The sequence below is a fragment of the Peribacillus sp. Hz7 genome, from assembly GCF_042136355.1.
Taxonomy (GTDB): Bacteria; Bacillota; Bacilli; order Bacillales; family DSM-1321; genus Peribacillus; species Peribacillus asahii_A.
Genome location: NZ_JBHHJV010000009.1, coordinates 57,672 through 115,342, shown reverse-complemented (window position 1 = coordinate 115,342; position 57,671 = coordinate 57,672). Strand labels below are relative to the sequence as shown.

At 35.1% G+C, this 57,671-nt stretch carries 45 protein-coding genes and 5 pseudogenes (1 of these 50 only partly in view); 6 read left to right on the top strand and 44 right to left on the bottom strand.

Annotation, left to right across the window (positions count from 1 at the left end; genetic code table 11):
• The 5 genes and pseudogenes from ACE199_RS13980 to ACE199_RS13960 all read right to left on the bottom strand — a co-directional run.
• Positions 1 to 1,749, bottom strand: the 5' portion of a protein-coding gene (locus ACE199_RS13980) for an ATP-dependent Clp protease ATP-binding subunit (RefSeq protein ID WP_375350307.1). Its footprint begins 387 nt before the window's first position; the window shows 1,749 of its 2,136 coding nt (coding positions 1–1,749); it begins with the start codon at positions 1,747 to 1,749; its stop codon lies off the left edge, out of view.
• A 309-nt stretch (positions 1,750 to 2,058) separates the two neighbouring features.
• Positions 2,059 to 2,739: pseudogene (locus ACE199_RS13975) on the bottom strand (RNA-guided endonuclease TnpB family protein); the annotation flags it as partial.
• Entirely contained in the window at positions 2,720 to 2,917 is a 198-nt protein-coding gene (locus tag ACE199_RS13970) for a hypothetical protein (RefSeq protein ID WP_375350306.1), read from the bottom strand. The pseudogene ACE199_RS13975 and the gene ACE199_RS13970, both read right to left, overlap by 20 nt.
• 253 nt (positions 2,918 to 3,170) lie before the next feature.
• Complete coding sequence (locus tag ACE199_RS13965) at positions 3,171 to 3,743, bottom strand: site-specific integrase (RefSeq protein ID WP_375350305.1); 573 nt, start codon at positions 3,741 to 3,743, stop codon at positions 3,171 to 3,173.
• Positions 3,744 to 4,121: 378 nt separating this feature from the next.
• Positions 4,122 to 5,276, bottom strand: coding sequence for a cation:proton antiporter (locus tag ACE199_RS13960; RefSeq protein WP_375350304.1), 1,155 nt, complete (start codon positions 5,274 to 5,276; stop codon positions 4,122 to 4,124).
• Between the two features lie 764 nt (positions 5,277 to 6,040).
• Between ACE199_RS13960 and ACE199_RS13955 the strand changes: the two genes are divergently transcribed.
• The 3 genes and pseudogenes from ACE199_RS13955 to tnpC all read left to right on the top strand — a co-directional run.
• Positions 6,041 to 6,235: a hypothetical protein gene (locus ACE199_RS13955; protein ID WP_375350303.1), complete on the top strand. Its 195-nt coding sequence runs from the start codon at positions 6,041 to 6,043 to the stop codon at positions 6,233 to 6,235.
• Positions 6,232 to 6,582 carry an IS66 family insertion sequence element accessory protein TnpB gene (tnpB, locus tag ACE199_RS13950; protein ID WP_375350302.1) on the top strand — a complete coding sequence of 117 codons (351 nt, stop codon included), beginning with the start codon at positions 6,232 to 6,234 and terminating at the stop codon, positions 6,580 to 6,582. The genes ACE199_RS13955 and tnpB overlap by 4 nt, the downstream gene beginning before the upstream one ends.
• A gap of 91 nt (positions 6,583 to 6,673) precedes the next feature.
• Positions 6,674 to 8,008 (top strand): annotated as a pseudogene (gene tnpC, locus ACE199_RS23510) (IS66 family transposase); the annotation flags it as partial.
• A 224-nt stretch (positions 8,009 to 8,232) separates the two neighbouring features.
• Here tnpC and ACE199_RS13930 read toward each other — a convergent pair.
• From ACE199_RS13930 to ACE199_RS13805, 26 genes are all read right to left on the bottom strand, one after another.
• Entirely contained in the window at positions 8,233 to 9,564 is a 1,332-nt protein-coding gene (locus ACE199_RS13930) for a UDP-glucose dehydrogenase family protein (RefSeq protein ID WP_375350298.1), read from the bottom strand.
• A 359-nt stretch (positions 9,565 to 9,923) separates the two neighbouring features.
• Entirely contained in the window at positions 9,924 to 11,801 is a 1,878-nt protein-coding gene (asnB, locus tag ACE199_RS13925) for an asparagine synthase (glutamine-hydrolyzing) (RefSeq protein WP_375350297.1), read from the bottom strand.
• Positions 11,802 to 12,167: 366 nt separating this feature from the next.
• Entirely contained in the window at positions 12,168 to 13,343 is a 1,176-nt protein-coding gene (locus tag ACE199_RS13920) for a thioesterase domain-containing protein (protein WP_375350296.1), read from the bottom strand.
• Between the two features lie 57 nt (positions 13,344 to 13,400).
• Positions 13,401 to 14,240, bottom strand: coding sequence for a serine O-acetyltransferase (locus tag ACE199_RS13915; RefSeq protein ID WP_375350295.1), 840 nt, complete (start codon positions 14,238 to 14,240; stop codon positions 13,401 to 13,403).
• Between the two features lie 502 nt (positions 14,241 to 14,742).
• Positions 14,743 to 15,873: a glycoside hydrolase family 5 protein gene (locus ACE199_RS13910; RefSeq protein WP_375350294.1), complete on the bottom strand. Its 1,131-nt coding sequence runs from the start codon at positions 15,871 to 15,873 to the stop codon at positions 14,743 to 14,745.
• A 125-nt stretch (positions 15,874 to 15,998) separates the two neighbouring features.
• Positions 15,999 to 17,081, bottom strand: coding sequence for a GDP-mannose 4,6-dehydratase (locus ACE199_RS13905; protein WP_375350292.1), 1,083 nt, complete (start codon positions 17,079 to 17,081; stop codon positions 15,999 to 16,001).
• Between the two features lie 17 nt (positions 17,082 to 17,098).
• A complete protein-coding gene (locus ACE199_RS13900; protein ID WP_375350291.1) occupies positions 17,099 to 18,007 on the bottom strand; it encodes an ATP-grasp fold amidoligase family protein in 909 nt (302 codons plus the stop codon).
• On the bottom strand, positions 17,997 to 19,493 hold the full coding sequence (locus ACE199_RS13895; RefSeq protein ID WP_375350290.1) for a lipopolysaccharide biosynthesis protein: 1,497 nt from the start codon (positions 19,491 to 19,493) through the stop codon (positions 17,997 to 17,999). The genes ACE199_RS13900 and ACE199_RS13895 overlap by 11 nt, the downstream gene beginning before the upstream one ends.
• A 187-nt stretch (positions 19,494 to 19,680) precedes the next feature.
• On the bottom strand, positions 19,681 to 20,847 hold the full coding sequence (locus ACE199_RS13890) for a glycosyltransferase (protein ID WP_375350289.1): 1,167 nt from the start codon (positions 20,845 to 20,847) through the stop codon (positions 19,681 to 19,683).
• A gap of 29 nt (positions 20,848 to 20,876) precedes the next feature.
• Positions 20,877 to 22,238, bottom strand: coding sequence for a hypothetical protein (locus tag ACE199_RS13885; protein WP_375350288.1), 1,362 nt, complete (start codon positions 22,236 to 22,238; stop codon positions 20,877 to 20,879).
• 17 nt (positions 22,239 to 22,255) lie between these two features.
• Entirely contained in the window at positions 22,256 to 23,374 is a 1,119-nt protein-coding gene (locus tag ACE199_RS13880) for a glycosyltransferase (protein WP_375350287.1), read from the bottom strand.
• Positions 23,375 to 23,493: 119 nt separating this feature from the next.
• On the bottom strand, positions 23,494 to 24,699 hold the full coding sequence (locus ACE199_RS13875) for a glycosyltransferase (RefSeq protein WP_375350285.1): 1,206 nt from the start codon (positions 24,697 to 24,699) through the stop codon (positions 23,494 to 23,496).
• Between the two features lie 96 nt (positions 24,700 to 24,795).
• The gene (locus tag ACE199_RS13870; RefSeq protein ID WP_375350284.1) at positions 24,796 to 25,893 is read right to left on the bottom strand and encodes a glycosyltransferase family 4 protein; all 1,098 of its coding nucleotides are present in this window, start codon (positions 25,891 to 25,893) and stop codon (positions 24,796 to 24,798) included.
• A gap of 1 nt (position 25,894) precedes the next feature.
• Complete coding sequence (locus ACE199_RS13865; protein ID WP_375350283.1) at positions 25,895 to 26,698, bottom strand: WecB/TagA/CpsF family glycosyltransferase; 804 nt, start codon at positions 26,696 to 26,698, stop codon at positions 25,895 to 25,897.
• An 89-nt stretch (positions 26,699 to 26,787) separates the two neighbouring features.
• Positions 26,788 to 27,873 (bottom strand): GDP-mannose 4,6-dehydratase, encoded by a 1,086-nt coding sequence (gmd, locus tag ACE199_RS13860; RefSeq protein ID WP_375350282.1) that lies wholly within the window; start codon positions 27,871 to 27,873, stop codon positions 26,788 to 26,790.
• A gap of 17 nt (positions 27,874 to 27,890) precedes the next feature.
• Complete coding sequence (fcl, locus tag ACE199_RS13855) at positions 27,891 to 28,832, bottom strand: GDP-L-fucose synthase (protein ID WP_375350281.1); 942 nt, start codon at positions 28,830 to 28,832, stop codon at positions 27,891 to 27,893.
• A 16-nt stretch (positions 28,833 to 28,848) separates the two neighbouring features.
• Positions 28,849 to 29,496: a sugar transferase gene (locus tag ACE199_RS13850; protein WP_375350373.1), complete on the bottom strand. Its 648-nt coding sequence runs from the start codon at positions 29,494 to 29,496 to the stop codon at positions 28,849 to 28,851.
• Between the two features lie 48 nt (positions 29,497 to 29,544).
• The gene (gene galU, locus ACE199_RS13845) at positions 29,545 to 30,426 is read right to left on the bottom strand and encodes a UTP--glucose-1-phosphate uridylyltransferase GalU (RefSeq protein WP_375350280.1); all 882 of its coding nucleotides are present in this window, start codon (positions 30,424 to 30,426) and stop codon (positions 29,545 to 29,547) included.
• Positions 30,427 to 30,808: 382 nt separating this feature from the next.
• The gene (locus ACE199_RS13840) at positions 30,809 to 31,468 is read right to left on the bottom strand and encodes a CpsD/CapB family tyrosine-protein kinase (protein ID WP_375350279.1); all 660 of its coding nucleotides are present in this window, start codon (positions 31,466 to 31,468) and stop codon (positions 30,809 to 30,811) included.
• Positions 31,461 to 32,189 (bottom strand): YveK family protein, encoded by a 729-nt coding sequence (locus ACE199_RS13835; protein ID WP_375350278.1) that lies wholly within the window; start codon positions 32,187 to 32,189, stop codon positions 31,461 to 31,463. Before ACE199_RS13835 ends, ACE199_RS13840 begins: the two co-directional genes overlap by 8 nt.
• Before the next feature lie 748 nt (positions 32,190 to 32,937).
• Positions 32,938 to 34,311, bottom strand: a complete 1,374-nt coding sequence (locus ACE199_RS13830) for a sugar phosphate nucleotidyltransferase (protein WP_375350371.1) — start codon at positions 34,309 to 34,311, stop codon at positions 32,938 to 32,940.
• 506 nt (positions 34,312 to 34,817) lie between these two features.
• The gene (galE, locus tag ACE199_RS13825) at positions 34,818 to 35,786 is read right to left on the bottom strand and encodes a UDP-glucose 4-epimerase GalE (RefSeq protein WP_375350277.1); all 969 of its coding nucleotides are present in this window, start codon (positions 35,784 to 35,786) and stop codon (positions 34,818 to 34,820) included.
• A gap of 644 nt (positions 35,787 to 36,430) precedes the next feature.
• The gene (locus ACE199_RS13820; protein WP_375350276.1) at positions 36,431 to 36,634 is read right to left on the bottom strand and encodes a hypothetical protein; all 204 of its coding nucleotides are present in this window, start codon (positions 36,632 to 36,634) and stop codon (positions 36,431 to 36,433) included.
• 952 nt (positions 36,635 to 37,586) lie between these two features.
• Positions 37,587 to 39,914 (bottom strand): hypothetical protein, encoded by a 2,328-nt coding sequence (locus ACE199_RS13815; protein ID WP_375350275.1) that lies wholly within the window; start codon positions 39,912 to 39,914, stop codon positions 37,587 to 37,589.
• A gap of 396 nt (positions 39,915 to 40,310) precedes the next feature.
• A complete protein-coding gene (locus tag ACE199_RS13810; RefSeq protein WP_375350274.1) occupies positions 40,311 to 41,903 on the bottom strand; it encodes a long-chain-fatty-acid--CoA ligase in 1,593 nt (530 codons plus the stop codon).
• Positions 41,904 to 42,297: 394 nt separating this feature from the next.
• Positions 42,298 to 43,569, bottom strand: a complete 1,272-nt coding sequence (locus tag ACE199_RS13805) for a trypsin-like peptidase domain-containing protein (RefSeq protein WP_375350273.1) — start codon at positions 43,567 to 43,569, stop codon at positions 42,298 to 42,300.
• 333 nt (positions 43,570 to 43,902) lie between these two features.
• Here ACE199_RS13805 and ACE199_RS13800 point away from each other — a divergent pair, with 333 nt between their 5' ends.
• The 3 genes and pseudogenes from ACE199_RS13800 to ACE199_RS13790 all read left to right on the top strand — a co-directional run bounded on the left by ACE199_RS13800 (position 43,903) and on the right by ACE199_RS13790 (position 45,095).
• On the top strand, positions 43,903 to 44,520 hold the full coding sequence (locus ACE199_RS13800) for a nitroreductase family protein (protein ID WP_375350271.1): 618 nt from the start codon (positions 43,903 to 43,905) through the stop codon (positions 44,518 to 44,520).
• A gap of 68 nt (positions 44,521 to 44,588) precedes the next feature.
• Positions 44,589 to 44,759 (top strand): annotated as a pseudogene (locus tag ACE199_RS13795) (IS3 family transposase); the annotation flags it as partial.
• A 210-nt stretch (positions 44,760 to 44,969) separates the two neighbouring features.
• Entirely contained in the window at positions 44,970 to 45,095 is a 126-nt protein-coding gene (locus tag ACE199_RS13790; RefSeq protein ID WP_375350270.1) for a hypothetical protein, read from the top strand.
• 259 nt (positions 45,096 to 45,354) lie between these two features.
• Here ACE199_RS13790 and ACE199_RS13785 read toward each other — a convergent pair.
• From ACE199_RS13785 to ACE199_RS13725, 13 genes and pseudogenes are all read right to left on the bottom strand, one after another.
• Positions 45,355 to 45,480 (bottom strand): annotated as a pseudogene (locus ACE199_RS13785) (HU family DNA-binding protein); the annotation flags it as partial.
• A 215-nt stretch (positions 45,481 to 45,695) separates the two neighbouring features.
• On the bottom strand, positions 45,696 to 46,118 hold the full coding sequence (locus tag ACE199_RS13780) for a hypothetical protein (protein ID WP_375350269.1): 423 nt from the start codon (positions 46,116 to 46,118) through the stop codon (positions 45,696 to 45,698).
• A gap of 516 nt (positions 46,119 to 46,634) precedes the next feature.
• On the bottom strand, positions 46,635 to 47,030 hold the full coding sequence (locus tag ACE199_RS13775; protein WP_252289226.1) for a cytosolic protein: 396 nt from the start codon (positions 47,028 to 47,030) through the stop codon (positions 46,635 to 46,637).
• Between the two features lie 54 nt (positions 47,031 to 47,084).
• Positions 47,085 to 47,840, bottom strand: a complete 756-nt coding sequence (locus ACE199_RS13770; protein WP_375350266.1) for an exodeoxyribonuclease III — start codon at positions 47,838 to 47,840, stop codon at positions 47,085 to 47,087.
• 106 nt (positions 47,841 to 47,946) lie between these two features.
• Positions 47,947 to 49,395 carry a glycogen synthase GlgA gene (gene glgA, locus ACE199_RS13765; protein WP_375350265.1) on the bottom strand — a complete coding sequence of 483 codons (1,449 nt, stop codon included), beginning with the start codon at positions 49,393 to 49,395 and terminating at the stop codon, positions 47,947 to 47,949.
• Between the two features lie 15 nt (positions 49,396 to 49,410).
• A complete protein-coding gene (glgD, locus tag ACE199_RS13760; RefSeq protein WP_375350264.1) occupies positions 49,411 to 50,517 on the bottom strand; it encodes a glucose-1-phosphate adenylyltransferase subunit GlgD in 1,107 nt (368 codons plus the stop codon).
• A gap of 15 nt (positions 50,518 to 50,532) precedes the next feature.
• Positions 50,533 to 51,699, bottom strand: coding sequence for a glucose-1-phosphate adenylyltransferase (locus tag ACE199_RS13755; protein WP_375350263.1), 1,167 nt, complete (start codon positions 51,697 to 51,699; stop codon positions 50,533 to 50,535).
• Positions 51,699 to 53,633: a 1,4-alpha-glucan branching protein GlgB gene (gene glgB / locus ACE199_RS13750; RefSeq protein WP_375350262.1), complete on the bottom strand. Its 1,935-nt coding sequence runs from the start codon at positions 53,631 to 53,633 to the stop codon at positions 51,699 to 51,701. The genes ACE199_RS13755 and glgB overlap by 1 nt, the downstream gene beginning before the upstream one ends.
• 265 nt (positions 53,634 to 53,898) lie before the next feature.
• Positions 53,899 to 54,912 (bottom strand): glycoside hydrolase family 15 protein, encoded by a 1,014-nt coding sequence (locus ACE199_RS13745; protein WP_375350261.1) that lies wholly within the window; start codon positions 54,910 to 54,912, stop codon positions 53,899 to 53,901.
• Positions 54,913 to 55,226: 314 nt separating this feature from the next.
• Positions 55,227 to 55,553: an AzlD domain-containing protein gene (locus ACE199_RS13740; protein WP_252286013.1), complete on the bottom strand. Its 327-nt coding sequence runs from the start codon at positions 55,551 to 55,553 to the stop codon at positions 55,227 to 55,229.
• Positions 55,544 to 56,260 (bottom strand): AzlC family ABC transporter permease, encoded by a 717-nt coding sequence (locus tag ACE199_RS13735; RefSeq protein WP_252289246.1) that lies wholly within the window; start codon positions 56,258 to 56,260, stop codon positions 55,544 to 55,546. The genes ACE199_RS13740 and ACE199_RS13735 overlap by 10 nt, the downstream gene beginning before the upstream one ends.
• A gap of 74 nt (positions 56,261 to 56,334) precedes the next feature.
• On the bottom strand, positions 56,335 to 56,850 hold the full coding sequence (gene mug / locus ACE199_RS13730; RefSeq protein ID WP_252289248.1) for a G/U mismatch-specific DNA glycosylase: 516 nt from the start codon (positions 56,848 to 56,850) through the stop codon (positions 56,335 to 56,337).
• A 368-nt stretch (positions 56,851 to 57,218) separates the two neighbouring features.
• Positions 57,219 to 57,341 (bottom strand): annotated as a pseudogene (locus tag ACE199_RS13725) (uS14 family ribosomal protein); the annotation flags it as partial.
• Positions 57,342 to 57,671 lie beyond the last annotated feature (330 nt).

The window sequence follows — 57,671 nt, the reverse complement described above, 5'->3', positions numbered from 1 at the left end:
TCCCATTTCCTTGCGTTTTTCTGTTGCCCCAGCATTACTTGTCATAATAATGACTGTATCTTTGAAATTCACTGTACGACCTTGACTATCTGTTAATCGTCCATCGTCTAAAATTTGCAAAAATACATTCATCACTTCAGGATGCGCCTTTTCAATTTCATCTAATAAAATAATGCTGTACGGTTTACGACGCACTTTTTCTGTTAATTGTCCCGCTTCTTCATGACCTACATAACCTGGAGGGGAACCAATTAATTTAGAAACGCTATGTTTTTCCATGTATTCACTCATATCTAAACGAATCATTGAATCTTTAGAGCCAAATAATTCTTCGGCTAACGCTTTCGATAATTCTGTTTTACCGACACCTGTAGGTCCGACAAAAAGGAAGGAACCAATTGGGCGATGCTTCGATTTCAATCCAGCTCGACTTCTTCGTACAGCTTTCGCTACTTTTTGAACGGCTTCACTTTGACCAATCACTTTTTTCGCTAATGCCTCTTGTAAATGAAGCATTTTTTCTTGCTCATTTTCTTGAAGCTTACCAACTGGAATACCTGTTTTTTGTTCAATGATTGCTTGAATATCTTCAACCGTTACCATTGGTTTTTCTACGTCTACGCCTGATTGAAGTATTTTTTCTAATTTTTCTTCTTCATCACGTAAAGTAGCGGCTTTTTCATAGGCTTCTTCTTTCAATGCTTGTTCTTTTTCTTTATAAATTTGAGCTAAACGAGCTTTCGCCTGTTCCTCTTCAATTCCTTCAATTGTTAAATTAAGTTTAGAACCGGCTTCATCGATTAAGTCAATCGCTTTGTCTGGAAGAAAGCGGTCTTGAATATAACGATGTGAAAGTTCAACAGCTGCTTTAAGTGCTTCTTCACTATAAGTGACACTATGATATGCTTCATAGCGTTCTTGTAACCCTTTTAAAATAGTAAGGGCTTCTTCTGGTGTTGGTTCTGACACTTGAACAGGTTGGAATCGTCGTTCTAACGCTCCATCTTTTTCAATTTGGCGATATTCAGAAAGTGTCGTCGCACCAACTAATTGTAATTCACCTCTTGCTAAAGCTGGTTTTAAAATATTTCCGGCATCCATAGACCCTTCTGCTGAACCAGCGCCTACTAATTGATGAATTTCATCAATAAAAAGAATCACATTGTTTCTTTCTTGTAATTCAGCAATAAGCTGTTTCATTCGCTCTTCAAATTGACCGCGAATTCCAGTATTTGAAACAAGAGAAGCAACATCAAGCATATAGACTGCTTTAGCCTGCAGTTTTGCAGGTACTTTTCCTTCTGCAATTTTTAAAGCTAATCCTTCTGCGATTGCTGTTTTACCGACTCCAGGTTCACCAATTAACACAGGATTATTCTTGTTTCGTCTATTTAATATTTCAATCACACGTTTCACTTCTTCATCACGACCGATGACAGGATCAATTAATCCAGCTTTTGCTGCGTCTGTTAAATTACGACCGAACTCGTCAAGTAATCCTCCTCTATTGCCACCTTCTGTTTGTGATGGAATAGGATTATTTATATGAAATGGCTGTTGCATGAAGGATGAAAATAAATCATCATTTGTCGGGAATTTCTCTTTGTTCATTCCACCCATAGCAGCTCCTAATTTATTACGTTCTTCTTTATAACAAACGGAGCACAATGTTAAATTATGTTGTTGACCATTTAGATTTATGCGAAATTGAACATTTGCTTGATTCACTTTGCATTTTTCACATTTCATTTAGTACTCCTCCTTATAATTTAGATCATATTTGACTTTGACTAACTTTGACCTTTAAGAGCATTATACCTTGACCTTTTTTGACTTTCAAGACATTTGTTCAAAAAAATTTAAAAACCAACTCACAAGTGAGTCGGCACTTCCCTTATATTGAACTACCCCCACCTACTTCACTACGTTTCGTTGAGGAGGGGGATTCCTACGTACAAGATTCAATCGAACCTTAATTGATTAGGCGATCCCTGCCGCACCGACAGTTAGCAGTACAAACGACTAACAAAGCAAGCCTCCTGCAAAAAAAGAATAAAGTTAGACAGCTAACGCTAATACTTTTATATTTTTAGAGGCGTTCACATCAGCGTTATCTGTGTGACCGCATTGTTGACACACAAATTTGGCTTGCGTTGGAAGATTGGCTTTTTCTGTATGTCCGCAAGCATGACAACGCTGTGATGTACGTGTAGGATTGACAGCGATGACGTTTTTCCCATACCAATCCGCTTTATACTCCAGCATGGTGCAGAATTGTGACCAGGATGCTTCACTAATCGCTTTTGCCAGATTGTAATTCTTCCTCATATTTGATACCTTTAAATCTTCTATTCCGATCACATCGTGGTTTTTGATGATTTCGGTAGACATTTTTTGAAGGTAGTCTGTTCGTGCATTTACGATTTTTTCGTGAATACGAGCCACTTTTCTTCGTTGTTTTTGATAATTTTTCGCTTCAGATAGGGATTTCTTTTGTTGAATCGCTCTTTCTTGCCTTCTAGATAAAATCCGTTGAGCTTTAACCAATTTTTCTTCAAGAGAGCGAAAAAACTTTGGATTAGAATAGATGGTTCCATCTGACAGAATCGCAAAATCTTTTAGGCCGACATCGATGCCAACAGCCGAATTGGTTTTTGATAATTTGGTTACTTCGACTTTGGTAGCTAGAGAAACAAAATATTTCCCCGATGGATTCCGTCTAATCGTAGCACTCATTATAAATCGTCAAATCCTTATACTTTGTTAACGAATCCATGACGGTATTCGGAATCGCTCCAAATCCGATTTGTATACTATCTCCATCTTGGATAAGCTCCGCGATATATTGACCAATGATTCGATCTTTTTCCGTAATAGCTGGCGCTTGTGCCTCGATTAACGGCTGATGATTTCCCACTAAACAATCGACTTCAGAAATATGAATCTGTTTTCCAAGTCTTGGGGAAGTAACAAAAGATAAAGAACTAAAGCAAATTTCCTTAAATTTAATTAAAAAGAAGAGGATACAAACTTATCAAAAGAAGTATGCAATTGTATGGAAAAATGCGTGAGGAATAATGAAAATGTATCTCATTTTCTACTCTTAGAAATTTGATATAAATGAAAAACATCACCAACATATGTCAATGATATTTTTCGTTGTAACTTGATTAATAATAAAAATCCATTAACGTTTCATCCATCAAGTCTTGAGTAAGGCCGATATAAATCATAGTATCTTTTTGATTGGAGTGATTGAGAATCTGTTGTAATAAAGCAAGATCTTTAAACCTTTGATAATGTAGATAACCAAATGTTTTTCGAAGCGTATGTGTTCCTACATCTGGAACATCGGCCATCTCCGCTGCTTTGTTAAGCACACGATATGCTTGCACCCTCGTAATCGGCCCCGCTCCTTTTCGACTCGGAAATAAATAGCCATCACTTTTCAATTTCATTTTTCGTACATATTTCCTCACTTCTTTTCGCAATTGTGGATTAATGAGGAAGCGTTTAACCTTATCTGTTTTTTGTTCGACAATGACAATATGTGTACCATCCAATAAATCTTTGACACGCAATTGCAACAAGTCCCCAATTCGAAGTCCGATATTAATGCCAATCGTAAACATCATATAATCTCGATAGCTACAATATTTGAGCAATGCTTTTTTCATTCTTTCTATTTGATCTAGCCGGCGAATCGGCTGGACATTTTTTATCTTTTTTGAAGTTGTGTGCATCCTATAACTACGCCCCCTTCTCCCTTCTTTTATTGTAATGTATGTATGAAAAAAACGCTAAGTTTTTTAAAAAATGAAATCGCTGAAACCATTGATTTAATAGGATTTTGAATGTATCAATACAGGTCCTTTGTTACATTCAGAATATTATGAAAATAAATCTCGTAAAATAGCAAGAAATCGAAAATCTCTTTAAACCCCATTTAAATGGTCAAATTCGCATTTTAAGATATTCGGGATAAATGACTAGCAAATCAAAAAACAACAGCCTTAAAACGGAATTATGGAGGTCACTTTTCTTCAGGATTTTATATAACCGCTTTTCAGTTTACCAAAAAAAACCTGAAAGAAGATTAGAATCTTCTTTCAGGTTTTTCATTAAGCTGCTTTTTTATTATCTTCTTGTTTACTGATAAAATATTTTAACAATGGTGGTGTTACAAGGGTCGTCACAATCACGACGATAATAATAGTCGTGAAATATTCAGGAGCTAGTAAATTTTCACTTAATCCGAGCGTTGCCAAAATAAGAGCAACTTCTCCTCGTGAAATCATTCCCGCTCCAATGGTAATAGAAGAACGAGTATCGAACCCTGTAATCCTAGCACCCATTCCAGCACCAATTAATTTTGTGAAAATTGCCACTAATGATAATCCAATAATGATGAAAAGGTTATCTAGAAAACCATCGAACGTAACAGTTAATCCAATACTAACAAAGAAAATTGGTACGAACAGTGTATAAGCAATAGGTTCAACTTTTCTTTCCACTTCTTCTTTAAATTCAGTTTGAGCAATTGCAATCCCCGCTGCAAAGGCACCGATAATCCCAGCTACTCCAAAGTATTCTGAAATATAAGCAAATAAGAAGCAAATTCCAAGCGCAATACTCATAGCTGGCTGAGTAATTTTAATTCGCCCAAGCTTGCGCATCATAAACGGAACAACCTTCCATGCCAGTAAAGCGATAATAACAAAGAACACTACTTTCCCACCAATAACAGCACCGATGTTTACATCGTCACCGACTAAGAAACTCATCATAAAGGCTAAAGCAACTACAACAATAATATCATCCGCAATCGCAGCCCCTAACACAGTCGTTCCTTCTCGACTTTGAAGCTGACCAAGCTCTTTAAACGTTTGAACTGAAATACTAACAGAAGTTGCACAAAGCAATAGGCCAAGGAAAATCGCATGATGTTGATCCATCCCAACCGCAAGTCCTGAGAAGTATCCCCCAATTAACGGTAGAATAACTCCACCAACTGCGACCGTTAATGACGACGTTTTATTATTATTCAATTCTTTTAGATCCGTTTCTAAACCGGCAATAAACATTAATAATAAAACTCCAATATGACTTAATGCCTCAATAACCTCCGTATTTTGTACCCAGTCTAATACAGCTGGTCCAATAATGACCCCGATAATTAGTTTCCCCAATACCGAAGGCTGCCCAAAGCGAACCGAAATGACTCCCGCAAGCTTCGTCGCAATAATAATAATGAATAGCTGAAGATATAGTTCCAAATTCCTTCCCCTCCCCTAAAAAAACGCAAAAAGAGCCCATTAGTGACAGGCTCCTCCAATTTGTTGCTTTTTATTCATCATTATTAACTCAATAATAACATAATAAGAGAATAAATAATAGATATTTCTGAAAATAAGGGGGGGTTTTGAAGGGGTTTTACCATAAATTTAGAGAACTTCATGACGAGAGGGAGTTGTTTGAAAAAATTAGGGGGATATACAGCAATCATTAATGAGGACATTCGGAAAATATTGTTCATTCTCTACTTTTAAAAAAGAGAGGATGTTTGCTACTAATTTGGCATGATCCTCTCTTCACAACACTCTAATTAATGCTCAATATCTAATAAAGATTTGTCTGATTAACTTAACTTCATCATTGCTTTTGGTAATTCTCGACTAAAAAATTATAATCTACTTGCTGAGACAAAATGTATTCAATTGCTTCCCTAACTGCTCCATTTTCCCCATTATAATTACTCACAAAATCTACTGATCTTTTTACAATTTCTACGGCATCTTTAGGTGCAGCAATTGCCGAACAATATTATAAAGAAGGATATCGAGTAGTGGTCGACTGTGACTTGAAAAGCTATTTCGATACGATCCATCACCAAAGGGTGAGAGCGTATCTGGAGGAATTTATCTCGGATAAAATTGTGCTTAAACTGATTTGGAGTAAGCCCGTATTCAAACAACGTAGATAAAAAGAGCAGCACCTCCTGGTATGATCAACTTATCAATTTAAGGGAGATGCTTTTCATATGCCACAACAAAAACTTACTATTGTCCCCGTTACATTACATACCGAAAACGAAAATACTCCTGCAACAAATCCAGCGATCCTTTCCTCAAATCCTACTTGCACGACCAAAACCGGCAACGCTGAAATTTCTTTCTACAACGGCGTAGATGAGCACATCATCCAAACGGTTATGAGGGAGTTGAGAAACCGATGAAACATGATTACACTAGCGTCAAAAATATCTACATCATTTGTGGTAAGACAGATATGAGAAAAGGAATTGATGGTTTGGCAACGCTCATTCAAGATTCTTTCAATCTAGATCCCTACGGGGATTCCATTTTCTTATTTTACGGATGGAGTAAAGACCGCTATAAATGTTTGTATTTTGATGGTGATGGGTTCGCCATGCTTTATAAGCGTTTAGATAGCGGAAAACTTCAATGTCCCAAAGACGAAAATGAAGTACGTAATCTTACGCAACAAGAGATTCGTTGGCTAGAAGGTTTATCACTTCAGCAACCAAAGGCGATTCAACCATCGTCAAAAGGTGTATTCTAAGGCAGAGCTTGATACAAAAAATCCTTCCACTTTCAGTTGTTCAACATGTTATAATAGACAGAATGAATATGAACGGAAAGTGGTGAATGATTTGGTGAACGCTTCTTCTGATAATGAGAAAGTAATTCAACTTCTTGAAGAACAATTGGCTTATACGAAGCAACAAAACAAAGACTTATCGAAACAGATTGAAGCGTTAACCGATCAAGTGGCCAATTAACTAAGCTTTTATATGGATCCAAAACTGAAAAAACGAAATATAACGCACCAGACGGGCAAGTGTCATTATTTGAGGATGCCCCCTCTTTTAGCGAATCTGAGCACACAGAAGAACAAAGCCAACAGACAATTTTTTATACTGTTGTACGAAAAATTCAAAAGAAAAAACGAAATGATTCATTGCGTGATGGTATTGAAGTAGAAGCTGTTCACCATCATCCAGAAAATACGATCTGTGACTGTTGCCAAGGAAAAATGATTGAAATTGGCAGTACAATCGTGCGCGAAGAAGCAGAATTTATCCCTTCAAGTATGAAGAAGGTTCAACACATTGAACATGCTTATGAATGCAAAAATTGTAAAGGTGATGCATTTCAACAGGTGCACATTAAACGCAGTAAAGCTTCACAAGCTCCTATACAACGTAGTATAGCAAGTCCTAGCGTACTTGCTAAAGTGATACCTCCCCCTTTAACGTCAGGTAAAGGCATGGGAACGTTACGGCTTGAACACTAATGATAAGAACCTCTCCAATTGGGGCATTCGTGCATCGCATGACTGGCTATTGCCTGTTTATGATCAAATGAAGAATTTGATGATAGCTAAATCGATTTTACACGTAGACGAGATATATGGACAAATTATCTATCGATTCGATGGAAAATCTGGTCAGTCTAACGCCTACAATTGGGTCTATCGAAGTGTGACGAGTCAAGGTCCAACGATTGTTCTGTTTCAAAGTTCATTATCACGTGCTCGGTATGTTCTAGAGGGCTTCATTGAAGATTATTCCGGAACGATTGTCTGTGATGGGTATTCGGCCTATGGCAAAATAGAAGGCGTCACCTTCGCAAATCGTTGGGCGCATGTTCGTCGCTACTGGTTAAAAGTGGACAGTAAAAATGGACAAATCGGTGTAAAATATTGTGACGATTTGTATCGACTTGAAAGGAAATTTAAGCATTTATCTCCTAGTAAGCGAAGAAAAAAACGCCAAAATTACTCGAAGCCGATTGTTGATGAATTCCTTGACTGGGTTGAAAAATCACCATTCTACGGTAAAAATGCGCTAGCGAAAGCAGCCGAATATACTCTCAATAGAGCGAATGGACTAAAAGCATTTTTGATGGATGGTCGTATCGAAATTGATAATAATCCAGCCAAAAACGCCATACGTCCGAGTGTGATTGGTCGAAAAAACGTTATACAAAAGCCTTTTCTTCATCTCTTGCCTGCCAAACATACAAAACAACAGTTGAACAGATCTCCCATGAATATCAGGTTCCTTATTCAACCATGAAGCGAATATTTTAGGCGGGAACTTCATGAAAAAAGCCAACGTATCCAACGACAAGTGTATCAAGCGGCAGTTAAACGGGATGATTTAATGCTAGAGATCGATGACTTTGCTATCCCTAATTTGATGATATATTAATTAATCGAAGGTATTTCGCTGATCCGTAAATTATTAACCGGCCTACGACCAATCGAGTCATAAATTAGTTCGAAATCCTTCACTTCAGCTAATCCATAACAATTTCTTCCATCAATAATAATCGGTGTTTTCATCAGCTTAGCATACTGCTCAACATCAAATGCCTTTACTGCCGGCCATTCGGTAAAAATAAAACAGAGGGCAGCGTCCGTAATCGCTTCTTCAATACTTCCACAATACGTCACATCATCGAGGAAATTTTTGCGGAAATTATCCTCTCCGACAGGGTCCCAAACCCGTACCTTCGCTCCATCCTCGAGCAAAATCGGCACATTAACAAGTGATGGAGCTTCGCGCAAATCATCCGTACCCGGCTTAAACGTAAGCCCGAGCACTGCGACCTGCAGCCCTTGGAAGCTGTCATAATACTTACGCGCTTTCTTAATCAGTTTAATCTTTTGATTCTCATTCACTTCAATCGTGGCTTTAATTGTCTTGATTTCATAATCATTGAAATTTGCGAGCCAATGTAGTGCTTTTGTATCCTTCGGAAAACAAGAACCTCCATAACCGACGCCGGCATTTAAGAAGCGGTTGCCAATCCGCGGATCCATGCCCATCCCTTGCGTTACATCTTCAATATTCGCTCCTACAATTTCACAAAGGTTGGCGATTTCATTAATGTACGAAATCTTTAACGCCAAAAAATCATTCGAAGCATATTTAATCATTTCCGCACTGTGGCGATCTGTCACGACATACGGAATCTCAAATGAATTATACACCTCTCGCATAACCGCCTCCGCACGTTCAGACTCCACTCCAAGCACAATCCGCTGTGCATGAAGCGTATCCCGAACCGCCGTCCCCTGCGCAAGGAATTCCGGATTCGATACAACTTCAATGCGCACAGGATGAACTAAATGCTCCAGAATAAGCTGTTCAATTTTATCATTTGTTCCAACGGGCACCGTCGATTTCACAACCACTACGCAATCCTTATCTACCGTTTGCGCAATCTGGATTGCTACTTCATTCACAAATTTCAAGCTCGCGGAACCATCTTTTTTCTCCGGCGTTCCGACTCCAATGATGATTACACCCGCATCGCGGTACGCTACCTCATAATCCGTCGTATATGCAAGCTTCTCTTTATTTTTCAACATCAATTTTTCTAAATCTTGCTCATAAATGGGAGAAATCCCCTGCCTCATTAAATCAATTTTCTTTTCATCAATATCCACACACGTTACATGGTGTCCCTTCTCAGCAAGACAAACAGCCGTCACCAATCCCACATAACCTGTCCCAGCCACAACAATTTTCATATAATATCACACCCTTCATGTTTAAGTAAAAAGTTCTAGTACATTCTCTTTGTAGTTATATGCTTTAAGCAGTATTTTTTCAAAGTGTAGCTAAACAATTGGAACCCATTTATACTCAAAGGATTGAAAAAAATAGATAGCATGGCTCTATTATATTAATACGGAGAATAACAATTAGGATAAATAGATTCTAGTATTCTAATAGAAATTTTAGATAGCAGGAAATATGTATAGTAGATTGAAAGCTGAATCTTAGTACTGAGCGTAAGGCTAAAGAGCCACTAGAATAACCTAGGGGCCTCTTTGAAATTAATATTAAACATCCCTAAAGTTCCTTATTTTGTTATAATGTCTTTCAATTAGAAAATAGACTCTATATACTCTCTATACCATGATTGAAATACATAAAAGCTCCAGATAACTCTATTTTCTAAATCAGTACTTTTATTTACATAAAGTTTACTTATAAGCTCTGAAAGTACTTCATATTCAAAAATCCCCTGTTTCATAATAGCAGTTCTATCAGAAAACTTTTTAAGGTCATAACCTAGTGAAGTTCTGAGCCATGTTTCAATTGGTACTCCAAAACCTCTTTTTGGACGATCTAATAATCTACTAGGAATGTAATCATATACTAAATCTTTTAGAATACGCTTCTTAGAACCCTTATAATATTTAAAATCATGTGGAAGTTGAAACGAGTACTCAATAATCCGGTAATCTAGTATTGGACATCTCGCTTCAAGCGAATATTTCATTGATGCTCTATCCACCTTCGTTAATATATCTTCTGGTAAATAATTCTGCATATCAAGAAGCATTCGACGCATCTGCCAATTATCCAGTGGAAATTTATCTTCATCGTAGAATAGCACTTCGCTACTTTTACCTCTGACTAATTTATTAGGAAGATCATCAAGCTTATGATATAATAATTGAGTTTTCGTTCTTTCCTCACGGTTAAGTACAACCGCTCTAACTGAGGATGGAAATTTATCATTTAAATTCAATTTTTTCATTTTGGTCTCTTCTAAAAAATAGTGCAAAACCTCCCCATATCTATCTAATTTCTGCACTACAGGTAATTTGCCATACATATTATAACCACAAAACAGTTCATCACCACCGTCACCTGAGAGCACAACTGTTACATCTCTCTTAGCAAGTTGAGAAACTAACATGGTAGGAATCTGTGAAGCATCTGCAAACGGCTCGTCATAGTAATAAGGGATGCTTTCAACAAGATTAACCATATCATCTGTATTTATTTCCATTACGGTATGTTGTGTTCCTAAATAATCCGCAATCTCATTTGCAAAGGTTGATTCATCATATTTAGGGTCTTCAAATCCTATTGAATAGGTCTTAATTGGTTTATCACTTACGCTTTGCGCTATAGCAGTAACTAAGCTAGAATCAATACCTCCGCTTAAGAAAGATCCTAAAGGAACATCTGATATCATCCTTTTACTAACACTATCTATCAATAAATTATTCAACTCAAATTTTGCTTGTTTGTAGTCGGTTATTAATTTATTACTTAAATCCCTGTATTTGTCTATTATGTCCCAGTATTTTTGTATATTTATAGTGTTATTTTTCCAAACCAAAAAAGTACCAGGCTCTAACTTAAAAGTATCTTTAAAAATGGTATTTGGTGCCGAAATGTATTGATGATAAAGGTAACCTGATATGACGTCTTTTCTAATTTCCTTTACAAACGCTGGATATTTCATAATTGCCTTAAGTTCCGAGGCATATACAAAATGTCCCCCTTTATGATAATAATAGAGTGGCTTCTTACCCATTCTATCTCTTGCTAAAATAAGTTCATTTTTGCTGTGATCATAAATAGCAATGGCAAACATTCCATTCAACCTATTAAAGCAATCTGTTCCCCACTCTTGGTATGCATATATGATAACTTCTGTATCCGTGTTTGAACGAAAGCGATACCCAATCGCACTAAGTTCCTTGCGTAATTCAAGATAATTATAAATTTCCCCATTGAATACAATTGAGATATTTGAATCATCTGAATGCATTGGCTGATGTCCCATCTCAGATAAGTCCAAAATGGATAATCTTCTATGTGCCAATCCAAAATAAAATTCATCTTTTTTGAAGATTACCGTACCATTATCATCCGGTCCTCTATGTATCAGTGTATTATTCATCTTTTCTAGAATGTTTAAATTATAAGGTTCCTTGGTAATAAACCCGCAAATTCCACACATACTTGTTCCTCCTTTTCTCATTCCCTTAATATTTATTTTTGGGCTTAGGCAATATCCCTATAAAAATTATATTTCATAGCTTTTCGTAGGATATAAATTTAACAATCTCCATGATTCCAATAATTTTTTACTACATCAAAGTATTCTTAAACATTTAAAAAATAGTTGAAAATAAATTATTTATTATCGACAATTTTCTTAAATGATTTGTATTAAAAGATATCGATTCTAGAATAATGCCAATTTATATGGGTCAGACTTAATTTTTCGATATGGACCGAAACGGTCGGTCAACTTGCTTTCCCTGCGCTGTTCATTACTAGCGTAATAAAAGACTTGGTCAAGCAAATAAAACGAAATTCTATGTTATATGATTAAGTTGGACGAATTTAAATGCTTTTTTAAGTACTTCCCTACAATTTCAACGTTGGGCTTCTTCAAAAAACTATCATGATCGACTCGTATATTGTAAACTTGAATGCTGCCATTACCAACCGTTTCCCAAGCAAGTTTTTCTTCATAGTCTTTATATCTATCTCCAGAAATGAGTAAGATCTTTCCTGGATAAGGATTGGGATTATAAGCTCTAGTTGCTCCCCTAAGGGTTGTTCTTGTCAGTGTCATTCTGTTAAGCTCTTTGTCTTCTGCTGTATTTGAAGCAGATAATTTACCTAAGGCTTTATAAAACGTCTGTTTGACGAATAAAGCACGCTGTTTTACTGGCATTTTATATAATTTCATTAGCTTATTTATAATCCTTTTGTTTAATGGCGTTTCCTTTGGAATGATTAAAGGAATTTGTTTTGGATTGGCAAAATTGAGAATAGTTAACAACGATACTTCCTCGCCTGCTTGGATCAGCTTTTGAGTCATTTCATAGGCAATAGCTCCACCAATACAAAAACCCAAGAGTGAATATGGTCCATTTGGTTGTATTTTTCTTATTTCTTTTATATATTTATCAGCTAGTGATTCAATGGTTATTTTATCGGTATTTTCACTAGTTGGGTATCTTAGTCCAAATAAAGGTTGGTCATTACCTAATTCCATCGCTAAATATCTATAGATTAATACTTCACCGCCTCCACCATGAATACAAAAAAGAGGTTGCTTTGAGCCAAAAGATTGTATTGCAACTATGGATGATGACATATTGATAGGATGATTATTCGATGACAATAGCTTTGCCAGATTTTCTATTGTTCCTTCCTGGAGAATAATTGACACAGGCAATCTCTTATTAAAGGTTTTTTCTATATTCGAAAACATTTGCAGAGCTAAATAAGAGTTACCACCTAAATCAAAGAAATTATCCCTAATTCCTATAGGACTAACCCCTAATATAGATTCCCATATTTCTACAAGCTTTTTTTCAATCTCATTCCGTGGAGCTCCTTTGGCTGATACGGTTGATGATGGTTTCACGTTTTCCTGCAGTGAAAGTGATTTAATGTCCTTAGACATTTCACTTGAAATCATAAGATTATAGATTTTATCTGAAGTGGAATTGCCATTTTTATTCTCTCTCAAAACTCGATCCATCTTTCACCGCCTCCAATCTTATACTAAAATGAAAAAACAGCACTTTTTTAAGCCATATCATTCTGTTCTCGGGTAATAAATTTTATTTTCAAACTTCGAAATGACTTTACTATTTGGTAAAACACTTTCTGTAAGCCAAACATTGCCACTAATAATAGAGTTTTTTCCTACTATTGTCTCTCCTCCAAGAATTGTGGCACCTGCATAAATGGTTACATTATCTTGGATTGTTGGGTGTCTCCTCAATCCTTTAATTATGTTTCCATTTTCATCACGATGAAAAGAATATGCACCCAGCGTTACACCTTGGTAAATAGTTACATTGTTACCAATAATCGTAGTCTCTCCAATAACAATCCCAGTACCGTGATCCATGAAAAAACTTTCACCAATTGTTGCTCCTGGATGGATATCTATACCCGTTCTTATGTGGGAATATTCAGACAACATCCGAGAAAAAAGTAAATATCCCAATTTATATAATTCATGAGAAACTCTATGAATCATAATCGCAAATAAACCAGGATACGTTTTAACTACTTCTTCATAGCTTTTTGCTGCAGGATCCTTTATAAAGGCTGCCTCAATATCCTTTAAAACCATCGTTCTGATAGTTGGGATTTTTCCAAGAATAATCATTGAATCCTCTTCAGATAAAAAATTACCATGTTCTGTAAATTTTAGGATTTTGTGTATTATTTTCCCGAAATGATTTAATTCTTGAAGTGTGAGTTCCTTATTATAGAAATACTCCGGTAACAACACCTTTCTATAATCATTTAAAAACATTACTATATCTTTTTCTAATATTCCTTTTTGCAACATATTAGAAGCACTGTTTGTTGCATAACTTTTCTTAAGTTGGTTATAAATTTCTATTAAACATCGTTCTTCCATGTTTATCTCCTCTCTTCCCTTTGTTTGGTAAAATAATAGCTAAAATGAAAGTACCTACAAAAAAGATATAAGCACCTCTTGAATAGGTATTTAATAATACTGCTTCATAAGCTACAGTCGATATCATCAGAAACCCATTTACCCAATCAAAAGATTTTTTAAGAATCATAATGGTGAAAATATAAAACGAATATGCCGCAATGATTGCCGCAAAAGTGTTTGGATATCGAACAGGTCCACATACCCGTTTTGGCTCGCATCCAACCATAAATTCATTAAAATAAAAAATATTTAACTTATTGGCAAATGAAAAACAAGCAATGCGACTTTATAAAAATTTAGGAGGTACTATTATGAATCATGACGGTAATTGTCTAATGGGGTTAGTCTGAGGTGTATCATTAAGTATCAATCTTTGGATCTTAATGATTGATTGGGGTGAATTAATACTTTAGTGCTAATTATTAAAAAGCAATATCGTAATCTTCTGTCTCTAGTTTAACTACCTCTTTTTTTCATTTCTATTGACATCTAAACCAAGCGCTTGTGAGGTTTCTTTGTCTATCGAACGCTCACCCGTCACACTTGAACGAGAAGAGAATAAACCAAATTGATTATCATCATAACTCCAAAATGCCCATCCGATATTATATTTTTCTACCGTGGTACGAACATCATGGATCCAAGCATTTCTATCTTCTGGTTTTGCATATTGTTTATAAGCACCGAATTCATTCATGATAACTTTTGTTTGATGTTGATCACGCCATTTTACAACCTGCATAATTTGTTGTTCAATTTTTTGCTGATTCCATTTTTCACTTCCATACCATTTTAACATTGACTGTGCTTCTGGTGATAGTTCTTGAAGGAGTGGTGCTACCATTTCAGGTGAGGTTGGATATGGAATATTTCTCAATTCTTTAACAGGAGACTCCTCCCACCATTGCCAACCTTGATGAGTAAATACAAATGGGTTATAAAAATGAAAAACATAAACTAAATTATTATCACTGAAAGGCTCACTTGAAACAAGTGTTTCCAAATGAGAAAATGTGTTTGAATTAATTAAAAGCGTACGTTTAGAATCATTTTCTCGAACAGCTTTAATGGATTTATCCATAAAATCACGCCAAGCGTTATAGTTTGTAAAGTTCGGTTCATTAAATAATTCAAAAGATAATTGGTCAGAAGGATAATTTTTTAATTCCTTTGATAATGCACTCCAAAGCGAGTACATTTCTCGTTTTGTACTAGGATCGTTTTGTTTATCAGTAATTGTTTCTGTTGGATGTAAATCTAAAGTTACTGCAAGTCCTTGGCTATTATTAATATCAATTGCTCGTTTAATTTCCGACATGTGCATTAATTGATCGTTTTCATAATCCCAAATATAATCTGGGTCAACTGGAATACGAACATAAGTAAATCCTAGATTTTTTAATTGTTTAGCATCATTTTCATTGTAAAAAGTAAGTGAGTTATTACCAAATTGCCATACAAACCAACCATTAAGATTCATTCCTTTTGAAAAGTCCATTTGCTTTACAGTAGAGACAGTGGTTTGAAAAATAAACAGCAGAAATAAAAGAGGAAAAATTAACCATAACCATTTTTTATTCGTTTTTATCATAAATCATGATCACCTTCATAAAAAACGATATTTTCTTTTTTTAGATAGGGCCACAGGCTTAAAAAATAAGTTATTTACCCTTAATTTATTAATAAATAAGTAATATTATAAATTTCCAAAAAAATCTAAATTATATTACTATACCTAGAATTGAGCAAATAATATTCCTTATACCACTTAGCAAATCGACTAAGACCTTCTTCAAGACTCGTACTAGGTTTGAAACCAAAGTCTTTCACAAGTTCATCTACATCTGCATAAGTTTGGTAAACATCACCAGGCTGCATAGGAAGAAGCTCTTTTTCAGCAGGTTTATCTATAATCCCTTCTCTCATCAAGCACTTCTCAAGTGTCTCGACAAAGTACAAGAGACTTTCTGGCTGATTATTCCCGATGTTGTATACCTTATACTTCACACCATCTTCATTTGTATCTGGTGTTTTACTCATAACATTTATGACGCCGGTCACAATATCATCGATATAAGTGAAATCCCGCATCATATTACCATAATTAAAAATTTGAATTTTTTCTCCTTTAACCAGTTTATTGCTAAACCCAAAGTATGCCATATCTGGTCTTCCCATTGGACCGTAAACGGTAAAGAAACGTAAACCCGTCGAAGAAATACCGTACAACTTAGAATACGAATGAGCCAACAGTTCATTAGATTTCTTTGTGGCGGCATATAAGGATACAGGATGATCTACCTTGTCATCTGTAGAATATGGAACCTTTTTATTAGATCCATAAACAGAGGAAGATGATGCATACACAAGATGTTCAACCCCTTTCGCTCCATGATCATAGGAATGGCGGCAAGCTTCAAGAATATTACAGAAACCAACTAAGTTAGATTCAATATATGCTTCCGGATTTGTAATACTATAACGAACACCAGCTTGGGCAGCAAGGTTGACAACAATATTCGGTTTGTACTGATCAAACAGAGAATCAATGAGGAATTTGTCTGACAGGGAACCTTTAATAAAAGTGAAGTTCCCTTTAGATTCATCAGATGCTATTTCATTCAAAGTTGACAATCTCGTTTCCTTTAAAGAAACGTCGTAATAATCATTCATATTATCAAGACCTATGATTGAAACGGTGTTATCATTGGTTTCTAAAATCTGTTTAGCTAAGTAAAAGCCAATAAAACCAGCTGCACCTGTAATTAAAATGGATTTATTACTAAAATTGATATTCATAATCATAACACCCTTTACTATTTGTTTGGTAGTACAAGCAACCTTCCAACTTGCTCATCATATTCGTGTGGAATAATTGGTATAAATCCGCTCGTAGGCGAAAATGTTAATTCAGAGAAATATACGTTTTCATTAATTTCATATAAATCAACACGTAAGAAAAGATGCCCCTCTGCTAGCTTTTCTGCTAATGATTTCATTAGTTCAAAATTTAACGGCTTAGGAGGAAGTTTGTGTATCCGTAAAAAATCGCTCCTTTCAAATGGTAAACGTCCCCATTCTAAAGTTAAAAAAGCCATAGATGCCGTACTGTGTTTCTCCATACCTTGAGATAACTGTACGAACTCTGGCTTTCCATTAAAACAATAGAATTTGTAATCTTTTAATACGATTGATGAAGGATCTTCCATATATTTTTCGGCTATTACTCTTGGTTTTACATTTTTATATGGCCACTCACGACCATTATAAAAATAGTTTCTTTTCAAGCACCTATTGATTTTGTTTCTAGCTATCTCTATATCAAATGTGCTTTTATCTCTGCATATGATTAACCCGCCACAATCATGTGTACATTTTAGAACAAATTGGTTTGGCAGCGTTGCAAAATTAATTTCATCAAAAGAATTCCAGATCCCGTAAGTAGGAATAATATAGTCTGGGCCGATTTTTTCCGTAATGTATTTTTTCACTTCATACTTATCTACCATTTGTATATATTTAGGATGCCGGTCATAAATTTTGAGCCATTGAAGTTTCTCGTTAAATGTTTTTGGATTTTTCAAATTCAGTTTTTTTTTCATTCTCGATTTATACATAATATTAAGGTAGATTTTATCTGGGAGCCAATTTAAATATCCTTTCCAATTGGCCCATAAAACAGCCTTTTCCGGTTTTTTAATTATTCCGTTAATTTTATTTAACAATAGTTTCACCTTCACTTTTACTTAGTAAATGTGCATTCTTGTTTTTACTTATTTTTTTAATGATCATATTACTTAAGTACACAAAACTATCAAGTTGAAACATATAAGAAGCGCCAATATAGATGATTCCACCACATACTATTTGTAATGCTAATGTTGCAATAACTGGTAAATGAATCCACGAAATCGTATAGATTATCCCTCCCATTGCTATCGATAATAATAACGGCGGTGCCAAATCACGAAATTGCTCTGTCATTGAATAATTGATCAACTTTTTATTCGGGATCATGTTAATGATCATTGAAATACCCGCAAAAACAGCATTAGATAGTGCAATTGCATATACACTTATATTCATACTTAACAAAAGAATCGATACACCAATTACTTTTTTTAAGATTTCTAGATTCATTAACAAGTCACTTCGTCCCAATGCCTTAATAGCTTGCCAGTTGGCCGTTTGAACTGGTTGAAATAACCAATAAACACAACAAATCTGTAAAAATGGAACAACTAACAACCATTTTTCAGTTAGTAAAACCAGGACTAGAGAATGTGCCACACTCATTAAGCCGATCATAAGAGGGAAAACTAAATAGGCAGTAATTTTCATAGCTCTTCTCGTTACGGCTTTTAGACGACTGATATCATCATTTACCTCTGCCATCGCCGGAAATACAACATTTGAGATGGCTGTATTAATATTGGAAATAATAAGACCAGGAAACTGATTCCCTCTATTAAAATAGGCTAGATCAGCCATTGTATAAATTTTACCGATTATAAGACCTCTCGACTCGTTATACACGATATTAATAAAATTAGCCGCCATTAGTTTCCATCCAAATCCCATCAGGTCCTTAGCAGAATTTATAGAAAACAATAGTCTAGGCTTCCACTGTACTGTAAAAAACAAGACAATTGTACCAACTATCGTATTAATTAGGTATTGAGCGACTAGTGCCCACATACCAAATCCGTAATATGCCATTAATATACCAATTAATCCAGACACCAATGTTCCAGCAAAGTTCGAAAAGAAGAACTTTTTAAATATCATTTTTTTAGAAACATATGCTTCCTGGATTGTTCTAATCGACGAAACAGGTATAACCAATGCAAGTATTCGTAATACCTGTACTAATTCAGAATTATCATAGAAATTCGCTATATGTGGAGCGGATAAAAATAATAGCACATATAGAAAAATGGATATTCCCAAACTACAATAAAAAATCGTCGAAAAGTCTGTTTCATTTGCATTCTTTTTTTGTATTAATGACTCGCCGATTCCATGTGATACGAAAACATTTGCTAAATTTATAAAAATAAGAATCAAAGCTACTGCACCAAACTCATTAGGCATAAGCAGCCGCGCTAAAATAATCGATAGAGTAAATGAAACACCTTGCGTCATCATTCTCTCACCAAATGTCCAAAACAACCCAGATACAACTTTATTCTTAAGATTTTTTTCTTCCATGTTGACCTCTCTATCGATTAATATATACTTCGGTTAACAGTCTAAGTAAAAAGCCTATAAAACTAATGGAAATACATCTCAAATAATTTTCACATACACATTCGTTAATAGCAGCATTTTTCTCTTAATTCTTAATAAGGAACACACAAATCCATCAACGCTTTCTTTTTAGAGTCCAGGCTTGAATTTAATCTAAACTTTCTAGCGCATAATGGATTTTCCCTACCCAATTTCTATAATCAAATTTGTTTTCAGCACATTTTCTTGCATTAAATGATAGTTCTAATAGTTCTTCTTGCGTCAAAGACAAGGCTTTACGGATTATCTCTAAACATAAATCGATGCTGCATCCATCAAGGATCAGGCTATTTACATTATCATCCAAATAATATTTAGTATAATCACCTACACGCGATGCAATTGGTATAACACCATAGCACATTACCTCCGGAACTTTACTTGGAAAATTAGCTAAAGTCATTTGTTTTTCTTCTCTAACCAAAATCAAAAAATGCATGGACTGATACAATTCGATCAGCTCTTCATAATGCATCCATTTATGTACTACAAGTATATCTTTTAGACTTTCATATTCATGGGGAGACAATAGATTTTTAACTTTCTCCTCCTTAATTCCACATAAATGTAATTCCACTCGTTCTTTTTCTTGAAAAGTCAATTGACTAAAACTTTTAATGACTACCTCTATTGCATCTTTCATTAATCCATTGCCTGGAAAAATAAACTTAATTTTATTAAACGCTTTTTCTCCTACTGGGTATTCAAGTGTATCTGCCATAATTGGTAAGAGCATGCTTTTACACCTATTTCTAATTAAATATTTTTCTATATATGAAGAAATGGGGAAAATTAAATCATGTTGTGGTAAAAAATGTTCTAAATAAATGTTGTATCTCTTTTCTCGCTGCTTTGAATCAAAATAGCTGCTATCAGACCATTCGACAACAATGTTTACTGTTTTGAAACCTATCTTTCTTTTATATTTTAAAATTTCGCGATTAACATCCAAATCCCCGGAATACACCAAAACAATATCTTCTCTTGTAATATGATACTTCTTTAATATATTAACTAAGATATGCCCTAGAAAATATTGAAATTGTAAGCGTCGTAGAATTCTTATGTTAGTTATATTAAATGGAATGATCTTTATACCTTTATACACAAGATGGCCATCTTTCATTTGTAGTCTGAATTCTTCGTTTATGTTTGAAATAACATACACTTCATATTCCGCCTCTTTCAATGCCTGACTCAAATATTGGATATAATTAGCTTTTGCTGACCCCCTGGGGAAATCGGAATATCCAAATAGAAAAATTCTTTTCTTCATAAACTGCCTCCATATGATTGACTAACTAATCAATTATTTACTGTTGTTCTCATCAAATTTCTATTTATTGTCGTTGAAGTTTCTGTTTGAATGTTATTGTTCTTTAAGGGGACTTTTCTTGATTCTTTCACCATTTTATGTGCTCTTCCAATAAAGATAAACACTAATAGTGTATTCAAATTCCACCCTAATTTATAATAGACCGATAATCCCCCTAAAGCTGCCAAAAAGAAGATACTCATTAATCGGCAACCGAAAAGAAATGTTTTTTCATCTTTATTTAAACTCATTCTTTTCATTCTTCTAAATAACGGGCTTACCACACCTATCATGCAAAGAATTGGAACCATTCCGTAATGAAACATGATATAAATATATTGATTATCAAAATACTTATAGTTGGGATTTCCTAGATAACTATAACCAGCATTAAGGCCGTTTCCCCATAGTAAACTAAGTGGACTTACTTGGGAAAAGAATATTTCGTACTGTCCAGATCTAGTATCTTCACCAATGCGGTTAAAAAGAGCTCCCGTAACATTAGGCAATAACACGATCATTAAGATAAAAACAAGCAACACGATACTAACAGATAGTATTTTCCTCAAGAGACTATTTTTACCTACACCAACGACCATTATAGAATAGAGTATGAAAACACTCTGAATAACCCAACTTCTTGAACGAATTAGAAAAGCACAAATTAATAAACATATGCCTAGAATATATTTGAAAGACTTATGGGTACTTCTATTATCAGACATTCCTAATGCATAACACCAATAAGCACTGATTAAAACCGAAAACATTTCTTTACTTGGTGATGATCTCGTCTCAACCGAAATCCCATACTGTAAAATAAAGGAAATACTCCCCCATAAAATAAGTACGACCATTGTAACGATTATATATGGAATAACTTTTTTAGCACTCTCAAATACAGTCTTATCATAGCCAAGTAAATAAAATAACGGAACTAAACCTAAATTTATGGAAATATCACTTAGAAAAATCTCATGTATATTTGCTTCAAAAACGGAAATCATACACCAAATAAAAAAAATAAGAATGCTTAAAGCAATAATCAAATTAATTTTGCCTCTTTTTTGATGACTACTTATACAAAAAGCTAATAAAATATACAGTAAAAGGATAGCTATACTTGAGCATGCTGATGTGAAATTAGAGTAATTGAATACATAAGTGTATGCCACCGCCCCATCCGTTTTACTCCAAGCCCCCATAATTCCCGGCAAAATTAAATTAATTAGCATTAGCAGTATTATGCTATAAAATAGTAATCCTTTTACATTAATTTTCATCTCATTCAGATGCATAGTTTTGCCCCTTGCAGCTATCCAATGGTCAGCTAATCTACCCTGATTTTCCATTGGCTGCCAATTAATAGTTAAATTTGAAAACTTCCTTTCTGAACATGTTTCTCTATTATTTGATTTATTTCTCTTATAAATTTTTCTATAACGATATCGACTTGAAATTCTTCTTTTACTTTTTGCTTTGCCGCACTTCCTGCTTCCTGGCAAAATAAAGGATTCTCTACACAGTAATGAATGGCAGATACTAATTCACTGACATCATTACTTTTAACCAAAATACCATTTTTTTGGTTTTGTATCAGATCTTTAGGACCAGTAGGACAATCCGTCGATATACAAGGTAATCCAACACCCATAGCTTCCATAAGAGCATTCGGCATCCCTTCATAATTGGACGATAAAACAAAGAGATCTGTAGACATAAGCGCATCTGCAACATTAGACACTCTTCCTTTAAAAGTCACAGCATCCTCTATTCCCAATTCTTTTACTAGAACCTTCAAAGTGTTTTTTTCTTCCCCTGATCCATAGAGACTCAATTTTATGGACTTATTTGTTTTATAAACCATTGCAAAGGCCTTGATTAAGAGGCTCTGATTTTTCTGAGCACTTAACCTCCCAAAAGTAGCTATTTCCGCGATGGATTCCCTTTTCTGATAATTGCACTCTATTAAGACATTGCTTACCGGATTAGGCACCACAATCATTTTTTTTCTTGCAAATTCCGGAAAAAATTCAGCTTGTTCCTCAGTTTGCAGAAAGATACCGGTTGATAATAATGCAACCATTTTTCCAACAAACCTCATCTTTTTAGATTCAGGATAAAGAAACGGATTATTTCTGACAGTAGATATGAATGGAATTTTCATAAATCTTGATGCTAAAAAGAAATGGTTTACTTGATCAGGTAAAAACGGGATAATTATATCAGGGCTGATTTTATAAATCATTTTCCTCATTGTTAAAAATTTTTGTGTATAATATTTAATTTTACTTTCACCATTTCTTTTAGGTAATAGGTGGAGTCTCACTTTATCAGAAATAGGATATTCACTTTTCACTCTCTCATATAGTATTAAATGAACATCATACCCTTTTTCAGCCATACCACTTGCTAATATTGATACAACTCTCTCTGCTCCACCGGACGAGAGAGAATTCGTTACAAAAAGATACTTTTTAATAGGCATATCTAAAAATCCCCTTAGAAGAAATCCAAAATTAGGAATATATCCATTTTCACAAAAATAGAAGCAAAATATTTTTAAATACCCTTTATTAAATTTCAAAGAAGTGCTAGTTATTATTTTTAGTTGATTTGATTGTAGTACATTTCAATTAAGTCCTCGTTGCCATATTCGTGTTTTTGTAAATAGTCACTCAATTGTAGTCGTTTATTTGGATTGTTCAATAAATCTATAATAGCCCCGGCGATTTGATGAGGTTCAAGAGGTACAACTATTCCTTCTGAGTCTTCTATAATTTGATCCTTAACGGTATCATAATTGGAAACAACAATCGGTTTACTTAAGATCTTAGCTTCATCCAACACGACAGATTTCCCTTCATATCTGGATGGTTGAACGACTATGTCACAATAATAGAAATAGGGATATGGATTCTCTCTGATCCCTAATAAAATGACTTTGTCTTCTACCTGTGCATCATTTATTTGCTTCTGTAACTTTTCTTTTAACTCACCCTGTCCGATAATATACCATATAAAATTAATGCTTTGATCCTGCATAACTTTTGCCGTTTGAATTGCCACATCAAATCCTTTTTGGCCGTTTAACCTGCCAATTGACAGTAATATTGGCTTCTCAGGTTCCGCTGCTCTAACTTCCTCATATTCATTCGGAAGAAAATCAAGTGCCAATTTCTTAATTAAAGAAGATACTGTGAGATTCGGTATACATATTGTCTTGTCAACAAAATCAGGAAAAATGTCATTAAATATTTTTACACATTCATCAGATATTGACACGATTCTATCGAATTTCGCAAAATAGGGTCTATCTAACTCTCTATCAAAACCATCGGCATTATAATCATTGTGTACCCATGTAACCTTCTTCTTTGCACGTACCTTATCAGCAACATAGTACATCCCTTCACCGTGCATATAAGAAATAGCTACGTCATATTCTCCTGGTAAATCCTTGATAGCCTTTCTATAGAATGTGTTCCAGCGGATTTGTTTCCCCCTATTAGCATTGCTGTGATATCTCAATCTTGTATAAGATGTACCAAGATATCTCCTAAAACCTGCATTTAATGAGGAAATTTTTCTGAATCCATCAGAATCCAAAGATTTGAATGCATATTTCAATGTGTTAGGTATGCTTAATATATTTACTTCTTTTGGTACTTGTTTCATAAAGGCACCCTCATGTTTAAATAACAACAAATCTACTTTGTACTTTGAATAATCAAAAAGATTCAATAGATTGACTAAGCTTTTTTCCGCTCCGCCAGTGTTTAATGCCGATATAACAAAAAGTACTTTTTTCATTTAAATTACTCCTACATGAAGTTATAGCTGATATTCGTTACTAATAAATACATGTCTATTTCCGACTTATAAAACGAACATAACGTGCTGAATCTACTATTCAACTAACTCAGAAATAGCTTTCAATATAGAGGTTTTAACCCTATCCTCAGTATAATTTTCTCTTATCCGATCATATACAAATTTTGAATAGATTCCCCAGGACATATCCTGGATTATCTTATCAACAACATCAGCATATCGCCTTGCATCAATATCATTAACAACAAGTTCTGGTTTAGCAACTATACTACTATTAAATCCCGCTGAACTGACAATTGGAACCACACCAAATGTCATAGCTTCTGTGAGCGAATTTGAATGTCCTTCCTTTTTCTCCTGCGACGGAAAAATAAAAAAATGTGCTTTTTGTAACTCTGCACTTATAATCTCAAAAGGCTGATGTCCTAAAAATCTGATTGTGTCTTTAGGGATATACAAATTAGAAATAAACTGATCCAGGTCTCTTTTATATTCTTCTGTGTAAGCTCCAATAATAATCGTCTCAACTTTATAGCCTCTTTTTAGAAGTTCACTACACACCTCAACTATTACTCCAATATTTTTTGCCTCAGTAACTCGACCAAAGTAGATCAACCTAATAACATCTAGCGGGCGATCCGCACTATATTCTTTTAAAAACTTGTTCATCACATAATTAGGAGAATATACAGACCTTTTTTTATACCTTTGCTCTATAAACCTTACATATTCAAGTCCTTGACAAAACACTGTATCTACTTTCATAAGAATTGAATCCATAAACAACTTATAAAGTTTTCCGTATTCATAATATGCCTTGACCAGTCTGCCATTTCTTGCTTCGTAGATTGTCCTGCGAGAAAGTAATTTTCCAGTCATTATAATTAACCATTCTAAGTAGACATTTCTTTCATAGAAACCTACTGTATATAAGATAGCTCTATTATTAGAAACTAAAGCTTTCCAAAGTCTCGTATATCCTTTCAGTGCCATTTTAAAATAATTCATTAATCCTTTTTTTTCCATAATCGGCTTATCAATAGTAATAACTTCAAATCCATGCTTCTTTAAAATTTCTCTTGTTCTCCGGCATCCAATTTCACCTCCTCCTATTTGATATTGCGTCAAATTTGTACCTACAGGTGCATAAAAAACGATAATATTTTTTTCCATATCACTTACCTCTAGCAATTAACCATAAAAATTTTGTATTAGTATGGAGATATCTCTTAAAAAGTCTTTTTGGATCCTGCAGCAATCTATAAAGCCATTCAAGATTACTCTTCTGCATCCACTCAGGAGCCCTAGAAATGTTTTCTGCAAAATAATCAAATCCAGCTCCGATGCCAATCATCAAGCCCGTTACCCTCCCCTGATGAGCAGCCATCCATCTTTCTTGCTTCGGTGCGCCAAGCCCAATCCAGACAAAGTCAGGTTTTGTGTCATTGATGGCTTTAACAGCGGCTTCATCCTCCTCATCTGTCATCGGACGAAAAGGAGGACTGTACATTCCGGCAATTTCTAAACCAGGATAGTTTTCTTTTAGCTTTTGAAAGAGTTTTTCTAAAATTTCTTCTGTTGATCCGTAAAAGTAATGGCGGTAACCTTTCTCGACAGAAATCTTGAAAATTTCTCCCATAAGACTAGGTCCAGTGGTTCTAGCCATGTTTTGATGTCCCCGTTTTCGTCCAAGAGTGGCTAAAGGACCCCCATCCGGAATTGCCATAATACCACCGTTCTGAACAGCACGATAATCCGGTTCTTCATAGCTAGTTACAGTGGTATGCACATTAGACACACAGATGTAATCTCCGGTTAAGTTTTTGATATTTTTATTTAAGTAATCTACCAGCCACTCCATATTAATTGCGGCAATATTTACCCCTAAGATATTGCATGTAGGGATTTTCGATTTATCAACTGTTGGGACAAAACCCTCAACAGATTCATCTGGAGTCTTTCTCAACACATTTGACATCTGTGCTTCCCCCGATTGGATTAAAAGTAATTTAATAATATTCCGACAAATCATCAAAAACTTCATATATAAAAAAGTGATGATTTCACTTAAACATAATCAAAAATCTTTTTAGCTACATCTTCATTCGCCACTTTCTTCATATCTGCCTCGACCATTATACGAACTAACTCTTGGAAAGAAGTTTTTGTCGGATTCCAACCTAATAATGTTCTTGCTTTTGTTGGATCTCCCAATAATTGATCTACTTCTGCAGGACGGAAAAATTTAGGATCAACTTCAACAATTACATCACCTGTTGCTTTGTTAACACCTTTCTCTTCTATTCCTTGTCCCGTCCATTCAATCTCAACACCAACATGTTTGAATGATAACTCTACGAATTCTCGTACAGTATGCATTTCACCAGTTGCGATTACAAAATCCTCAGGATTATGGTGCTGAAGGATTAACCACATACATTCAACATAATCTTTCGCATAACCCCAATCGCGTAAAGAGTCTAAATTTCCTAATAATAATTTCTTTTGTTTCCTCTGAGCAATTCGTGCTGCTGCAAGTGTGATTTTTCGGGTTACGAACGTTTCACCGCGACGTTCAGATTCATGGTTAAATAAAATTCCATTTACTGCAAACATATTATAGGATTCACGATAATTCTTTGTAATCCAGAATCCATATATCTTTGCTGCTCCATATGGAGAACGCGGATAAAATGGAGTCGTTTCTTTTTGTGGAACCTCCTGAACTTTTCCGTAAAGCTCAGAAGTGGACGCTTGGTAAACATGTGTTTTATCTGTTAATCCTAAAATCCGAACTGCTTCCAAAATATTCAATGTACCTTTTGCATCTACATCTAATGTATATCCTGGCATGTCAAAAGAAACACGAACATGGGATTGCGCTGCGAGATTGTAGATTTCATCTGGTTGAATTTCACCAATTATACGAGTAACATTTAAAGCATCTGTAACATCTCCGTAGTGAAGGTGGAAGTTTTGATTATTGATTAATGCATCTGCTTCTTCAGCGGTAAGAATATCTTCTAATCGTTCTTGATTATAAGAAGAACTACGACGAATGATACCGTGGACTTCATATCCTTTTTCCAATAAAAACTCTGCTAAATATGAACCATCTTGTCCTGTTACACCGGTAATTAATGCTTTTTTCATACTAGTCCTCCAATTTATCAATTTACTTTTGAACATTCATTTTCCAAAAACCATTGATATGCTTTTTGTAATCCTACTTCTAAAGGAATACTCGCTTTCCAACCTAACGAATTAATTTTAGATACATCTACTAATTTACGAGGTGTTCCATCAGGTTTTGTCGTATCAAATATGATTTCACCATCAAATCCAACGACCTTTTTAATCGTTTCAGCAAGATCTTTAATTGAAATATCCTCTCCAACACCAACATTTACTATTTCATTTCCTTCATAATCATTCATTAAGAACACACATGCATCAGCCAAATCATCTGAATATAGGAATTCTCGTTTTGGTGTTCCTGTTCCCCAAACCTCGACTTCAGACATGTTGTTGACTTTTGCTTCATGGAATTTTCGTATTAATGCCGGCAAAACATGTGATGTATGTAAATCGAAATTATCATTTGGACCATATAAGTTCGTTGGCATAACGGAGATATATTTTGCCCCATATTGTCTATGGTATGATTGACACATTTTGATCCCTGCAATTTTTGCAATCGCATACGGCTCGTTTGTCGGTTCTAATTCACCTGTTAATAAACATTCTTCTCTTAACGGCTGTGGAGCAAATTTTGGATAAATGCAAGTACTTCCTAAGAAAAGAAGTTTCTTCACGCCGGTTTTATATGCCGCATCGATCACATGGGTTTGTATGAAAAGATTATCGCGAATAAAATCGGCTGGATATTCATTGTTTGCCACAATTCCCCCAACTTTTGCAGCAGCTAAAAACACATACTCAATTTCTTCTTCCTCGAAAAAGTCTAAAACTTCCCCAAAATTTCGCAAATCTAATTCATTGCTAGTTTTATAGATTAGATTTGTAAATCCCTCTTTCTGCAATTTTCTTAAAATAGCAGAGCCAACTAATCCTCGATGCCCAGCAACATATATTTTTGAATGTTTTTCCATTCAAACACTCCCTTAGTTAAAAAGCATTCTTTGACCCAAATAAAACGAGAAAGGTTTTCAATATAACTTTGATATCCATCCAAATATTTCTTTCAGAAATATATTTAAGATCTAATTCAACCATTTCCTTAAAACCAAGACTATTTCTCCCGCTAACTTGCCATAAACCTGTACAACCCGGTGTGACCGTTAACCGCTGCTTATCATAATCATCATATTCTTCAACTTCTCTGGGTAATGGAGGCCTAGGTCCAACAAGGCTCATCTCACCTTTCATTACATTCCAAAGCTGAGGAAATTCATCAATACTTGTTTTTCTTATAAACTTGCCTATCTTAGTAATACGGGGATCATCTTTCATCTTAAACATCGCACCACTTATTTCATTTTTTTCTAGTAAATCCTTTAATAATTCCTCCGCATTCGTAACCATTGAACGAAATTTATACATATAAAACGTTTGTCCATTTTTGCCAATTCGTTGCTGCTTAAAAAAAATCGGGCCTCTTGGGTCTTGCATTTTGATAAGAATGGCAACAATTAAAACAAAAGGTGATAATAAGATAAGTCCAGCTAAAGCTCCCACAATATCTATGACACGTTTCGTAAGTAGATATCCCGATTTTTGATTAACGATTTTTTTTTGATTAAAATCACTAATCATGTTCTCTTTTTCTTTCATTTTAGTAAGATCCAACAAACTCTCCCCCTACTAGTTGGATGCTTTTTCAACTTCGAGATATTTTTCTAATGCTTGAAAAATATCTTCTCTCAATTCTTCATTTTTCATAGCAAAATCAATGGTTGTAAGGATAAAACCTAACTTCTCACCAACATCATATCTAGTTCCTTCAAAATCATAGGCATGGACTTCTTGCACTTGATTTAATTGTTGAATGGCATCCGTTAGTTGAACTTCTCCCCCAGCACCAATTGTTTGGTTGTCTAGGAATGTAAATATCTCAGGAGTTAATACATATCTCCCCATGATGGCTAAATTTGACGGTGGAGTTTCTTTTGGTTTTTCAACAAAATTGTATACTTTATAACGTCTTCCTTCTTGTACAAGGGGATCAATAATTCCATAGCGGCTCGTTTGATTGTGAGGAACAGTTTGTACGCCAATAATAGATGATCCTGTTTGTTCATATTCTTCAATCAATTGCTTTAATGCAGGCTTTTGAGAAACAACAATGTCGTCTCCAAGGAGAACAGCAAATGGCTCATCACCGATGAACTTTCGTGCGCACCAAACAGCATGCCCTAATCCTTTCGGTTCTTTTTGGCGAATATAGTGGATATCAACAAGCTTTGAGGAATGCTGCACTTTTTCTAACAAATCGTACTTTTCTTTTTCCTTCAAGATTTGCTCTAGTTCAAAGACATGATCAAAATGATCTTCAATCGCTCTTTTTCCTTTTCCAGTCACGATGATGATATCTTCAATGCCAGATTCAATTGCTTCCTCTACGATATACTGAATAGTAGGCTTATCAACGATTGGGAGCATTTCCTTTGGCATTGCTTTTGTTGCAGGTAGAAATCTCGTCCCTAGTCCTGCTGCAGGTATAATTGCTTTTCTCACTTTTTTCAAATAAATCCCTCCTTGTTTATTTAGAAATAAGAAAATAACGTAAAAGCTCGAAATTTATACTAATAGGGCGTCAACCTCCCCCTCACATTACACTCTCGACGACTATCGTCTAAGGTAGGTTTATCTCAACCCATAGCATAACCGAGTGCCTCCATTGATAGTGATAAGGAGGCATCATCACATAAACAACCATTTGTTTTTTATAAAGAACTATCCGATAAAAAAATTCAATTAAAAATAACTCATGTAACTTAATAGATTGTCTTTCATTACATCTTTGTCATTCGATTAGTTTCGTTCCTTATAAAGAACAAATATAGCGTTTTAATTTAAATATCATAGAAAGATAGGTAGTTATGACCTGCCGTATTAATAATACTGATCACTTTTTATTATTTAACACGACTCCTAAAAGCTTTGCTTTTGCAGATTTTAGTGATTCTAGGGCTTTTATACCCGTTTCCTTTTTCGTTTTTCCACTGTTTACAACTAATACAACACCATCACCTAAATTAGACAGTATTTGCGCTTCGGCAACTGAATTAACTGGCGGGGAATCAAATAAAATCACATCATACTCTTCTAAGGCCTGCTCCATGAGCTCTTTCATTGCATCTGAACTTAAAAGTTCCGCTGGATTTGAAGAAATAGGTCCACTAGGCAAAATATCTAATTTTTCAATCTCCGTTTTTCGTATAGCTTCTTGTAATGAAGTTTGTTGTATAAGAACATTAGTTAATCCAGTCATATTTTCAGTTTTAAAAATATAATGTATTATTGGATTGCGGAGATCTGCATCGACAATAAGAATCTTTTTTCCTTGTTGAGCCATCACGACTCCTAAGTTTGCCGTTATAGTTGTCTTTCCTTCTCCTAATCCTGGGGACGTAATAATTAATGTTCGATAGACCTTTTCAATGGTTGAAAATTGAATATTCGTTTGAATCGTACGATATTGTTCTGAAATTATTGATTTCGGATTGATATAAGAAATCAAGCTTATTTCTTTTTTAACATTAACTTTTTCACTTCGTTTAAACATCAATTGCCTCACCTCGAACTTCTAGATTAACTTGTTTTATCTGTTTCATGTGTTTGCCTTTTATCTCGAATACTTCCCCTAATACTGGAAGACCCAATAACTGTTCCACATCACTTTCCGTTTTAATCGAATCATCCATCTTCTCTAGTAAAAAGCAAATTCCTAAACTTGCTATTAATCCAAATATAAAACCAACGGCTATAATTAATTTCGGACTCGGATTGGTTGGTGATGGATTTACTTTTGCCATTGATAAAATTTTTATGTTATTAACATTCATTAATGTTAGAATTTCTTCATTAAATGTCTCAGCAATCGTGTTTGAAATTTTTGCTGCAGTTTCTGGATCTGAATCTTGCACTGTTATAGTAAGTACTTGTGACTTTTCTCCACTGCTTATATTTATCTGTTTAACTAACGTTTTTTCAGGGCGATTTAATTCCAATTTTCTACTAACTATATCGAGTATCATTGGACTCTTAATAATATCACTATAGGTCTCTAGGTTGGATTGAACCTGGTTATAATCAATTCCTTGTCCATTTTCTCTTGATTGGTTTACAAGAATCTGTGTAGAAGATTGATATTTTGGAGTTATAAAATAAAAACTATAAATACCACTTGTCATTGTTGCAAGTAATGTAATTAACACGATCATCCTTAAACGTCTCTTCATAGCGTTAAATAAATCTTTCACTGTAATAAAATCCAATTCTTCCATAATTCCTCCATAAAGTTATATTTTTTTGACCAATCCTACAATAAATCTTTTTATACATGTTCTTAATAATAAACAAATTAGGTATACAATATCCTTTTTCATATGAAATATATTAAAGTGGCCAAATATAACAATTCACTTTATAAACTTATTTTATATTCTTTATATAGAGCGTCTCTACCTAAAAATGCTCTTTTTCAATTCTATTTTACGTATGTATTAAAATTATAAATTCCGTGATTATTCACTTTTTAATTTAACAAGTGTATCAATCAATTTTCTTAATTTGTCTAATGCAATTAATATCGATTACTTCCTCTAATTCCTTACTCAGGTTAGACTTTCACCAACTAGCAATTAACGGCTTGCTGAGCACGCGAAATTAAAAGAGGACATTTACAGTCCTCTAATACTTCTTGTTGATTAAGCACCCTTGTTATTATGTTACTGTCGGTTTTCAAAAAAATTACTGACTAATATTATTTTGTCAGAATCGGTGCTAAACTCTTCGATAGCAATGGTAATAAGAAAAACCAAACAACTACTGAACCTCTCGTTCTAAGATTCCAGCAAAAACAAAAGTTTTTACAGTCGTAGGGAATCAAGTCCTCATTCCGATTATATAGTTCAGACTTCATTTTTCGATATGAACCGAAACGGTGAATCGACCTGCTTTCCCTGCACTCGAAAACAGAACTTCAAACGATTTTACTCAAATACGGTTATGTCAATACAGCTCGTGTAGGTTTTATCTACTCAAGGAAAAACAATGTTCTTCAACTTCATCCCATTTCATAAACATACGAACAATATCTTCCTCAATTAATTCTGAACCTGATTGGACTTCTATCATCTCTAAATCAGAAATCGCCTTTAGACCATGCTTTTCTCCAACATTAATTTTTAGTACATCACCTGGTCGGACAACCTGTAATTTATCATTATGAGCAAATATTCCTTCTCCCTTAATGATGGTCCATACTTCACTTCTTTTAAAATGGTATTGATAACTTACGTTGTAACCCGCTTTAATTCCAATTCGTTTTGTCAACACTTCACGTCCATCTTTAATTTTGGTATGATCCAATACACGATACCAGCCCCAACGACGTTCTTCATACATAGGTCTGCTGTCAAATTCACCTACTATTTCTTTTACACGCGGGCTTTTTTCTTTATCAGCCACTAAAATCCCATCTGGACTTACAGCAACAACAACATTAGAAACACCTACTATCGTAACTGGAATATCTAATTCATTTATGAGATGAGTATTTTCACATTCCATATTTATGATGCCCTTGCCTATTTTGGTTGTGTCCATTTCTTCTGTTAAAGTGTTCCATGTACCCAAATCTTTCCAATAATCTTTATAAGGAAGTACAACAATATTATCTTCTTTTTCAACCGCTTCATAATCAAAACTAATTTTAGGAAGTTTATCATATTTTTTTAATAGCTCTTCATATTGAATAGGAAGCCCTTTTTTCTCTAGTATATTAATCACATAACTTAATTTAAACGCAAATACGCCACAGTTCCAAAGTGCCCCCTGTTCAATCAGTTCGTATGCTTGTTCTTCTGTAGGTTTTTCCGTAAACCTATTTACTTGAAAATATTGATTTTGTTTTTCATCTTTTGGGATAATATATCCGTATTTCGCTGAAGGATATGTTGGTTTTACTCCAATTAGAGCTAACTCTGCTTTACTGTGATGAATCACATTCTCTAAAGCTTTAATACTTTCAAAAAAGGATTCTTGAACATAGGGATCTACAGGAAGAATAGTAACTACTTCATTTAGATCTGCTTCCTTTACCGTATATAAATATGTGGCAGCAAGTGCAATCGCTGGAAACGTATCTCGACGACTAGGTTCAATAATTAAGCTGGTTTGGTTTCCAAGCTGGCTTTGTATTATATCTACCTGTGACTTACTTGTAGCAATAACGGTCGACTCAGCCAACCCTACTCGGCTTAATTGTCCCCATACACGCTGAACCATCGATTGCAACTGATTATTTTCTCCCTTTAACACCTTCAGAAACTGCTTTGATCTTGCATCATTTGACAACGGCCATAAACGTTTTCCTGATCCACCTGATAATAAAACTAATTGCATCATCCATTCTCCTTTAATGATATTTTTTGAATTTCTATTCAAATCCTCCATAAAGAAGATGATAGATAGCTCCTCATCATTTTTAATAAACAGGGCATTTAACCCATCCTCACATCACACTCTTGACGACTGGCGTCTAAGGCTTTTCAACCCACAGCATGACCGAGTGCCTCCGTTGATAGTGGTAAGGAGACATTACCGAATCTTTATATTTTATTTTAAAACGAATAATTCGTACTCTATAGAGAACCAATAAACAAAAAAATCTTTAAAACATACATTAAGTTCCTAATAAAGAACGAAAAGGTAGATTTAAAGAGTATATACTTTAATATATATATTTACTTCTAAGTAGATTAATGTTATATATGTATGTCTATCCTACTATCATTTTAGTTCTTTATAAAGAACTAGTCAATACGATTATACACATTTTAGTGAATTTCGTAAAATAAATCATGCCTTTTGATTAATCACTAATAACCAAAAATAATGCAAATTTTTAATCAGTTGTTCCTTTTATGCCAGTTCCAGGCGCTTTCAATAATCGCTGGTAGCTTAATTTTTGCTTTCCACCCCAACTCTTGATAAATCTTTTCGGATGAGGCTATTAGTTGAGCAGGGTCTCCCGCTCGGCGTTCCACATATTCAATGGTTGCTTGACGTCCAGTTACAATTTCACATGTTTCAATAACCTCTTTTATAGTATAGCCTGTTCCATTACCTAAATTATAAGTAGCCATCTGCTTTTTACCCATTAATAAAGCATTGAGTGATAATATATGAGCATGAGCAAGATCGGTTACATGAATATAATCACGAATACAAGTTCCGTCTGGGGTATCATAATCTTTCCCAAAAACGGAGATCTTTTCACGTTTGCCTAATAAATGCTGAAGAATAATCGGAATTAAATGAGTCTCGGGATCATGACTTTCACCAATGGACGTAGATTCATGGGCTCCGGCCGCATTAAAATACCGCAAGACAATATAACGCAGACCATAGGCTTGTGAAAAATCCTCCAAAATTTGTTCAACCATTAACTTAGAGTAGCCATAAGGATTAATGGGTTTCGTTAGCGATTGTTCTGTCAGGAAAGTATCTTCTGGGATTCCATATATAGCTGCCGTGGATGAAAAGATGAAATTCTTTACATCATGCTTCATCATTACCTTCAATAGCGTTAATGTTGCCACTACATTATTTTCATAATATTTCCACGGATCAACAACTGATTCTCCAACTAAGCTATTTGCTGCAAAATGTATCACTGCATCGATTGAGTAAGTAGAAAAAACCTTTTCTAAATCCTCTTCTTTGCCTAGGTCTCCTTTAACAAAAATCGCATTTTCATCAATAGCCCAGCAATGGCCCGTCGATAAATTATCCAAAACAACAACTTCTGTACTATCTACCAATTCTTTAACTGTGTGGCTGCCGATATAACCTGCTCCACCTACAACTAAAATCATTGGGTTAATTACCTCCATTCGTTATTACAACTTCTTACTTATTCAACTTGTAATCTATCAAATAATTCTTTACGATTACCACTCTCTATAAAGAACAATAATATAAAAAATATACTATTCCCATGTCCATTATGATTCATCTAGATCAATGATCGAATTCTAAGATGGACTTTCGGAATAGTATCATTAAAAGAATTTAGCGGAGATTTAAGTTTAATCCTAATTATTTTCTCATCTATGCCTATTAAAGAAGTATGTTATATATTTTATCTTAGTTCTATATAAAGAATGTGTCAATTAATATTTACAATAAAGTACAAATTATCCTATTACTCATAACCAAGTATCAAATCCTGTTATTCTTTTAAAGTGGGATATGTTATGAATTGGAAACAATCAAAATAAGGGTTCTGTTACATATATTTTCACACTTTGTTTTTGTTGTTCAGGTGATTGGATTCCTGGTACTTCCCATTCTGATAGCTGTTCTGAGTAAGGCATATTATCAGCCCCCTTTCATAATAGAGTAGGGTAACCTCTTTCAAGGCTACCCCCTCATCAAACCGCACGTGTCCTATTAAGACATACGGCTTACCAACGTGTTTTATTTATCAATTCCAGCTATTCTATGAGCATAGTTCATTTTACGAACAAGGGTAGGAGTGGTAATATTCTTTCCCTTGTTCTTTTGCTCTTTGGACTTTCTCCTTGTGTTTCTTCTTTTGCTTTTCTTTCATATACTCAAGATAATCCTCTATTGTGTGGCCGTATTGCTTTCCATAATAATATTGAAAGGCAGGGACTAAGCCAATTTTTGCGAAATATTCATTATTCCATTTGGTACTCATTGCCCACCCTTTTCTTTGGCTAGAGTGTTTATGAATCATGGCGACTCGCAATCTTCTTCGAATATACGAATCAATCGCTAGTAATTTATCTCGAAAACATTAAAATAACATCGACTTTTCATACCATACTCTTCGTTTGCTTTGACGGCTTTCCAAATGCTGAGAAAGAAGTTCACTTTTACAAGTGTAAATCCACGAGGTCGTTCTCCTTCCGTTCATGCACGGTTTAGTCCATACACCACAGAACGTCTGACTTCTCCGTCCATATGGACCACTTCGGATTACCCTTATAGGTTCATGTCCTTTCGGTATAGACGGAGATCTCACGGGGGCATCGCACTTTCCTTCTAAACATACCCAGCACCATCATTTGATAAGCTATCTCTATTCGGCTGATTCTTTGAATAGAAATCACTACATAGTAGGGACTTCCCATTATTTACGCATAGTCGCCAACTTATCCCGCCGCCATGCTTCACACTTATTGCATTTGAGTCTATTTATCCGACTACGGGTCTCTCGATTATCCGCATCTCCATCAGACACCACCTCACGATGATGCCATAAATTAGTCTTCACTAGTTGTATCAGCACCCTAGTGGAAGGCTTTCACCTTCGAGAAAATGAATCTTCTAGGGATTCGGGAGCCGTGTTTACTACAAGGTAACGTAATTCAACCCTTTAACAACTCATTCAGTGCACTACACTACACAAGGTACGACTGCCCGTCGCACATAAAAAGCCGCTCAATTTGGGCAACTTTAGAATTCTCTATTCAATTATTTCACAACAAATTTTTGTACCTTTCACTATTGCACAGTATGATCTGAATACGAGTTAAAATAGTTATCGCGCAAAACCCTCAGTCCTCAAGATTGCGCGATAGTTTTTACAACTGAATCGATTTCGGTTAATCATTAGTTCAACAAAGTATGAATCCTTATTCGGTAAATTACTGCAATTCATAAAATCCTTGGAAATATATTTTTAAAACCTGCCCTGCGGTTGCCGTACCCAAGTAACCAAAATTTATATCTTGGTTGAAATCATCCCGTAAATTAACCTGTCTGTTTACGTTTGTAGAAGATCCGGTAATCACAGTATTATAGAATGGTGGAAGTAAGTTATTTTGTTTAGGCAACATATCAGATGGTACATTAATCTTTAATCCAGTTGCTCCATTTCCATCTGTACACGAAATTTGAATCGAAAAGAATACAGTTTTACCTGCTATTTTTCGTCTAGCCCTTGTCGTGATGCCTGTAGGGTTGGCAGTTGTCCAAGTAAGTATAGGTGTCCAATCTTCCCAAGCGGTTTCAATAGCAGGGACAGTATTCCCCCCAGAAGAAAATGTACGGGAACTTAAAAAGTAGTTATTTTTTACTACCTTATCCAATGTATTTACGAGATAAAACTGGCTAAGTGCATCAGTAATGTCTACAATTGCAACTTCCTTTACATTGAATGAACCTTGTGTAACGTTGTTCCCGTCTATGTTGTCCCAAACTGATACGATGAAATTACTACTATTTCTATCTGCCGTAAATGTGAAAGATATATCTGTATAACTAGATGAAACATAACGAGCATCTGTTCTTTTAACAAAGTCATAGGGTGCTTGATCATAGAAAGCATGTACTCGAAGGAAATAGTTATTTACCGATGGTTTAAGCTGTAGTCTGACCAAATAAGTTTTACCTTGTACAACAGGTTTCCATGCAGTACCTAATCTTGGTGCTGTCCCAGACCAGTTTGTCGTAATATTTTGGAGCTCGTTCCCGCTAACTGTGTAAGATGTTACCTTGTCCGTACCTAGTTGAAAGTTACTTCCGTTATAACCTGTAATCAAATTGTTCAATGCTATCCCTGAATTGAGGAAGTCACTGTATTGTCTGGTAGCTGTGTAGTTTACAGTTGATTGAGTCGCAACTTTACTGGATGCGTTCGTGATAACAGAAGAAGCAGATAAATTAATATCTTGTTGGTCACGGTCATTTGAATATTCTAGCGAAAGTTCACTACATCCTGCATCAATATAGTACCCTCTTAATTGAGATATAGTGGATTTGAAAATTGTTGACTTTATGTCTCCTGATATCCTTTTTGAACCTTTGAAATAAAATCCGACTGCTGTAGCAGATACATTTTTCGCAATCATTGAATAGCCGTTTGCATCTGATAACATCCCCATTAACCCAGTATCTATAGCATTATCAAATACAAAACCATGACCATAATTTTCTTGACACTCAATATTTGTAAATTGATTTCTCTTACCTGTTACATATACTCCAGCATCAAAATCATTGCCTGAACCAATAAAATTTCCGCCTACTTTATTTCCACGTCCGCAAAAAATAATTTTCATGTCGCTAAAACGATTATTAGAACCAGTTACATACAATCCTGTTTTACCAATACCATTGATGTAAAAGTCTGTATATGTGTTATCTGTTGATTCTATAAATGCTCCATAACCGCTACAAAACTCTATTCGTATTCTTGATAATGAATACACCCATGTATTTGTGTAACAGCGGAAACCATCACCGCCTATATCACGGATAGAAATATCATGGATATTCAAGTTAGATATACTTCCATTAGTTAAATCTAGTCCAGCACGACCAACAATGACACCTGTTTTATTTGTCATCGGATTTGGGTCCCAAACGTTTCCCTGTATTGTCAAATAACTAATACCGCAGTTTACATGCGTATCAAAATTAATTATGTCACTATTTATTCCATTCGCCAACCTTATAATGGTTGACCCTACACCACCACCTATTACATTAATATTTGAGGGGATGGTAATCATAGACCTAACGATAAAAGTTCCTACAGGAATTTGAAGAATACCACCGCCAACGGAAGTCAAATCTGAAAAAGCTTTATTAAAAGCTGGAATCCAATCATCACCATTTTTAAATTCGGAGTAGTCATTTAAGTCTTTAATAGTTGGCGAAGAACCAACTCGTTCTGTTGGAGGTTTAAATGAAGATGTTCCGTTTCCGTTTGATGTTAATACATCCCCTTGATTTGAAGTATCTTTATTAGTCACCATATCCGCCAACTGCGAAGCAATAATCTCCATTTGATTTTTATGCGTCGCATTCTCTTGAAGCTCTTTCAATGCCTCATACGTTCGGTTTTGCAACCAATTTAAATATTCGGCGGTTGGCTTTTCATTTGGTAGCCACCCTACTGTCTTCTTACTGTTTGGCGGCTCTATACCTTGTTTATACCAAATAGGAAGTTGTTTCTTAAAGTCTGTCACTTTCCCACCTACCATATTTTATTTTTTTCTTAATCGGTGCACCGAATTGATCATAGAAGCCTATACCATCATTCACAATCTCACCAAAACCAGGTTCCTCACTTTCATCTATATTTAAACTAGAATAAGTGGTTCTGTCACTAGCCGAATCTCTGATAGCTTGTACAATTTCACATTGAATCTGAGTTACCCCATTTGTATCATATGCATTATTTATTTATTTTGTTACATCACCAACTAAAAATCCAATGCCTGTATTTGTCTCAAAACGAGTAACTTTAATGTATCAGATGTTGCTATATGTAGATTGAGAGAAACGAATCTTTTTCTTTTTACTACTCATCAATAAAACAAAAAAGCCGACCATAAATGATCGACTTTCATTACATTACTCTTTTAATTCACCAAACGTTCACCTTTGCCTTGAGCCTTCCAATGATCATTACGGAGATGAACTTTTTGAATTTTTCCAGATGCTGTTTTAGGGAGCTCTTCGACGAATGTAACTCCTGTCACTGCTTTAAAGTGTGCTAATCGTTCTCTTGAGAACTTAATGATTTCTTCTTCAGTGGCATGTTGATTTTCTTTTAAAACAACAATAGCATGTGGAGTTTCACCCCATTTTTCATGAGGAGCAGCGATAACAGCAGCTTCAAGAATAGCTGGGTGCTCATATAATGCTCCTTCTACTTCAATAGAAGAGATATTTTCTCCACCACTAATGATTACATCTTTCTTTCTATCAACAATATCAATATATCCATTTTCATCGATTGTCCCCATATCTCCTGTATGAAGCCAACCGTTTCGAATAGTTTCCATTGTTGCTTCTTCATTTTTCCAGTAGCCTAGCATCGTACCATGTCCTCTATATACAACTTCACCTATTTCTTTTCCATTATGAGCAACTTCTTCTCCGTTTTCATCAACAATTTTGAGCTCACAACCAATCATTGGATACCCTGCTTTAGCCTTCACTTTAGCTTGTTCTGATGGTGATAATTCAGGTAATGATGATCGAATCCTAGAAATCGCACTTACTGGAGAACATTCAGTCATTCCATAAATTTGAATGAATTCCCATCCTAATTCCTGTTCAACACGTGTAACAAACGCAGGTGGCGGTGCTGATCCGGCAATGAAAGTACGGACATCTTGCTCGAATTCAACAGGATTCTTCGCATGATGCTCTAGTAAAGCATTTAATACGGTTGGAGCCATATTTAAAACAGTTACTTTACGAGCTTTCACTAGATCGTGAATAGCCGCTGGAGTAGCTTTTCTAAGAAAAACATGAGTAGCCCCATTTGCTGTATAGGAAAATGGTGTACCCCAACCATTCACATGGAACATCGGTAAAACATGTAAATATACATCGCGGTCCGTAATACGGAAGTGATGCATAGTACTTAAGGCATGAAGATAATTATTACGATGCGTTAACATGACACCCTTTGGATTTCCTGTTGTACCACTTGTATACAGAAGGCTGCATACATCATTTTCATCTAACTCAGCACGATTGAAAGCATCAGCAGAATATCTTTCTAGCCAAGCATCATAATCGATTTCAGGAGTTTCCTTGTCTTTATAATGAACAATAATATGCTCAACCGTTTCTAATCGCTCTTTAATCGGTACAATAAAATGGTATAAATCTTGGTCAACAAATAATACTTTAGATTCACTATGATTTAAAATAAATAAGTAGTCTTCAGGTTTTAATCGTATATTAAGAGGAACCATAACTGCTCCAAGCTGATACACGCCATAAAATCCTTCGAACATTTCCACTGTATTCGATGCTAAGTAAGCAACATGATCTCCTTTTTTAATTCCAAGATCTTGTAAACCACGTGAAAGTCTATTTACTCTTTCATTTATTTCTCGATATGTAAATACTCTATCATCACAATAAGCTGCTTCTTTATCTCCATATAAAGCAACTGCTTGATCTAAAAAACGCGGCAACACTAATGGTACGTTCATGTTCTTCACTCCATCCCAAAAGTTTGAATTTACTGAATTCTCTGTATAATAATATTCCATTTTTTTGAAATAACAGTTATCATTCCATATGTAAAAGTTAAGTAGATAATTATTTCTTTCTACGGGCCCGTACTCTAACAAAGGTTGATACATTTTTTAGAAGCTTCATTGCCTAAATAATACCATATACTAGATATTTTTACAATATTTTTACTACAAATCCTATTTATACTATATTTATAAAAAACTACTTATTATATATCTTATAATCTTGAATTGATTATATTTGTAAAATATTTACAAAAATAAAAAAACACTTTGATAAAAGTTTTCACATTCCCTCCGAATGTTCTTTCTTCTATCAAAGCGTTTTAGCTTTTACATCTAAATAAATTTAATATGCCTCTTCTTCCTCATCCGAATAATCTTCATCTAATTCCTCTTCTATATATACATCGTCATTTTCATAGCTTTCATCTGCTTCATAAGAATTGGAGTCTTCGTTCCAATCTTCTTCATATTCGTTTTCTTCCTCATAAATCTCTTCTTCATAAGTATCTTCCTCATGTATTGTTTTCTCTTCGTATTCGTAACCGTCTTCTTCATACAAGCTATCTTCTTCTTCTGAAGCATTGTACCAGTCATCTGGGATATCATAGTAGGAGTTGTTCTCATCTGAATAATCTCCTCCATCAAAATACCAGTCATCACCATTTTCAAGCTCTTCTTGATAATGTAAATAGCCTTCATCGTTATAAAATAGATTATTTAGTTCTTGTTCAGATAACGGTGTGGTAATCCAATCTGTAATTAATGAATAAATTGAATTTATCGGAATACTAAACCCGATAGATTCCTCTCCCATTACTTTAGCGGAATTGATTGCAATTACTTTCTCCGTTTTTAAGGATACAAGTGGGCCTCCGCTGCTACCAGAAGCAATTTGTGCTGACATTTGATAAATATTTTCGTAACCACGCTCCCCAATATAAAAGCTGCGATCCACTCCTGTTATATGGCCTAAAGTTGCGGTATTACGCAAGCCTAATGGGCTTCCTAAAGCAAGCACTTCTTCTCCAAGTGAAGCACTTTCAGTCGTTTCCATGGGAAGAAAGTTACCTCCGGCTAAATCAGGCACTCTAACAACTGCAACATCCGTATTATTTGAGTACCCAATCACGGTTCCACTATATTCATGATTTGTACTATCTTGAACGGTTACGTATATAGAACCTTCCACGACATGAGCATTTGTTAATATGTCCCCTTTTTCATTAATTAAGAAACCAGAACCTTGGCTTGCTTCTGTATAGATGGTTACTACTTTTCGTAATGATTCTTCAATCACTTGAGAGACATCTTTTTGAACTTTTTCTGTGATTTCACTAGCGGGTAAAGCTTCAGCCTTAATTTCTTCTGTTTTCTTTTCTGTTTCCTTTTTGTCTTCTTCTACTTTCGTTGAATCTACTACAGCTGTTGTTTTAGGCATTTTTTGATAATCATTGGGATAAAAATAGTTCCATAATACAAAGCCAAAAGTAGTCATACTACCTAAAGCTAAGATTACAAGAAATGGAATCCGCTTTGATCCTCTGATCTTTTTACCACAATGTGGACAAAAACTCCCTCGACTTTCAATAGTATTACCGCAAGAATGACATTCCAAATTTACCACCTGCTTCATATAAGTCTTTTAGACTATTATATTTTAATAATAGAATTTGTTCTATATGGTTTACTATTACTTAAACATTTTTTTAGTGGTGAAATAAATAGATATACATGATTTTAAACATTTGAAGGTGTATAAATATATTCTAGCGAGGTTTTTATTTAAATATAAAATAACATTGTTACTTCTTACTTTTTTAGCTCATTAAGCTAAAAATATCGAGTTTTCTATTCCTATTTACTTTTTAGTCCTAAAATCCTATTTATATGTTACTATATAAAAGTAAGTTTATACATATATTTTCTTATTGAATAGGAGTGTTGCAGCATGTCTGAATTGACAACTGTAGTAAAAGAACGTCGCTCGGCTAATAACTTTTTAGAAAACCAACCGATTTCCATAAATGAATTAAATGAAATGTTTGAATTAACGAAGTTTGCTCCTTCTGCAAACAATTTACAGCATGCAAAATATATTGCTGTTTTAGATACACACATAAAGGAACAAATTAAAGAAGCTGCTGGTCAATATAAAGTGTCGACCGCTTCCGCTGTGATTCTTGTACTTGGTGATAAAAAAGCCCACCAAAACGTTGCGCAAATTTATGAAGGGTTACTCCATTTAGGCATTATGGACCAACGGGAATATGAGGAGACTGTTAACAGCATTATAACGGATGCAGAAACAAAAGGAGACAAATTTCAAAGTGAGGAGGCGATTCGAAACGCTTCTCTTTCAGCCATGCAATTTATGCTCATCGCCAAAGACAAAGGCTGGGACACTTGTCCAATGATTGGGTTTGATCAAGCAAAAGTACGAGAAATCTTAAACATTACCCATCAATATGAAATTGCACTCATGATTACAATTGGAAAAGAAAAAACAGTCAGCAGGCGACCACGAGGATATCGTAAACCTGTTACGGAATTTGTTACATATGTTTGAACTCCTCCACTTAGCAAAGCTTAAAGTGAGGAATTCCTAATATCACCAATCTAATAGAGTAGCGTCAGGAAAATTTTTTTAGCATCATGAAATCAGAATTTCTTTACCTGAAAGAATTTTACAGTGTAGAATACTTTAAGCAAGAACTAGCACAATATATAGAATACTATAATCACAAACGAATCGAGTTAACTATGAACTCTTATGAGAGTCTCGTATGGGATACATTGTTTATATAAAATTTTGTTTTCACTACCATTAAATTTCTTGCGAAAAGGATTCAGTTTGAATTAAAGGAGCTTGAAGCTTTAATCAAGAAAAGCATTAGAGGTATGTTGGATGCATCATATGCGTAGTAATCATAAAGGCGGAATGGATTTTTAATGGTGGTTATAAATTTCTTCTACTTGTACAGAATAGTTTGTATCTTATTGAAAGGAGAACTATTCATGACAAACAAAAATGATAATCGTGAACGCAAAAACAAATATCCGAACAACTTAAAAAATGATGCAGAGTTTTCTAAAGAAACAAGTGTTCACAGTGAAATAACGAAAAAAGATTTTAAAAAATAGTAGGAATTTCAGTTAAAAATCAATAAGTTCACAGCCATAAATTTTATAAAATGAATTGTCTCAAAAACATTCACTTGTTTTTTCCATTTAACCAATTACTCTTTTAGGAATCTGACGAAGCATAAAGAATTATTCGCCGAAAACCTCACAATACAGTTGTAGGGTTATTTTACAAGAGATTCATTCAACTTAATGATAGGAAGTGAAAAATACTCTGGGACTAACTAATCCAGAGTATTTTTACACTATTATATATTAATTATTTTACGGCCTCCTTTAATTCCTTACCAGGTTTAAAAGCTGGAACTTTAGAAGCAGCAATGTCTATTTCTTCACCTGTTTGTGGATTACGACCTTTTCGAGCTGAACGTTCACGTACTTCAAATAGAACTATACTTATATATAGAAGATAAAACCTAAAAAGGAATGTTAGCTATACTCCTAAAAAATACATAAATAAAATCTCAAAATTAATATGAAGGTGTTTAGTACATAACAATACAGAAAAGCCACCCTTGATTAGGTAATTCAAAAAAATGTAAACAGACTTTAAAATAGTATTAAAGATTGATATCAAATAATAAAAAAATTTTGGAAACCTTACATCCTTACAACAACTGTTCCACTACCAGTCCCAGCCTGAATACACTTAGTATCTTCTTGTTTATGCACAGATTGTAACAATTGATTGTTCTGCGTAATCAACTTATTCAATTGATTCAATTGATTCTGAATACTAATAAGCAATTGCATCATATTTTGCGAATCTGATGATTTACTATTATATGGATTGGTCAGATTCGCCGAAGATGAATAGCCTTGAGTACTTCCTTGCCTATAGTTACCCAGGTCTTGAGAAGGCGGCCAATGAGGCATACTACCATGACCTTGTGTTTCTAAACTTGATTCTTGTGCTTGTATATGGCCTGGATCCAGATAAGAAAGAACGCCTTGTTGACGTACTCCTCTTTGGTTCTGACTATCATAATGCCAACTCGGTTTATAAAAATTATGTGGGAACATCCATCGTTAACCTCCTCTTATTTTATAAATAGTTTATTCAGGTCTCTTTTTCCTGGTACACTAACCTAAAAATTGATTGATTTGCCCATCTAAAACGAGCACTGACAGGTATCTTACTTTTGAATTAACATATAATATCCACGTTTTATCAAATAAGCCCCCAATATATCCCCCAACCAAAGGAGAATACACATACGGCCAGACTGCATTTACAATTGCAGCTTCGGTTACATTCTTTTTCTTAAAAGAGCTTATTCATTCTATCTACTGTATTCTTTACCTTATCAATTAGTATTCTACCGAGCTCTCGTTTAGGAGAAGAATCGATATTACAGATAATATCTAAAAATAAAAACTAATTAGCCTGCTCCAATGAAGAAAGACCCAGGAGCCATTACCTTATTCAGAGGTAATGGCTCCTGTTTTCACTTATCGGATTTGATTATTATCATGAATAGCTTGACTAAAAACCTCTACATAGACGACTTTGTGACAATTGGACAATGCCAATCACCCTTATTCAGGCTTAACCGCTTTTCCTTCTTCCACAATATGATGAAGTAAATGAGCAAGATGATGAACTGGACCATACTCTTCACTTTCTTCCTCTTCTTCTAATTCATCGATACCGTGTAAATATAAAGCCATAAATTCGTAAAAATCATTTTGAGAAAATGAATAAAAATCTGATGGATCTTCCGCATCCTCTTCATACTTCAATACGAGATGAGATACATCCCCTTCCTCATCTTCCGCATCCAAAAATACGAAAAATCCAATATTCGTATCGAGTTCGAATAATCTTCGAATTCCACCACTTGTTGATTTTTCAAACTCAGCTTCTGTTAATTTTTGAACTTGCATGCTGTCTACATTATCTTCTTGATGAAATCCAACAATAAAAGTATTCATTGTAACCTCCCATTAGTCTTCAGAATACTACTAGTATGTCCTCTCATTTTATTTTTACAAGTTCATTTCTAAAACAATGGGACAATGATCACTGCCTAGAATATGACTATGTATATCAGCATCTATTAAATCATTTTGCAAGCGCTCTGATACGATAAAGTAATCAATACGCCAACCAATATTACGTTCACGTACTTTAGCCATATAAGACCACCACGTATACGCGCCCTCTTTGTCTGGATAAAAATAACGAAATGTATCTAGAAAGCCTGCTGCAAGCAAGTCTGTCATTTTCTCTCGTTCTTCCATTGTAAATCCTGAATTCCCAACATTCGATTTAGCATTTTTTAAGTCACACGGTTGATGAGCAACATTTAAATCCCCGCAATATACAACAGGCTTGACTGCATCAAGCTCAACTAAATACGCACGAATTTTATCTTCCCACTCTAAGCGCTCGTCCAATCGCGATAAATCTCGCTTTGCATTAAGGGCATACACATTGACCATATAAAACGTATCAAATTCTAGTGTAATAATTCTTCCTTCCGGCTCCTCCTGCTCATCACCTACACCATATTTTACCGATAAAGGTTGTTGCTTCGTGAAAATGGCTGTACCCGAGTACCCTTTCTTAAGGGCATAATTCCAATATTGATGATATCCTTCTAATTCAAGCTCGATTTGTCCCTCTTGAAGCTTTGTTTCTTGTAAACAAAAAATATCTGCATCTACTTCTTTAAAATAATCTAAAAATCCCTTCTTTACACAAGCTCGTATGCCATTTACATTCCATGAAACTAATTTCATATTTTGTCTTCTCCTTGTTGCTATCTTTTTCTTATACTATATCCGATTATTATCGTGAAAACAAAAACCAAACATGGATAGAGTCTGAACTCTACCCATGTTTGGTTTAAAAAGCAGGGACCGCTGTCGTTTCAACTAAAGATTCATATAACTCAATATATGCTTTTGATGATGCATCCCAGCTATAGTCGAACCTCATCGCTCTTTCGGCAAGATTTTGCCACTTTTTCGGCTGAAAACGGTATAAACCAACCGCTCTCTCAATCGTATACAGCATATCATGCGCATTATAGTTCGTGAAACTAAACCCATTCCCTTCATTTGTAAACTCATTATAGGGAATAACCGTATCTCGAAGCCCGCCCGTTTCTCGCACAATCGGCAATGTTCCATAACGAAGTGCGATTAATTGTCCAATGCCGCATGGTTCAAATTGAGATGGCATCAGGAATAAATCAGAACCTGCATAGATTCTTCGTGATAATTGTTCATCGAAATACGTCTGAACAGACACCTTATCAGGATACTGCGCTGCTAAATCTCGCAGTGCAGACTCATAATGGGCATCTCCTGTACCAAGTATAACAAGTTGAACATGTTGACTCATCATTTCATGAAAAACACGTAGAACTAAGTCTATTCCTTTTTGTTCAACGAGACGAGTAACCATTGCAATAACGGGTATTTCTTCATTTACAGGAAGATGTAGGTCTTCTTGAAGCTTTCGTTTATTCTCCATTTTCCCTGCATATGTTTTATACGGTTTAAATAAGGCAGAATCCAGACTTGGATTATACACTTCATAATCGACCCCGTTAATAATGCCTTGCAGACGATTACTTCGTTTACGAAGAAATCCATCAAGTTGCTCACCGTAATAACCTGTTTGGATTTCTCCCGCATAACTTGGACTAACAGTTGTTAAATAATCAGAAAAAGCTAATCCTGCTTTTAAATAACTTACATTTCCATAAAACTCAAGCGCGTCCATATGAAAATACAACTCACTTAAATCCAATAATTCCGATAATACTGACTTAGGAAATACTCCTTGATAGCGTAAGTTATGTATCGTAAACACTGTTTTTAAGTTACGATAAAAGGGATGGTTGCTAAAATGACTTTTTAACAAAACACTAATCGGTCCAGTTTGCCAATCATGACAATGAATAATATCTGGTTTTTTTTCTAAATAAGGCAGCGCTTCTAACACCGCTCTTGAAAAGAAAGCAAATCGCTCTCCATCATCAAAATATCCATAGCTACCATGTCGTTTAAAATAGTATTCATTATCTAAAAAGTAGTAATTAATCCCGTTATCAACCAATTTTTCAATCCCGCAAAATTGCTTTCGCCAACCTACCGGTACTTCAATACTCGTCATATAGGTTAACTGTTGCTTATATTTAAAAGGAAGATCTTCAAACTTTGGTAAAACAACACTAACCCCTATTTGTTGTTTTTTCAGTGCTTTTGGCAGCGCTCCAATGACATCGCCTAACCCGCCTGTTTTAATATATGGGGCACATTCTGAAGCAGCAAATAATACATGCATAATAAGGCACCTCCATTAAATAACTTCCGCTTTTTTGATAACTAGTGGTTCGTTTTCTCCAACAGCCTTTTTCGCTTTCGTAATTCTTACTTCTTTATCCGCGATAACATTTTCAACAATAGCGCCTTCTTCGATTTCACCCTTTTGCATAATAATGCTATTTTTCACGATTGCTCCTTTTTTCACTTTAACCCCGCGGAATAGAATGCTGTTTTCAACTGTCCCTTCAATATCGCAGCCATTAGCAACTAAAGAATTTTTCACATTTGATGACTGTCCGTACTTAGCTGGAGGCTCATGTTTAATTTTCGTAAATACACTCCATTCCTCACTAAAGAAAGATTTAAGAGTTTGAGGGTTTAAAAACTTCATATTACTAGCATGAAAACTTTCGATAGAATGAATAAATGGCAGCTCCCCAGTAAAGTGATATCCTTTTACATTTAAACAATGAAGGTTAGCTTTTACAGCATCTTTTAAAAAATTATATTCTTCATTCGCTGCACATTTTTTAATCAAATCGATAAAAAGAGATTTACTAATTACATATGTTTCAAGCGAAATATGGTCGCCTGCTTGCGGTACATTAAATAAGTTAATATCGGTTACATTTCCGTCCTCATTCACTATACATTGATGATAAATTAGCTTTTCAACAGCACCGTCGTAAAAATCTTTATACACAACGGTAATATCTGCTTGATTTTCTCGATGAAAAGCAAGGATTTCATTGTAATCCATTTTACATACATGATTTCCTGGTGAAATAATCACTGTATCAGCATTTACTCGTTCAAAAAAACTTAAATGATTATGAAACTGTTTCATATCACCCATACTCGTTTCGTGCGGCTGAATAGGGGGCAAAATAAATAATCCACCTGAACGTCGATCTAGATTCCATTCCTTCCCTGATCCAAGGTGATCCATCAAGGATAAGTATCTTTCTTTCGGAAAAACGGCAACTAAAGAAATATCAGCATTAATAAAATTCGACATCGTAAAGTCAATAAGACGATAACGACCTCCGAAAGGAACGGATGCTATATTACGGTGAGTCGTTAATTCTTTTAAATATTGCTTCTCATTAATTAAATTAATAAGGCCTAATACATTTCCCATGACGATCGCCCCTTATCAAATATTCGTAATCTTTTTTTGGTCAGTAGAAGTAATCGTTTGACCTTCTCCTATTAAAGTAATCTTAGCTGATGGATTGGAGTTTCCAATCACAGCCCCATCTTCTATCACACAATTACTATCAATAATCGCTCTTTCAATATGAACATTATCTCCAATGTGAACATTCGGCATAATGACGGAATCTTTAATAGTTGAATTATAGCCAACCTGAACATTATAGGATAAAACAGAGTGCTCCACTGTACCGTAAATCATGCACCCTTCATTTGTAAGAGATTGTTTAATGACTGCCTCTTCCCCAATATAATGCGGCGGATGATTCGCATTTCTAGCGAATACTTTCCAATCCGGATCATCTAATTGAAACTGAGGGTTTACCTCTAGAAGATCCATATGCGCTTCCCAAAGACTTTCCACTGTTCCAACATCTTTCCAGTATCCTTCAAAATGATAGGCATATAAATGTTTTCGGTCCTCTAACATATTAGGGATAATATTTTTACCAAAGTCGTGATCCGAGGTTAAATCCCTTTCATCCTCTATTAAATAACTTCTTAATGTTTTCCAGTTAAAGAGGTATACACCCATTGAAGCTAAGTTACTTTTCGGATATTCGGGCTTTTCATCAAATTCGATAATTTTTTGATTATCGTTAGTATTCATAATGCCAAAACGGCTTGCTTCTTGCCATGGTACTTGAATAACGGCAATTGTCGCTTGGGACCGTTTTTCAATATGATAAGCGAGCATTTGACTATAATCCATTTTATAAATGTGATCACCGGAAATAATTAAAACATTTTCTGGATTATATCGATCTATATATTGAATATTTTGATAGACTGCATTCGCCGTTCCTTTATACCACTCTCCACCGTCTTTCCCTTTATAAGGAGGCAGTACCGAAACGCCGCCGAAATCCGAATCTAAATCCCACACTTTACCATTCCCGACATAGTCGTTGAGCAAATGAGGCTGATATTGCGTTAAGACACCAACCGTATCAATGCCAGAATGTGTGCAATTACTTAAAGGAAAGTCAATAATTCTATATTTCCCTCCGAAAGGAACAGCTGGTTTAGCTAATCCACTTGTTAATTCTCCTAATCGAGATCCCTGTCCGCCGGCTAATAACATTGCAACCCATTTCTTTGAAGCCATTATCCCTTCACTCTCCCCTGTCTTTTTTGCGTTTGCTTCATAAAAACTGAAATAGCTAATGGTGGTACAGTTATTTCCATACTATAACGTTGATTATGATAAGGCTTCTTTTGAACAGCGATCGGCTGCCTATTACACTGACCCGTTCCACCAAAAGAAACGTCATCGCTGTTTAACACCTCGATATATTTTCCTAATGATGGAACACCGATACGGAAGTTATGATGCACATCGGCTGAAAAGTTGCACACAATCAGTGCATAATCCCCTTTACGTTTGCCCTTTCTAATAAAACTAATAATACTCTGTTTATGATTATTCGGATCAATCCATTCAAACCCTTCCTGATCATGGTCAAGTCTCCATAAGCAAGACGACTGCTGATAAAAATGTTGCAAAGCACGGAAAAATCGAGCCAACTTTGTGTGTGATTCATAGTCTAATAGTAACCAATCTAATTGCTCTTCATCTTTCCATTCAATAAATTGACCGAATTCCCCGCCCATAAACAATAATTTTTTTCCTGGATGCGTGATAAAATATCCATAAAGTAAACGAAGATTCGCAAACTTTTGCCAATAGTCACCTGGCATTTTATTTAGAAGAGAACGTTTCCCATGCACAACATCGTCATGTGAAAAAGAGAGCACAAAATTTTCTGAAAAGGCATAAAATAACGAGAATGTTAAGAGGTTATGATGATAAGGTCGTTGGCTTATATCCAGCTTCATATACCGAAGAATATCATTGACCCAGCCCATATTCCATTTAAAATTAAAGCCTAGTCCTCCTACATCCGTTGGTGATGTAACCAGCGGCCAATCCGTCGCTTCCTCGGCCATCATTAAAGCAGTGGGATACTTATGAAATACCGCTTCATTTAATTTTTTAATAAAAGCAATCGCTTCTAAGTTCTCCTCTTCGCCATACTGGTTGGAGATCCGCTCCGGAAGCGGGTTATCATGGTTTAAGTAAACCATCGAGGATACTGCATCAATGCGAAAGCCATCAATATGATACACATCCATCCAAAACATGGCATTAGAAATTAAAAAACTAACAACCTCTGGCTTGCTAAAATCAAAGCTATACGTTCCCCATGCCGGGCGTTCCGCTCTTCGAAAATCGATTGGTTCATATAAAGGAGTGCCATCAAATCTTCCTAAGCCATGAGCATCTTTACAAAAGTGAGCAGGAACCCAATCTAAAATGACCCCAATTTGATGTTGATGACATTGATCCACAAAATACATAAAATCCTCTGGAGTACCATACCGACTTGTGAGTGAATAATAACCAGTCAACTGATAGCCCCATGATTTATCATATGGATGTTCCATAACGGGCATGAGTTCGATATGTGTAAATCCGTTATCTACTACATATTCAATCAATTCATCAGCAAGCTCTCGATACGTATAAAACTCCCCAGTCTCCTTTTGTTTCCACGTTCCAATATGTACTTCATAAATGGACATCGGTTTATGATACACATCTTCCTTTTTTCGTTGAGCCATCCATTTGGAATCTTGCCAATTGTACGTATCTAATCGCTTAATAACTGAAGCTGTCTTGGGACGTAATTCCGAATAAAAAGCATATGGATCTGCTTTGAGAATGATATGATTACTTGGTGTATGTATTTCATATTTATACAATTCACCTTCCTTTAAGTCAGGCACGAACAGGACCCAAATTCCCGATCGTTCAATTCGTTCCATTTGATGATTCTCTCCGTTCCAATGATTAAAATCACCAACAACGGATACACCTCTAGCATGAGGAGCCCAAACGGTAAACCTTACACCTTCTTGATTCGCTTTTTTCACAAAATGTGCACCAAGCAATTTATAACTTTCATAAAGTGTTCCTTCATGAAATAAATATAAATCAGTGGGATTTATCTCATAGCAAGCATCAACAGTATTATTCAAAATTCCACCTCCATTCCTTTCTTAAATATATATTCGTTATAATTCTGTTTAATCCTTCCATATCTCTCGACTTCACCTGTAATAATTAACCATTTAATTCAACAAAATATTATATTCGACAAAATATTTACCCTTTTAGAAATTGGATACGTTGTTCATGAATATTGTTGATTTATACGTTATGTAACAGCACCCAAAAATTAAATAAAACAAATGAAAAAGCCCCTCCTATTCAACAGGAAGAGCCCGCGCTTATTTGAGTATGTTAAGTTACCTGTTCATTGCGCATATTGTCCATTTTTACTAAAAATAGATACGATAAGGAAACGGACCAGGCTAACGGGGTATTTCCATTTGGTATATTTTTGCCGCCGATATATAGTTCCGGCACTTCAAAATTAGCTGGGATAATTTTTTTCGTTTTCTCAATATATTGTTTCGCCATATTGTTCATACCTAGTTCTAAATAGCATAGCCCAAGCCATGGAAACCCAAAACACCACTCAGCTTCGCTGCCTTCATTATAATATTGATCATTTTCATAACGGATGCAGCCATAGGTTCTTTCTAATTTATTGGAGACATTTTGTACGATTTTTAAAGCGGTTTTCCGATCTACAACTCGATACGGATAAATCAGTGAAAGTAAAGCTAAGTCTGTTTCCTTTGTTTCACTTTCTCTAGGCAGCATAAATCGTAACGTTTCTTCTCCTTTTTTAATTAGTTCTTCCTGTACGTTCACAAGCATTTTGACGGCATTTAATCCTGCAACACAGGCGCCAATGCTCGATGCATGCAGCTCCATATTCTCTTCCCACATACCATTATCGATTGCTTGCCAATATTGTAAGCACTCTAAATAATCGACTAACTTCTGAACAATTTGGAGATCTCGTTCATCACGAATCACTTTTTTCCCATGACGAAAACCCTCGCCTACTCCCCATAAAAAAGCACCAATGGCATCATTTTGAGCATGCCCCCACTCAACAGGAATTTCCTTTAAATCCGTTGAGTATCTAGAATGGATATATTCAAATAAATAAATTGGTTTTTTCTCTGTATGAATATCAATCTTCCATTCATAATTACGAAATAAGTCGAACAAAGCCTGATACGCTTTCTCATAACGGTCTGAAGAATCTGTTAAAAAAGGGAGCACGGTATAAACAACATCTCTAATCCAAACATAGCTATAATCTTTAGAAAGACTGGCCGTATATGCCCCATTCGAAAGTCGCATCCGCTCAAGAACTTCAATGGCCTTGTTTACATTCATTAGATAAACACCTCCGTAGCTTTTTGCTTTACTCTCAGTGTTGACAAAACCCTCATTTCTAAACATCGTCCTCTAATTTTAAAGCGCTTTCATAAACTCAACTGCAAAACCTGCTCCCTTAACCTATATATCTGTACTGTTAGTGTATGTAAGAGCTCCTTGATTTGATAATAGTTTCAATCTATATGAAATAAAGGACAGCCCATATTATCTGTTACTCAATAGGGACTGTCCTTTATTCGTTTAAGCTTTATCTATCTTCTCTTCAATACAGTGTATAACACTTTATTCTACTTAGCCTTATTATGAATTGATCAAAAGAAAAATCTTAAAATCATTAATGATATGACACCAACCAATACAGTGCCTAATAAACTTCGTGAAAAAATCGCGACAAGAAATGTAGGTAACGCCGCTAGTAAAGATAACAGATTATCCGATATAGAAAATTGATTGTTTGATAATAGAAGTTCTTGCGCAAGCAGAGCAGCCATAACTGCTACAGGTATATGCTTCAACCAATTAATGCCCCATTCCGGAATTTGAATACGACTTAGCAATACTAACGGTACAACTCTTGGAATAAAGGTAACAATAGCTGAGCCAACAATGACTAATAAGATATACATGTTTACTTCCATCGCTCAATCACCATCCCAATTGTAGCCGCCGCGATTGTTGCTATAATCACGCCCGCACTTCCTGGGAAAAGAAAGCTAGAAATAACAACAATCAAAACGGCACTTAAAGCAACTATAATATCAACAAAGTATTTTTTGTGACTCATAATTTGTAAAATAAGGAGCCCAATAAACATAGCTGGCAAAGCAAAATCCAATCCATATTTCTCCGGTGTTGGAATCCACTGTCCAAAAAATCCACCTGCTATATTAGCAAGAACCCAATTTAGATAAGCTGTAATGTTTAATCCTAACATCCATTTATAATTTAGCTGTTTTTTATGCTGCGCATGATTAATCGCAACGCCAAATGTTTCATCTGTTAGCAAAGCACCTGTTAGTATGTTTTGCCCTATTGTTTGCTTGCGAAAATAAGGAGCAATTGCTGCACTTAATAATAAATGCCGACTATTTACAAAGAAAATGGTAAATACAATAGCTGATATAGGATGAGCAGCTGCAATCATCCCAGCTGCAATAAACTGACCAGATCCAGCATATAAAATTAAAGATATAAGGGCAATTTCAGCAATGCTTAAACCCGCTGTCTTTTCAACAACTCCCGCCGCAAAACCGATGCTCAAATAACCTAATAAAGTAGGCACACAATCTTTAACACCTTGCCAAAAACTATCTTCTTCCTCGTAATATAATGCACTTTCGTTCATGTATTTCCCCTCCGCTGATGACCGAAAAGCTTTCTGCTGTAATGTGTAGTAGTGGAACTTCCATAAGTCAATGATTATCTCTTTTGCTCTATAAGCAATCTCGTTAACCCCTGATAAATCTCCACAATCTCCTCCATCTTCATTCTGACAAGCCCGCTTGATGATGGAGCAACAAAATCAATCGTCCCAGAAACCATTGGCTGTGCCTGAACACCCCAGGTCACATTTCGCTTATTTGCATATTGTTGATAAACACCTTTTCCTACAAAACAAACAACTTTCGGTTGATACTTTATAATCTTTTGTTTTAATTGTTCTCTTCCTTCTATGTATTCAGCTTTTGTAATTTCATCGGCACTTTTTGTCGGCCTAGCAACAATATTTGTAAATCCAAAGCCTAAACCCAATAATGTATAATCTTCATTAGAACTATACTTTCTCGGCGTAATGCCCGCTTCAAAAAGAATACGCCAAAATCGATTATTAGGATTGGCATAGTGGTGTCCTGTTTCCGCAGAACGAAGACTTGGATTGAAGCCAACAAATAAAATATCTAGGTTATGCTTTAGATGGTCTGAGAGTTCCTTCATCGACATGCCTCATTTCTATCGGTTTAAAAAATTCTAGGAAGATGCTTCTGCCTAATTAAGCTACAAATTCTATTTTACATATTATAATAAATTTAATCACCTCTTCCTTAGAAAAATTTTACATTTCCTAGGAAATTATTTTTTGAAATATTACTATTATACACATAAAAAACAGCCATCCATTTTAGAATGACTGTTCAGTAAACGTTTTTTATTATACAAAGATTGTGAGGCGCTTCTGCTTTTCTTGTCTAGCTCCATCGCCTAGCTCGCTGTGGAAAAGACGCTTGCCTCCAAAGGCAAAGAACGCCTTTAGCGTCAATTCCTATTTCCTTCACGAGCTGACCAAGGCTCTTCTGCTTTTCTTGTTACCAACTAGCTTTTTTCACACCTGGTAGTTGTCCTTTATGGGCGAGTTCACGAAAGGCAATACGTGACATATTGAATTCACGCATATATCCACGTGGACGCCCTGTGATTCCACATCGATTATCTGACCACTCCCATGGCTTTTGTTATCAAGACCTAAATCAAAAAAAGTCATAAAAAATAAGGAGGGATACATATTAGTCATGACTAATATGTATCCCTCCTTTACTTCTTGTTCAACAATCGCGCCCGATTGCGGAAGATCGAATTAATTCAAAGAGAATAAATTATCTAATAACCTTGCCAAATTTTAATCCTCAAAAAAAATCCATTTACTTATGATAAGGTTCACCATATTGTATCTAAATGAGGATTTTATCACCGTTGCTAACACGCAGCTACTTATCCTGTTTCCACACAGTTTATTACACCTTTTATCTCTTACAATTCAG

Coding starts and splice junctions, on each gene's coding strand:
- ACE199_RS13965 (WP_375350305.1), bottom strand. CDS start 3,743: ATGCACACAACTTCAAAAAAGATAAAAAATGTCCAGCCGATTCGCCGG.
- ACE199_RS13955 (WP_375350303.1), top strand. CDS start 6,041: ATGCCACAACAAAAACTTACTATTGTCCCCGTTACATTACATACCGAA.
- tnpB (WP_375350302.1), top strand. CDS start 6,232: ATGAAACATGATTACACTAGCGTCAAAAATATCTACATCATTTGTGGT.
- ACE199_RS13930 (WP_375350298.1), bottom strand. CDS start 9,564: ATGAAAATTGTTGTGGCTGGGACAGGTTATGTGGGATTGGTGACGGCT.
- asnB (WP_375350297.1), bottom strand. CDS start 11,801: ATGTGTGGAATTTGCGGGTTTATTACCAAGGAACCTTATAATTTAAAC.
- ACE199_RS13920 (WP_375350296.1), bottom strand. CDS start 13,343: ATGGATCGAGTTTTGAGAGAGAATAAAAATGGCAATTCCACTTCAGAT.
- ACE199_RS13915 (WP_375350295.1), bottom strand. CDS start 14,240: ATGGAAGAACGATGTTTAATAGAAATTTATAACCAACTTAAGAAAAGT.
- ACE199_RS13910 (WP_375350294.1), bottom strand. CDS start 15,873: ATGATAAAAACGAATAAAAAATGGTTATGGTTAATTTTTCCTCTTTTA.
- ACE199_RS13905 (WP_375350292.1), bottom strand. CDS start 17,081: ATGAATATCAATTTTAGTAATAAATCCATTTTAATTACAGGTGCAGCT.
- ACE199_RS13895 (WP_375350290.1), bottom strand. CDS start 19,493: ATGGAAGAAAAAAATCTTAAGAATAAAGTTGTATCTGGGTTGTTTTGG.
- ACE199_RS13890 (WP_375350289.1), bottom strand. CDS start 20,847: ATGAAGAAAAGAATTTTTCTATTTGGATATTCCGATTTCCCCAGGGGG.
- ACE199_RS13885 (WP_375350288.1), bottom strand. CDS start 22,238: ATGGAAAATCAGGGTAGATTAGCTGACCATTGGATAGCTGCAAGGGGC.
- ACE199_RS13880 (WP_375350287.1), bottom strand. CDS start 23,374: ATGCCTATTAAAAAGTATCTTTTTGTAACGAATTCTCTCTCGTCCGGT.
- ACE199_RS13875 (WP_375350285.1), bottom strand. CDS start 24,699: ATGAAAAAAGTACTTTTTGTTATATCGGCATTAAACACTGGCGGAGCG.
- ACE199_RS13870 (WP_375350284.1), bottom strand. CDS start 25,893: ATGGAAAAAAATATTATCGTTTTTTATGCACCTGTAGGTACAAATTTG.
- ACE199_RS13865 (WP_375350283.1), bottom strand. CDS start 26,698: ATGTCAAATGTGTTGAGAAAGACTCCAGATGAATCTGTTGAGGGTTTT.
- gmd (WP_375350282.1), bottom strand. CDS start 27,873: ATGAAAAAAGCATTAATTACCGGTGTAACAGGACAAGATGGTTCATAT.
- fcl (WP_375350281.1), bottom strand. CDS start 28,832: ATGGAAAAACATTCAAAAATATATGTTGCTGGGCATCGAGGATTAGTT.
- ACE199_RS13850 (WP_375350373.1), bottom strand. CDS start 29,496: ATGATTAGTGATTTTAATCAAAAAAAAATCGTTAATCAAAAATCGGGA.
- ACE199_RS13840 (WP_375350279.1), bottom strand. CDS start 31,468: ATGTTTAAACGAAGTGAAAAAGTTAATGTTAAAAAAGAAATAAGCTTG.
- ACE199_RS13835 (WP_375350278.1), bottom strand. CDS start 32,189: ATGGAAGAATTGGATTTTATTACAGTGAAAGATTTATTTAACGCTATG.
- ACE199_RS13830 (WP_375350371.1), bottom strand. CDS start 34,311: ATGCAATTAGTTTTATTATCAGGTGGATCAGGAAAACGTTTATGGCCG.
- galE (WP_375350277.1), bottom strand. CDS start 35,786: ATGATTTTAGTTGTAGGTGGAGCAGGTTATATCGGCAGCCACACAGTT.
- ACE199_RS13820 (WP_375350276.1), bottom strand. CDS start 36,634: ATGAGTACCAAATGGAATAATGAATATTTCGCAAAAATTGGCTTAGTC.
- ACE199_RS13810 (WP_375350274.1), bottom strand. CDS start 41,903: ATGAACGTACCATTAGTGTTGCCGCGTTTTTTAGATCAAGCAGTTGCT.
- ACE199_RS13800 (WP_375350271.1), top strand. CDS start 43,903: ATGTCTGAATTGACAACTGTAGTAAAAGAACGTCGCTCGGCTAATAAC.
- ACE199_RS13790 (WP_375350270.1), top strand. CDS start 44,970: ATGACAAACAAAAATGATAATCGTGAACGCAAAAACAAATATCCGAAC.
- ACE199_RS13780 (WP_375350269.1), bottom strand. CDS start 46,118: ATGTTCCCACATAATTTTTATAAACCGAGTTGGCATTATGATAGTCAG.
- ACE199_RS13775 (WP_252289226.1), bottom strand. CDS start 47,030: ATGAATACTTTTATTGTTGGATTTCATCAAGAAGATAATGTAGACAGC.
- ACE199_RS13770 (WP_375350266.1), bottom strand. CDS start 47,840: ATGAAATTAGTTTCATGGAATGTAAATGGCATACGAGCTTGTGTAAAG.
- glgA (WP_375350265.1), bottom strand. CDS start 49,395: ATGCATGTATTATTTGCTGCTTCAGAATGTGCCCCATATATTAAAACA.
- glgD (WP_375350264.1), bottom strand. CDS start 50,517: ATGGGAAATGTATTAGGCCTTATTAATTTAATTAATGAGAAGCAATAT.
- ACE199_RS13755 (WP_375350263.1), bottom strand. CDS start 51,699: ATGGCTTCAAAGAAATGGGTTGCAATGTTATTAGCCGGCGGACAGGGA.
- ACE199_RS13745 (WP_375350261.1), bottom strand. CDS start 54,912: ATGAATGTAAACAAGGCCATTGAAGTTCTTGAGCGGATGCGACTTTCG.
- ACE199_RS13740 (WP_252286013.1), bottom strand. CDS start 55,553: ATGGAAGTAAACATGTATATCTTATTAGTCATTGTTGGCTCAGCTATT.
- ACE199_RS13735 (WP_252289246.1), bottom strand. CDS start 56,260: ATGAACGAAAGTGCATTATATTACGAGGAAGAAGATAGTTTTTGGCAA.
- mug (WP_252289248.1), bottom strand. CDS start 56,850: ATGAAGGAACTCTCAGACCATCTAAAGCATAACCTAGATATTTTATTT.